48 protein-coding genes and 1 pseudogene (2 of these 49 only partly in view) are annotated in these 57,671 nt (G+C 66.1%); 25 read left to right on the forward strand and 24 right to left on the reverse strand.

What is annotated here, in order from left to right:
- The 7 genes and pseudogenes from QOL57_RS11665 to QOL57_RS11695 all read right to left on the reverse strand — a co-directional run.
- Positions 1-120, reverse strand: partial view of a hypothetical protein gene (locus QOL57_RS11665; RefSeq protein ID WP_141134230.1) — the 5' end (the start) only. Its footprint begins 378 nt before the window's first position; the window shows 120 of its 498 coding nt (coding positions 1-120); its start codon is at positions 118-120; the stop codon falls past the left edge of the window.
- A 472-nt stretch (positions 121-592) separates the two neighbouring features.
- Positions 593-1,350: pseudogene (locus tag QOL57_RS11670) on the reverse strand (RHS repeat-associated core domain-containing protein); the annotation flags it as partial.
- A gap of 39 nt (positions 1,351-1,389) precedes the next feature.
- On the reverse strand, positions 1,390-1,863 hold the full coding sequence (locus tag QOL57_RS11675) for a tetratricopeptide repeat protein (protein ID WP_089237573.1): 474 nt from the start codon (positions 1,861-1,863) through the stop codon (positions 1,390-1,392).
- A 652-nt stretch (positions 1,864-2,515) separates the two neighbouring features.
- Positions 2,516-7,198, reverse strand: coding sequence for an RHS repeat-associated core domain-containing protein (locus tag QOL57_RS11680; protein ID WP_089237575.1), 4,683 nt, complete (start codon positions 7,196-7,198; stop codon positions 2,516-2,518).
- A 314-nt stretch (positions 7,199-7,512) separates the two neighbouring features.
- Positions 7,513-8,868 (reverse strand): Gfo/Idh/MocA family oxidoreductase, encoded by a 1,356-nt coding sequence (locus tag QOL57_RS11685; protein ID WP_089237577.1) that lies wholly within the window; start codon positions 8,866-8,868, stop codon positions 7,513-7,515.
- 64 nt (positions 8,869-8,932) lie between these two features.
- Positions 8,933-11,908, reverse strand: coding sequence for a TonB-dependent receptor (locus QOL57_RS11690; protein ID WP_089237579.1), 2,976 nt, complete (start codon positions 11,906-11,908; stop codon positions 8,933-8,935).
- 132 nt (positions 11,909-12,040) lie between these two features.
- Complete coding sequence (locus QOL57_RS11695; RefSeq protein WP_089237581.1) at positions 12,041-15,400, reverse strand: TIM-barrel domain-containing protein; 3,360 nt, start codon at positions 15,398-15,400, stop codon at positions 12,041-12,043.
- 321 nt (positions 15,401-15,721) lie between these two features.
- On the opposite strand from QOL57_RS11695, the gene QOL57_RS11700 reads away from it, so the two are divergent.
- From QOL57_RS11700 to QOL57_RS11725, 6 genes are all read left to right on the forward strand, one after another.
- Complete coding sequence (locus QOL57_RS11700; protein ID WP_089237583.1) at positions 15,722-16,876, forward strand: SIS domain-containing protein; 1,155 nt, start codon at positions 15,722-15,724, stop codon at positions 16,874-16,876.
- Complete coding sequence (locus QOL57_RS11705; RefSeq protein WP_089237585.1) at positions 16,869-17,807, forward strand: ROK family protein; 939 nt, start codon at positions 16,869-16,871, stop codon at positions 17,805-17,807. The genes QOL57_RS11700 and QOL57_RS11705 overlap by 8 nt, the downstream gene beginning before the upstream one ends.
- Positions 17,808-17,824: 17 nt before the next feature.
- Entirely contained in the window at positions 17,825-19,159 is a 1,335-nt protein-coding gene (locus tag QOL57_RS11710; RefSeq protein WP_089237587.1) for a D-tagatose-bisphosphate aldolase, class II, non-catalytic subunit, read from the forward strand.
- A gap of 33 nt (positions 19,160-19,192) precedes the next feature.
- Positions 19,193-19,969: a DeoR family transcriptional regulator gene (locus QOL57_RS11715; protein ID WP_089238167.1), complete on the forward strand. Its 777-nt coding sequence runs from the start codon at positions 19,193-19,195 to the stop codon at positions 19,967-19,969.
- A complete protein-coding gene (gene nagA, locus QOL57_RS11720) occupies positions 19,966-21,081 on the forward strand; it encodes an N-acetylglucosamine-6-phosphate deacetylase (protein ID WP_089237589.1) in 1,116 nt (371 codons plus the stop codon). Before QOL57_RS11715 ends, nagA begins: the two co-directional genes overlap by 4 nt.
- A gap of 164 nt (positions 21,082-21,245) precedes the next feature.
- Complete coding sequence (locus tag QOL57_RS11725) at positions 21,246-23,033, forward strand: MFS transporter (RefSeq protein ID WP_089237591.1); 1,788 nt, start codon at positions 21,246-21,248, stop codon at positions 23,031-23,033.
- A 1-nt stretch (position 23,034) separates the two neighbouring features.
- Here the strand turns inward: QOL57_RS11725 and QOL57_RS11730 are convergent, their stop codons facing one another.
- From QOL57_RS11730 to QOL57_RS11740, 3 genes are read right to left on the reverse strand one after another with little or no spacing between them, the layout of a single operon-like run.
- Positions 23,035-23,529 carry a hypothetical protein gene (locus QOL57_RS11730; protein ID WP_089237593.1) on the reverse strand — a complete coding sequence of 165 codons (495 nt, stop codon included), beginning with the start codon at positions 23,527-23,529 and terminating at the stop codon, positions 23,035-23,037.
- Complete coding sequence (locus QOL57_RS11735) at positions 23,529-24,080, reverse strand: HdeD family acid-resistance protein (protein ID WP_089237595.1); 552 nt, start codon at positions 24,078-24,080, stop codon at positions 23,529-23,531. Before QOL57_RS11735 ends, QOL57_RS11730 begins: the two co-directional genes overlap by 1 nt.
- Positions 24,081-24,138: 58 nt before the next feature.
- Entirely contained in the window at positions 24,139-24,834 is a 696-nt protein-coding gene (locus QOL57_RS11740) for a ComF family protein (protein ID WP_089237597.1), read from the reverse strand.
- A gap of 324 nt (positions 24,835-25,158) precedes the next feature.
- On the opposite strand from QOL57_RS11740, the gene QOL57_RS11745 reads away from it, so the two are divergent.
- A complete protein-coding gene (locus QOL57_RS11745) occupies positions 25,159-25,650 on the forward strand; it encodes a GNAT family N-acetyltransferase (RefSeq protein ID WP_089237601.1) in 492 nt (163 codons plus the stop codon).
- A 196-nt stretch (positions 25,651-25,846) separates the two neighbouring features.
- Here the strand turns inward: QOL57_RS11745 and QOL57_RS11750 are convergent, their stop codons facing one another.
- Positions 25,847-26,920 (reverse strand): DUF5694 domain-containing protein, encoded by a 1,074-nt coding sequence (locus QOL57_RS11750; protein WP_198512163.1) that lies wholly within the window; start codon positions 26,918-26,920, stop codon positions 25,847-25,849.
- 169 nt (positions 26,921-27,089) lie between these two features.
- Positions 27,090-27,380, reverse strand: coding sequence for a hypothetical protein (locus tag QOL57_RS11755; protein WP_089237603.1), 291 nt, complete (start codon positions 27,378-27,380; stop codon positions 27,090-27,092).
- Between the two features lie 159 nt (positions 27,381-27,539).
- Here QOL57_RS11755 and QOL57_RS11760 point away from each other — a divergent pair, with 159 nt between their 5' ends.
- Both QOL57_RS11760 and QOL57_RS11765 read left to right on the forward strand, forming a co-directional pair.
- Positions 27,540-27,962 carry an H-NS histone family protein gene (locus tag QOL57_RS11760; RefSeq protein WP_089237604.1) on the forward strand — a complete coding sequence of 141 codons (423 nt, stop codon included), beginning with the start codon at positions 27,540-27,542 and terminating at the stop codon, positions 27,960-27,962.
- 175 nt (positions 27,963-28,137) lie between these two features.
- A complete protein-coding gene (locus tag QOL57_RS11765; protein WP_089237606.1) occupies positions 28,138-28,701 on the forward strand; it encodes a fasciclin domain-containing protein in 564 nt (187 codons plus the stop codon).
- Between the two features lie 114 nt (positions 28,702-28,815).
- Here QOL57_RS11765 and QOL57_RS11770 read toward each other — a convergent pair whose 3' ends face one another.
- Positions 28,816-29,436 carry a hypothetical protein gene (locus QOL57_RS11770; RefSeq protein ID WP_141134231.1) on the reverse strand — a complete coding sequence of 207 codons (621 nt, stop codon included), beginning with the start codon at positions 29,434-29,436 and terminating at the stop codon, positions 28,816-28,818.
- 20 nt (positions 29,437-29,456) lie between these two features.
- Entirely contained in the window at positions 29,457-29,885 is a 429-nt protein-coding gene (locus QOL57_RS11775; protein WP_089237610.1) for a hypothetical protein, read from the reverse strand.
- Positions 29,886-30,016: 131 nt separating this feature from the next.
- On the opposite strand from QOL57_RS11775, the gene bioB reads away from it, so the two are divergent.
- The 5 genes from bioB to bioC all read left to right on the forward strand — a co-directional run bounded on the left by bioB (position 30,017) and on the right by bioC (position 34,861).
- Entirely contained in the window at positions 30,017-31,066 is a 1,050-nt protein-coding gene (gene bioB / locus QOL57_RS11780) for a biotin synthase BioB (RefSeq protein ID WP_089237612.1), read from the forward strand.
- 67 nt (positions 31,067-31,133) lie between these two features.
- Positions 31,134-32,357 (forward strand): 8-amino-7-oxononanoate synthase, encoded by a 1,224-nt coding sequence (gene bioF / locus QOL57_RS11785; RefSeq protein ID WP_089237613.1) that lies wholly within the window; start codon positions 31,134-31,136, stop codon positions 32,355-32,357.
- 18 nt (positions 32,358-32,375) lie between these two features.
- Positions 32,376-33,155 carry a pimeloyl-ACP methyl ester esterase BioH gene (gene bioH / locus QOL57_RS11790; protein WP_089237615.1) on the forward strand — a complete coding sequence of 260 codons (780 nt, stop codon included), beginning with the start codon at positions 32,376-32,378 and terminating at the stop codon, positions 33,153-33,155.
- 29 nt (positions 33,156-33,184) lie between these two features.
- The gene (locus QOL57_RS11795; protein WP_089237617.1) at positions 33,185-33,964 is read left to right on the forward strand and encodes an SDR family oxidoreductase; all 780 of its coding nucleotides are present in this window, start codon (positions 33,185-33,187) and stop codon (positions 33,962-33,964) included.
- A gap of 12 nt (positions 33,965-33,976) precedes the next feature.
- Positions 33,977-34,861 (forward strand): malonyl-ACP O-methyltransferase BioC, encoded by an 885-nt coding sequence (gene bioC / locus QOL57_RS11800; RefSeq protein ID WP_089237619.1) that lies wholly within the window; start codon positions 33,977-33,979, stop codon positions 34,859-34,861.
- Positions 34,862-35,026: 165 nt separating this feature from the next.
- Here bioC and QOL57_RS11805 read toward each other — a convergent pair whose 3' ends face one another.
- Positions 35,027-35,659 carry a YdcF family protein gene (locus QOL57_RS11805; RefSeq protein WP_089237621.1) on the reverse strand — a complete coding sequence of 211 codons (633 nt, stop codon included), beginning with the start codon at positions 35,657-35,659 and terminating at the stop codon, positions 35,027-35,029.
- On the reverse strand, positions 35,656-36,618 hold the full coding sequence (locus tag QOL57_RS11810) for a pyridoxal-phosphate dependent enzyme (protein WP_089237623.1): 963 nt from the start codon (positions 36,616-36,618) through the stop codon (positions 35,656-35,658). Before QOL57_RS11810 ends, QOL57_RS11805 begins: the two co-directional genes overlap by 4 nt.
- A gap of 159 nt (positions 36,619-36,777) precedes the next feature.
- Here QOL57_RS11810 and QOL57_RS11815 point away from each other — a divergent pair, with 159 nt between their 5' ends.
- The 9 genes from QOL57_RS11815 to QOL57_RS11855 all read left to right on the forward strand — a co-directional run bounded on the left by QOL57_RS11815 (position 36,778) and on the right by QOL57_RS11855 (position 47,305).
- Complete coding sequence (locus QOL57_RS11815; protein ID WP_089237625.1) at positions 36,778-37,245, forward strand: hypothetical protein; 468 nt, start codon at positions 36,778-36,780, stop codon at positions 37,243-37,245.
- A 582-nt stretch (positions 37,246-37,827) separates the two neighbouring features.
- Complete coding sequence (gene mnmG / locus QOL57_RS11820) at positions 37,828-39,717, forward strand: tRNA uridine-5-carboxymethylaminomethyl(34) synthesis enzyme MnmG (RefSeq protein ID WP_089237627.1); 1,890 nt, start codon at positions 37,828-37,830, stop codon at positions 39,715-39,717.
- A 180-nt stretch (positions 39,718-39,897) separates the two neighbouring features.
- Positions 39,898-40,428, forward strand: coding sequence for a gamma carbonic anhydrase family protein (locus QOL57_RS11825; RefSeq protein WP_089237629.1), 531 nt, complete (start codon positions 39,898-39,900; stop codon positions 40,426-40,428).
- 124 nt (positions 40,429-40,552) lie between these two features.
- Positions 40,553-41,242 (forward strand): RDD family protein, encoded by a 690-nt coding sequence (locus QOL57_RS11830; RefSeq protein ID WP_089237631.1) that lies wholly within the window; start codon positions 40,553-40,555, stop codon positions 41,240-41,242.
- Positions 41,239-42,231: a stage II sporulation protein M gene (locus QOL57_RS11835; RefSeq protein WP_089237633.1), complete on the forward strand. Its 993-nt coding sequence runs from the start codon at positions 41,239-41,241 to the stop codon at positions 42,229-42,231. The genes QOL57_RS11830 and QOL57_RS11835 overlap by 4 nt, the downstream gene beginning before the upstream one ends.
- Positions 42,221-43,846 (forward strand): DUF4129 domain-containing protein, encoded by a 1,626-nt coding sequence (locus tag QOL57_RS11840; protein WP_089237635.1) that lies wholly within the window; start codon positions 42,221-42,223, stop codon positions 43,844-43,846. Before QOL57_RS11835 ends, QOL57_RS11840 begins: the two co-directional genes overlap by 11 nt.
- On the forward strand, positions 43,843-45,027 hold the full coding sequence (locus QOL57_RS11845) for a DUF4350 domain-containing protein (RefSeq protein ID WP_089237637.1): 1,185 nt from the start codon (positions 43,843-43,845) through the stop codon (positions 45,025-45,027). Before QOL57_RS11840 ends, QOL57_RS11845 begins: the two co-directional genes overlap by 4 nt.
- On the forward strand, positions 45,024-46,010 hold the full coding sequence (locus QOL57_RS11850; protein WP_089237639.1) for a MoxR family ATPase: 987 nt from the start codon (positions 45,024-45,026) through the stop codon (positions 46,008-46,010). Before QOL57_RS11845 ends, QOL57_RS11850 begins: the two co-directional genes overlap by 4 nt.
- Positions 46,007-47,305 (forward strand): DUF58 domain-containing protein, encoded by a 1,299-nt coding sequence (locus QOL57_RS11855; RefSeq protein WP_089237641.1) that lies wholly within the window; start codon positions 46,007-46,009, stop codon positions 47,303-47,305. Before QOL57_RS11850 ends, QOL57_RS11855 begins: the two co-directional genes overlap by 4 nt.
- Before the next feature lie 192 nt (positions 47,306-47,497).
- Here QOL57_RS11855 and QOL57_RS11860 read toward each other — a convergent pair whose 3' ends face one another.
- Both QOL57_RS11860 and QOL57_RS11865 read right to left on the reverse strand, forming a co-directional pair.
- Positions 47,498-48,676 (reverse strand): glutathionylspermidine synthase family protein, encoded by a 1,179-nt coding sequence (locus tag QOL57_RS11860; protein WP_089237643.1) that lies wholly within the window; start codon positions 48,674-48,676, stop codon positions 47,498-47,500.
- Between the two features lie 7 nt (positions 48,677-48,683).
- Complete coding sequence (locus QOL57_RS11865; protein WP_089237645.1) at positions 48,684-49,253, reverse strand: DUF1190 domain-containing protein; 570 nt, start codon at positions 49,251-49,253, stop codon at positions 48,684-48,686.
- A gap of 503 nt (positions 49,254-49,756) precedes the next feature.
- Here QOL57_RS11865 and ilvD point away from each other — a divergent pair.
- On the forward strand, positions 49,757-51,595 hold the full coding sequence (gene ilvD / locus QOL57_RS11870) for a dihydroxy-acid dehydratase (protein WP_089237647.1): 1,839 nt from the start codon (positions 49,757-49,759) through the stop codon (positions 51,593-51,595).
- Positions 51,596-51,643: 48 nt separating this feature from the next.
- Here the strand turns inward: ilvD and dinG are convergent, their stop codons facing one another.
- The 3 genes from dinG to aroE all read right to left on the reverse strand — a co-directional run bounded on the left by dinG (position 51,644) and on the right by aroE (position 55,098).
- A complete protein-coding gene (dinG, locus tag QOL57_RS11875; protein WP_089237649.1) occupies positions 51,644-53,746 on the reverse strand; it encodes an ATP-dependent DNA helicase DinG in 2,103 nt (700 codons plus the stop codon).
- Between the two features lie 152 nt (positions 53,747-53,898).
- Positions 53,899-54,249 carry a hypothetical protein gene (locus QOL57_RS11880; protein ID WP_089237651.1) on the reverse strand — a complete coding sequence of 117 codons (351 nt, stop codon included), beginning with the start codon at positions 54,247-54,249 and terminating at the stop codon, positions 53,899-53,901.
- A gap of 3 nt (positions 54,250-54,252) precedes the next feature.
- Complete coding sequence (aroE, locus tag QOL57_RS11885) at positions 54,253-55,098, reverse strand: shikimate dehydrogenase (RefSeq protein ID WP_089237653.1); 846 nt, start codon at positions 55,096-55,098, stop codon at positions 54,253-54,255.
- 48 nt (positions 55,099-55,146) lie between these two features.
- Here aroE and QOL57_RS11890 point away from each other — a divergent pair, with 48 nt between their 5' ends.
- On the forward strand, positions 55,147-56,010 hold the full coding sequence (locus QOL57_RS11890; protein ID WP_089237655.1) for a PD40 domain-containing protein: 864 nt from the start codon (positions 55,147-55,149) through the stop codon (positions 56,008-56,010).
- Between the two features lie 211 nt (positions 56,011-56,221).
- Here the strand turns inward: QOL57_RS11890 and QOL57_RS11895 are convergent, their stop codons facing one another.
- The 3 genes in view from QOL57_RS11895 to QOL57_RS11905 are tightly spaced (at most 33 nt apart) and all read right to left on the reverse strand, a layout consistent with a single transcriptional unit that may run on beyond the window.
- Positions 56,222-56,491, reverse strand: a complete 270-nt coding sequence (locus QOL57_RS11895; protein WP_089237657.1) for a hypothetical protein — start codon at positions 56,489-56,491, stop codon at positions 56,222-56,224.
- Positions 56,492-56,524: 33 nt separating this feature from the next.
- Complete coding sequence (gene hemB, locus QOL57_RS11900; RefSeq protein WP_025877543.1) at positions 56,525-57,514, reverse strand: porphobilinogen synthase; 990 nt, start codon at positions 57,512-57,514, stop codon at positions 56,525-56,527.
- A 19-nt stretch (positions 57,515-57,533) separates the two neighbouring features.
- On the reverse strand, positions 57,534-57,671 hold the end of the coding sequence (locus QOL57_RS11905) for a bestrophin family ion channel (RefSeq protein WP_089237659.1). Its footprint extends 780 nt past the window's final position; 138 of the gene's 918 nt are visible here — the last part of the coding sequence; its start codon lies beyond the right edge, outside the window; the stop codon is at positions 57,534-57,536.

Raw genomic sequence — 57,671 nt, forward strand, 5'->3', positions numbered from 1 at the left:
GTCGCCTTCGTTAAATATTTTTGAGAGCGAATCATAGCTTCGCCCCGCGTCGCTGCAGCCAGAAATAGCGATTGCAAAAATCGATACAGAAAATACTAATCTCTTTGATTTATTCTTCACCTTCCCACTCCGGAATGTAGTTCTTCAGGAAAACACGAGACGACACCGGAACATAGCTGGCACAACGCTCTGCGCAATTTTCACCCAATTTACACGCGGCTCCGTGACGATTTGCGGCCATATCTCCAGAGTTATCTCTCTGCATCTCTGAGTGACTCCTTCTACGGCCGTCTCCGTAGAGACCGACTCGGCCCGCATAGTAGTCCTTCACTTCTTTCAGTGCCATTAGCTCCAACACCACTCGGGGATTGCTTGTTACTTGAGTTGCTCGACAAGCCGCCAAACAATGATAGAACTGATCTGAACCGGTTATGCTCCTCGACTTCATCTCGGAGTTATAGTTTGAAAGCATCCTGCCCGCGACGAGCGCATCACCGATGTCTGTTGCTGGTAGTGCCTCAGGCTGTTTCATTCGATATTTTTCAAACTGGAACTGCCCAGACTCCAAACCCAACATGTCTAGATTTGAATTTGGATTCGACTCGACATATGAGTATGTCGATATGCCTGCGTCCAACCCAATCGGATCACTCTGGGAATACCGCCCCACCGCCGGGTCGTACTCGCGCTGGTAGTTGTAGAACAGCCCACTCGCATCCGTCGCCTGCTGGCCTGGGAAGCGCAGTGCCAGATCAAACGCCACACCGTCCCCGTCCGGGTCTTTGGCCGGTGCCTGATCGCCAAACACCTCACTTTTGTTGCTCCACTCCCAGATCGCGACATCGCGCACAGGGTCGATCACTACACGCGGCGTACCCAGGTGATCGGGCTGGATGTACGCCAGCTCCGGCACGCCCGTGCCTGGTGTCTGGATCAACGCCACCGGGTAGTTGTCCAGCCAGATCACCTGCTGCTGCGCTTGCCCGGTCGCCGAGTAGTTGCCGATCCATTGGCCGCCTTCGTCATAGACCGAGATCTGAGCATCCCCGCCAGCCGGGCTGCGCAGCACGCGCTCACCGCGATGGTTGTAACCATAGCTCTCCACCACAGCATCGCCCTGCTTCACCGCATTCATGCGGTTGGCGTCGTTGTAGGCGAATGTCTTGCTGCCAATGCTGGTGGTGTTGCCTGCGGCGTCCTGGTTGCGCGCCTGACCATCCACGGCAATCAGGCGGTGGCTGTCTGCCGGATAGGTATAGCTAGCTGCCTAAGACGACGTGGTCAGTGAGGTGGGTAGCCATAGGTTTCGATCGGTGTGCCGGTAGTACAGTCCCGGGGCTTGGTCAGTTGCCGCGGTGCACCACGGATATCGCTGAACATCATAGGACGCTAGCTGCCTCGCATCTTCTTCAAGAACTCAGCAGCAGTCTCATCTCCCTTCTCAGCTGAGAGCATGATCCACGAGATCGCTTCGTCATGCTTGCTATCCACACCTATTCCATGGAAAAGCGCCAACCCATATTCATACATTGCGGGAGGATATCCAGCATTCGCCGCCAGCTTAAAGTACTGGGCTGCTTCCACGGCATCTACATTCACAAAGTCTCCGAATTGCAGATAGCAGCCGAGCCTATATTGCGCGGGGGCATACCCTTTCGCTGCTGAGAGTTCAACCTCAGCCAAGCTTCTTAACTCGAACTCATCGATGCTTTCCTGAGGGCGACTAAAGGTCGAAGAAAGAAATATTGCTTCTGCGGAGCCCACCTCAGCGGCACTACGAATCAGTGATGCAGCACCAGCCATGTCTCCGGAATCCAGAAGAACTGAGAAGTCTTCCGAAAGTGCTGTAGGCAAATTACCCATGTGGGATGATCCCCTCTCCGGTGGGGCTTGTACACCTACACTGAATGTGGTGGGTCGACTTGGCACCCAATTTATCCTTCGCGTCCTTCTCAGCCATTTTTTTGCCTCAGACAAGCGACTGCTGAAACCGTAACCGAAAGCAAACTCAGGAAGCGGTTCGCACGGGAAAGAGGTTTGCGCCCGGCCGGAGCCGGCAGACTCATCGATCTCCGTGTCACCAGAGGCATTTGTGCGCCATGATCCATTCCGGCCTCCTATTCAGGCACTACCTCCACAAGCTTCTCAATGAAGCTCACCGGCTGTTCGTCCAAGGTTCCCAATCAGACATATCTCTACTATCAAGTCTAGTTGCCTCTCTTTGCGGTGTCCGGGCAAGACGACCTCGGGCTTTGGGCCGCCCTTAGCTCCCGTATTCCGTCCCGCACATATCCCAGGCGTCCTAAGTGGCATACCTGCAATACGTAGCGAGTCTTGTCGGGATACACATATCCAACAACTGGAACCGGAGTAGTGCTTCTACCAATTACAACGCCACCTTCGACCGAATCATAAATTTCCATTACATCCTCCGGGACAACCTCCCTACCTTGGTTTCCACAGGAAGTGACGATGATTGTTGAGCAAATCAAAATCATGCCAAGCATCAATTTCGTCATTTCGCCCCCTCCTGAATGGTAGATTCATCAGACATCCACCAAAGAAGGTGATTTATTGATTCCGGAAGAATCATATTCATTGGCTGGAGCTCCTTACCAATCTCTCGCATGCAATTCTGCAACGGCGTTCCGCAATTATTTTTTACGGCGCTGTACTTCCCCTGTGGTCTCGCGAGACATTCCGACATTCTTGATTCTTGCTGTGGCGTAAGCTCTATTGTGTGCTTGATTCCAGTCCTAAGATTCAGCTGAGATGAAACGTAATTCGTGCTAATGGAGTTACCCGCAGGACCAAATGAGTAGTCGACACCATTTGAAGTTGTCGAAACGTGCCCGAAAGACGAATGCAGCTTGCCATAGCTCGGCAGCCCTCCCTCATAAGGGAGCGGCATCCACACCCACACATCGACCAAGCCATTTTCATCAACCTTCGAAAGCGGCTTCCCCGAAGCATACAGGTACGTACCAATCCCCCCCTCCAACCCAATCGGATCACTCTGGGAATACCGCCCCACCGCCGGGTCATACTCCCGCTGGTAGTTGTAGAACAGCCCACTCGCATCCGTCGCCTGCTGGCCCGGGAAGCGCAGCGCCAGATCAAACGCCACACCGTCCCCGTCCGGGTCATTGGCCGGTGCCTGATCGCCAAACACCTCACTTTTGTTGCTCCACTCCCAGATCGCGACATCGCGCACAGGGTCGATCACTACACGCGGTGTACCCAGGTGATCGGGCTGGATGTACGCCAGCTCCGGCACGCCCGTGGCTGTTGTCTGGATCAGCGCCACCGGGTAGTTGTCCAGCCAGATCGCCTGTTGCTGCGCCTGCCCGGTCGCCGAGTAGTTGCCGATCCATTGGCCGCCTTCGTCATAGACCGTGATCTGAGCATCCCCGCCAGCCGGGCTGCGCAGCACGCGCTCGCCGCGGTGGTTGTAACCGTAACTCTCCACTACAGCAGCGCCCTGCTTCACCGCATTCATGCGGTTGGCATCGTTGTAGGCAAACGTCTTGCCGCCAATGCTGGTGGTATTGCCCGCGGCGTCCTGGTTGCGCGCCTGACCATCCACGGCAATCAGGCGATGGCTGTCAGCCGGATAGGTGTAGCTGGCGGTCCCGGCCGAGGTGGTCAGTGAGGTACGGTTGCCGGTGGCGTCGTAGCCATAGGTTTCAATCGGCGTACCCGTGGCGCCATCCTGGGTCTGGGTCAGGCGGCCGAGTGTGTCGTAGGCGTATTTGGCCAGCACCTGAGAACCTGCACCGCTCTTCAGCTCGGTGATCGAACCAACGGCATCGTAGCCATAACCCAGTGACAGACCGCCTGCCGCGGGGTCATGCACCGCCTGCGGACGGTAGTCCAGATCCAGCGGGCGCTGCAGTTGGCGCCCATTGCCGTAGGTCCAGCCGGTCGCCGGGCCGAAGGCTGCGTAGGTCACGTTGTTGACCACCACCTGCCGGGTATGTCCAGGGCGGGTCAGGCCAACCTGGTTGATCCGCCCCTGGGCGTCGCGCGCATAGTCGGCAACGCTTCCGTCCGGGTATGTCAACGCGGTCAGGCGACCGGACTTGCTGTAGGCGTAGCGCAGCGTGCTGGCTGCACCATTGATCGTCTGCACCTTGCGGGTGACTTGGCCGAATCGGTCATGGCAGTACACGGTGCTGCCGTTGGCGTGCAGCACCTGACCCAGGCGACCCTTGGCGAAACGCTCGTCACTGGCACATACCGCTGGCGCGGTGTCGTAGTGATAGCCCACGTCCAGGTTGGGATCAGGATAGGCGATACCGACAAGCCGATTGAGCGCGTCGTAGCTGTAGGTGGCAGTCACGCCGCGCGCATCGGTGCGGGTCTTGCGATTGCCAGCGGCGTCAACCGTGAAAGTAGTGTTCCCGCTATCCGGGCTGACCTGTCCGGTCAGATCACCAAAGCCGTTATAGGCGTAGGTGGTGTGCAGGCCCTTGGGATCGGTTACCTGGGTGACCTGATCCAATGCGTTGTAGCTGGAGCGGATCTGCGCAGCAACGCCGCCCACGTCCTGCAGGGACTGCGCCAGCCGGTTCAACGGATCGTACTGCTGGTTCGTCACCCGCTGCAGGGCATCGGTGACCGACTGCGGATTGCCATTGGCGTCGTAGGCAAAGCCGGTGGCGTTGTTGCCGGCATCCTTCAGCGCGGTCAGCTGCCCGAGGGTATTGTAGACACGGGCCAGCGTGCGGCGCAGCGTACCCCCTGCATCGACCGTGTTTTCCTGCAGACGGTTGCCGGCGTTGTCCAAGGTGTAGTGAATGGTGTTGCCCGCACTGTCGGCAATGTCCGTGAGCCGCTGGGCGGCGTCGTAGACATAGGTGACGCTGCTGCCGTCGGGCTCGGTGACCTGCTGCACGTGGCCGGTGGGCCAATAGCTTAGTTGGGTGCTTCGGTCTTCGGCAGTAGTGGCGCCACGCACGGTGATCGACGTCGGCCAGCCACGCGGATGATAGGTGTAGTCGGTCACCACGCCATTGGCATTGCGCACCGATAGTGGGCGCCCCAAGGCATCGTAAGCGAGTGTTTCAACGGTATGGCCCAGCGCACTGGTGATGCTGCGCAGATCGCCCTTACGGAACGCGCAGGCACCGTTGGTCGCACACCCCGGATCATCGGCGGTGTACCAGGCATACCTCACGGTATCGGCCACGTCCGCGCGTGGACCGTCGATGCTTTTCAGCAGGCCTACCTGCGGACAGTCCGGACCTTCGGCTTCACAATAGTTCTGCGTGGTCACGCGGGTCTGGTTGGTCGTTGTATCGCGCACGGTGACGCTGGTCGGCTGCAGGCGCGCGTTGCGGGTGATGCGGGTTTCCTGATTGCCTACCGTCTGCTGCACAACGCGATTACTGTCGAGCGCGACACGCGTCTCGCTGATGCGTTGCTGGGGTGTTCCAGCCGCTTCCGTCGTCGTTGTCACGGCTACTGCACCGGCGGTCGGGTCGCTGGCCTCGGCGTAGGCGTACTGGGTCACCACGCCGCGCCGATCGGTGAGGGACTGCAGGCGACGACGGAAGTCCGTGCCCTCTGGGAGGTAGGTACGACCGGCGGTGCCACTGCTGTCGGTGATGCCATTGACCTTGCGTGGAAGACCGCTGCCATCGGCAGCCGTCAATCCGTAGGTACTCTGCTTACCCAGCGCGTCAGTCACAATGACTGGACCGGTGGCGGTGTAGTCCAGATGAATTCCATCAACACCGACATCCGTTCCGGTGCAGTCACCAGAATGCCGACTGCAGAAGACGCGTCCCTTGTCATCATAGGCGTACCAGCTGTATCGACGATTGTCCTCGGCGGTGATTCCTGTGAGATACGCCGGGAAGCGAGCATCCTCATAGTGATAGCTTCGCGACTCGCCGTCGGCATATGTAGCCGTCGACAGCTCACCTGCGGGCGTATAGGTATAGGCCACCACTATTTGCCCGGAAACCCGCAGGGCGGAGATCAAGGAGTCGTTTCCGGGGACGGCATACTCCATCTGCAGTTGGCGACCAGTGGAATGAGAGATGCCAAGCAACCGCTTCTGCTCGTCATAGGTGTAAACCAGCCAAGTGCCGTCCTCGAAGTCGCGGCGCTCCATCAGCCCGGAAGCGCTGAACACGATGCGCTCGCGCGAGCGCGACATCAGCCAGCTTGCTCCTTGCTGGACGACACGATCCCCACTGCCATCGTTGGACTCGTAGTACGCGCCGCGCTTCGGGAACGCGCCATGTGTGCCATCCTCGCTCAAGAGCCCCACTTTCAGTTCTGTCCCCGGCGGGTAAGTACTGCTGTCAACGCCAAGCGTAAGACGGAGATTGTGCGAGTGCGTCCACCCCGTACCCAGCGCACCGCCGGGCGTGCTTGTCAGCGAGTGATAGTGGCGACGAAAACTGATCCAGCCCAGATCAAAGTCCGGCTCAGGTTGGGTTTTGTCGCCCGTGGTCGGATCGCAGGGATTGCCAGGCGTGTCACACTGTTTGGCGACTGGGGAGCTTGTATACTTGCGCATCAGCGAAAGCGTGCCGGTATCCAGCGAAGGCGGCATCGCACACATACCCTTGGCTGCCTGCCAGGTCATGATGGTGCTGTTGATGTTCGGGCATTTGACTTCACGCTTGCGCTGAAGATAGCGGGTTCCGCCTATCAGCACGCAAGTTGAAGTACTCGGGTTGAGATAGTAGAAGTCAACGGTAGCTCCACCTTGCTCGCCGGTGTTGCTGCCATCCGCGCCCGCACCTGCGCCGCCCCCGGGAATGCCTTCCCAGTCCTCTCCAATTGTTACCTGCGTGATCGGACAGGAAGGTACTTGAGGCACTTCTGCCTTCAAGGCAGCAGACAGTTCTTCTGGAGAGTTGTATTCCTGGGATCCGTAGCTGTACACCCAGTCGGTCTTGATCAGCTTGGCAGGCTTGATCGCATAGTCATAGATCACCTTGCCGGGGAGCGATGCAACACCGCGCACCTCCCAACTGAACGCACCATACTGCTGATAACGCTCATATCGAGCCTCCACATCACGCTGTGCCAGCTTCTCGGTCGCGCGCTTTTGACTCCCCGGCGCCAATGCAAGCCATTCCTTCTTCACCTCCTGCGCCTGCACCGCAGTGGTACCCACGCACCCCAACGCGGCTATCGCCAGCGCTGCGCACGAAAGATCCTTCAATCGCTTCAACATCCCTGTCCTCCATCCTGGGCGGTTACCACGCCGGGAGGAACGAAGGCGCTCGGGCAGCCATTGCCCTTTCCCGCCCTGCTTCGGATCGTCCCTGTTCCGGATTGCGGCGTGGCCGCATGGGGACGTTATCTCCGATGTGGGTTACGTATTCAAGTCATAAAGTTCGGAGTGAGTCGAATTTCAGAGTTTTCTGATGCAGGGGGTGTCGGCAACGCGGCCGAGCGTGGGCTCGGCTCTACAAGGCGAATGCCCCCAGAAACAGAAATGCCGGGCAGTGCCCGGCGTCTCCGTCACAGCGTGGAAGGGTCTAGATCTCAATACTTCCCATCAAACGCAAAAATCGGCTTGCGCTTCTGCCACAGGCCCGCAGTGAAATCCGGGAACTCCAGCGTCTGGAAACTGTTGGCGATCGACTGCTCGCTCAACGGGGTAATCGCGCTCCACGTCACTGCGTCGTAGATGTCGATCGGCATCGGCGCCTTGGCCTTCAGCGCTTCCACGAACGCATGGATCACGAACCAGTCCATGCCACCGTGCCCTGCACTCGCGGCAGTGTCGGCATTCTGCTTCCACAGCGGATGTTCGTACTGGTCCTGATACTTCTTGAATTCTTCCCACTGGTGCGGCGGGCTGCGGCCTTCGATGTGGATCGAATGGTTCACGTCCATCCACAGGCCCTTGGTGCCCTGCACGCGGAAGCCCATCGAATACGGGCGCGGCAGCGAGGTGTCGTGCTGCAGCAGGATGGTCTCGCCGTTCTCGCAGGCCAGCGTGGTGGTGACGATGTCGCCGAGCTTGAACTTCACCTTGGTGCTCGGGTGGGTGGTGCCACCACTCTTGGCCACGGTGTAGTCATGCAGACCGCGTGCCTTGGTGGCGAACGCGTTGATGTGGGTGAAGCGGTTGCCGCGGTTGATGCCGGTATACATCGCGCACGGGCCGATGCCGTGGCTGGGGTAGAGCTCGCCATTGCGCTCCACCGAATGCTCGGTGCGCCAGCGTGCTTCGCTCCAGCCCTTCGGGCCAAACTCCACGCCGCTGTCGTAGGGCTGGTTCGGGTCGCCGGAGTTGAACTTCACCCCGCGCAGGTCGTGCTGATAGCCGGCCTGCAGGTGTACCAGCTCGCCGAACAGGCCCTGCCGCACCATCTGCAGCGCGGCCATCACGTCGCGGCGGTAGCAGACGTTTTCCAGCAGCATGTACGGGGTGCCGGTGGACAGCTGGGTCTTCAGCACGTCCCAGTGGTCCTGCAGGGTGATGCCGGCCACAACCTCACAGCCCACGGCCACGCCGGCCTGCATCGCGGCAATCGCCATCGGTGCGTGGTATTCCCACGGCGTGGCGATGATCACGCCGTCGATGCCCTTCTGCTCCAGCAGGCGCTTCCAGGCATTGATGTCACGATCCTGGCCGTAGGTCTTCGGCGCAGGCTTGCCGGCCTTGCTGACCATCTCGACCGCGCGACCGAGCATGATCGGCTCGATATCGCACAGGGCAACGACTTCCACGTCGTCGCGGCGCACCAGTTCCTTCAACAGCACCAGGCCACGCATGCCGGTGCCGATCACGGCCAGGCGTACCTTGCGGCCACGCGCCCATGCCGGGGTCTGCGGCAGCAGGCTGCTGGCGGCGACAGCGGCACTGGCCGCGATGAATTCCCTACGCTTCATGGCAAACACTCTCCTCTTGAAGGCGCGCCAGCCTCGGCCAGCGCGCCTGGTCACGCAAACGGAATTACTTGAACCGGTAGCCGATGGTCACACTGTAACCACGGCCGAAGATGGTGGCGTAGTCACTGGAGTCACCCAGGAAGCTGTTCGGATCGTAGAACGGCAGGCGGTTGAACAGGTTCTTGACGGTGAAGCTCAGGTTCCAGGCATCGTCCGGGCGCCAGGTGACGCTCATGTTTGCGGTCCACCACGACGGTGCACCATCGCACTTGCTCTTCTGCAGTGCCAGGTAGCCGCCGGTGCAGGTCTCCTTGTTGTTGCTCACTTCGTCGACCTGGTCGGTGGCCCACTTGGTGCCGCCCACGTAGTTGACGAACATGCTGGTGGTGACCTGCTTGTAGGTCCAGTCGGCATTCAGCGTCGCGCGCAGGCGCGGGTTGTTGTAGTAGCCCACCACGTCGCCGTAGAACCAGCCGTTCTGTTCATCCATGTAGAAGCGGTTGCGGTTGGCGATGGTCGCGGCCAGGCCGATGTTCAGCCCGCCCCATTCACCCAGCGAGAAACGGCTGCGCGCATCGATGTCGAAGCCATCGATCAGGGTCTTGCCACGATTCTTGTACTGGCCCACAACGCTGGCCACGTTGCCGGCCGAGTAGCCCGGCAGCGTCCCCGGGCAGCTGACGCCGCTGGCCGGGTCGGCGCACATCGCCGACAGTACGGCCAGATTGGCGCGATCGCTGTCGGTGATCGGCGAACGCGACGACGAGATGATGTCTTCGGCGCGGCGGTAATCCGGGGCGACGATCTCGTTGTCTCGGTAGATGAACCAGTAGTCGGCCGACACCGACAGCCAGGTGGCCGGCTCGTAGACGAAGCCCAGCGTGGCGATCTTCGCCTTCTCCGGCTTCAGGTTCTGGTTCGGCTGGGTCATGCGTGCCACGGTGCGGCTGCAGTCCACGTTGAGCAGGCTCTTGCCCAGGTCGACATCACCGCCGCGCTGCGATTTCAGCAGCAGGTTGGCGATGGCGTTGGTCTCGGCGCAGCGCAGTTCATCGCGGAAGCCGCCCAGCTGCGCGTACACGCCGCCGTTGCCGGACTCGGCCAGGCTGGGGGCGCGGAAGCCGGTGGAATAGGTACCACGCAGCATCAGCTGATCGAAGGCCTGGTACTTGAAGCCGATCTTCGGCGCGACGTTGGCGCTGAAGTTCGGATACTTGTCCACGCGCACCGCGGCATCCAGTTCCAGCTTCTCGGTGATCGGCGCCACCGTTTCAGCGAACAGCGCATAGGTGTTGCGCGCGCCATCGAACCACGAGCCACCCTGCTGGGTGATCAGGCCGGCGGCGGCATCGGCGTTGCCGGGGGTATAGAAGGTTTCGCGGCTGGCGTTGAAGCCGAACGCGGCGCGCATGTCACCGGCCGGCAGCTTGAACAGCGGGCCTTCGATCTTGCCATCCAGGGTATGCAGGCGCGTCCACGACTGGATGTCGAACGTCGGGAAGGCGCCGCGGATCAGTGCGCCGTTGGCCTCGCTGATCTCACCGAACTTGTATGCCGGGTGGTCGGAGATGATCACCCGGCCCGTGCCCGGGTCGATGCTGTACGGACCGAAGGCCTTCTCGAAGCCCTTCACGTTGACGTTGATCGTCTGGTAGGTGGTCGAGTGCGTGCCAGCGGTGGCGAATGCGGTTTCCCAGTTCCAGTCACCGACGTTGCCACGCGCGCCGGTCAGCACGCGGTAGCTCTTGTCGGTGTTGCGCTGGCCGAAGTAGTTGGCGCCCGCGTCCTGCAGCAGGTACTGCAGGCCGACCACGCCACCCATCATGGCCTTCAACTCGGGGCTGGCGTGGTTGTACTCGTTGTTCGGGCCCAGGAACGGATACAGGAACTGGTTGACGTTGTTGCCGGTATCACGCGAGAACCAGCTGGTCGGGTTGCCGGTGGTGGTGCCGTAGCTGCGCGGCGTACCGCCGTTGGCACGCAGGTCGATATCGGTATAGGTGGCCTCGGCGAAGATCTCGGTGCTGTCGCCCACCAGGAAGGTGCCGTTGAGGTAGGCGGTGTTGCGCTCGGACTTGGCACCCGCATCGATCTCGTTGTTCATCCAGGTTTCCCAGACGCAACGCGGGCCGGCGGCTTCACCCTGCAGTACGTTCTGGCAGCCCGGCGCGGCTTCCTGCACGCGACGCCCGGTGACCGGATCGAAGGCGAAGTAGCTGCCCGGGTTGAACTGGCCCGGCTTGCTGCCCACGCCCAGGCGCAGGTTGTTCAGGTAGTTGGGGTTGTTGACGTAGTACTGGTCCGGGCGCTTGTCATAGAAGTCGGCCAGCGGAATCGCGTCACGGCGGTACATGTTCACCGCGCCGTAGATGTTGAAGCGGTTCTCAGTGAGGTCACCGAAGCCGGCGGTGATGCTGGCCTGGCGCTCGCCGTAGGAATCGATGCGCGAGGAGGTGCCGTTGGTGAAGCTGATCTCCGCGCCCTGGAAGTTGCGCTTGGTGATCACGTTGATCACGCCGGCCACTGCGTCGGTGCCGTACACGGCCGAGGCGCCGTCGGTCAGCACTTCCATGCGTTCGATGGCGGCGGCGGGAATCGCATCGATGTTGACGAACTGGGTCTGGAAGCCGGCGGGCGCGCCGTAGTACGACAGGCGACGGCCATTCAACAGCACCAGCGTGCCCTGTGCACCGAGGCCGCGCAGGTTGGCCTGCGACGCGCCGTCCGAGCCGGTGAACAGCGAGCGCGCATCCTGCTGCGCTGGGCGTGCGGCCGGCAGGTTGTCGAGCACCTGCAGCAGCGTGCGCGCACCCATGTTCTGGATGTCCTGCTTGCTGATCACCTGCACCGGCGAGGCGGTTTCAACGTCGGTGCGGCGGATGTTGGAACCAGTGACTTCGATGCGGGCCAGGTCGGTGGCCTTGTCCTTGCTCTCCTGGGCGAAGGCAGGAACGGCGACCGACAGCAGCACGCCGGCAATGGCCAGCGACAGCGGTGCGATCGAACGACAGGGGGGGCGGTGGTGGCGGGCGGGCAACATCGGGGTTCTCTCCTGGCAGGGGTGCGGCGCGAATGGTGGATCGGCGGGCAAAACGCTCCCGGGCCACGGCCCCCACAGTCGTGGTGAAGCCGTAGTCGGAATGGGCGGGGGAGGAGCGGTGTTACGTGGCGGTCATGGGGCGACGATGCTGGCGGAGTCGCCCTCCTGGCCGATCAGCACGGCGTTGGCCCAGTTGGCACAGACCTGGGCGGGTTGGCTGCCCTGCGCACCCAGCGTGCGCAGGCTCAGGGTGGAAAGGCCACGGATGTCCAGCTCCGGCTTGACCACGCCGGGTGCCTTCACCAGGCCGCTGTCGTACAGCAGATGGTTGTCACCCCAGACCTGGAACTGCAGGCCACCGGCCGTGCGGCAGGCGTCGTCGATGCCAAGGTCGGCACGCAGCAGGCGCCAGCCGCCCTGCAACCGCAGGTCGATGCGGCTGTTGGCGGCTACGCCGAGGCCACGGCGGAACTGCAGGCCGTTCATGCGCATGCCAGCGTCACCAGTGAACACCTTGTCGGCGCGCACCTGGCTGGCCAGCGCGGCCGGCACCGGCAGCTCGGAGAGATAGCGCTGCCGGGCCGGTCGCTCCGGTTCCTGGTGTTCGAGGATGTGGAAGGTGGACAGGGCAATCGGGCCGACGTCGCGCGGTTGCAGCGCATCGAAGGCACGCGCACTGCCCTGCGCGGCAGTCACCATCGGATCGGTGCTGCTGGCGCCATCACCTTCGGGGTTCTGCACGCTCAGCACGCGGAAGCGCAGCAGGCGACCGGCGTGGGCAGGGAAGTCGATGCGCTGCACGCCTTCCTTCAGCTGCAGGTAGCCGCGGGCGATCGGTTCGCCCCACTCGCCATTGCTGTCACCCAGGTACACCTCGTAGTCGCGTACCTGGCCATGCTTCCAGTTCTTGTCGTTGCGCGGCGCGATGTCGATGCCATCGATCATCTTGCGTTCGCCGAAGCCGATCACCCACTCATGGGCACCGGTGCGCACGGCCTGGTTGCGCACGCTGCGGAACCACGTGGCCGGATCATCATCGAAGGCATTTTCCAGCGCATGGCCGGGTTCTTCGGCCGGGCGGTTGACCACCAGCAGGCTGTCGGCCGGCAGTTCGCGGCCCAGCACCGGTGCGGCCGGGTAGGCATCGTCGGCGGCCGCGGCGGCGACGGCGAAGTCCAGCTGCAGCTGCAGTGGCTGGCGGATGTCCTGCGCAGCGGTGCGTACGTGCAGGGTGCCGCGACGCTCCTTGGCGTCGAAGTACCAGCCCTCGTTGGCGCTGTTGAACGCGGTCGCGTCGGCCAGCGCAGGCAGCGTACGGCCGGCGGACTGCACTGCACGCGGCGCCTGCCGGCTGAGCACGCGCAGGCCATAGCGGCGCTGCGCCAGCTGCCCGTTGTACTGGCCCTGCACCGGATCGATCTGCACCTGCACCGGGCCACTGCCCTGGGCAGGCGCCTGCACGCGGATCAGCTGCGTGCTCGACTCGCCCTGCTGGTAGCGGCGGGTGTTGCCATCGTCTTCGTACAGCGTGTACTGCGAATCGCCCTGCGGGTACAGATCGAAGGTCACTTCATCGAGGGGTTTTTCGCCGTCGAACAGCATCGACGGGTACATCGGCAGGATCGCACCGGCACGCACGAACACCGGCAGCGTGGCCAGGTCCACCTGGCGGTCAAGCTGGCGGCCATCGGCGGCGGCCTGCACGCGACGACCATCCCAGTAGTCGATCCAGCCGCCGGCAGGCAGGTGGATGTCGCGGCGCCAGCCACGGCTGGCGGCCTGGCTGCGGTACACCGGTGCGACCAGCAGGTCGCGGCCGAGCAGGAACTGGTACTTGTAGGTTTCATCCTGCGCGTGCGGATCGCGCGGGTTGTCCCACATCAGGCCACGCACCGGCGGTGCACCGGTCTGCGCGGCCTCGTGCACCAGCCCGTACATGTACGGGGTCAGGCGCATCTTCAGCTTCAGGTAATCGCGGTTGATGCTGCGGTAGGGCTCGTCGTACCACCACGGGTGCTTGCGGGCGTTCGACGACCAGCCACTCATGCCCATCAGCACGGGAGTGAATGCCTTCCACTGCAGGTCGCGGGTGAAGGTCTCGGCGCTGCCGCCGAAGATCGCGTCCACATCGCCACTGGCGTAGGCCATGCCGGACAGGCCCGACCCCACCAGGGTCGGCACATGCCAGCGGATGTAATCCCAGCTGCTGCTCTGGTCGCCGGTCCAGGCCACGGCATAGCGCTGGATGCCGGCCCAGCCCATCACCGTCCACAGGAACGGGCGCGAATCGGAATTGTCGAGGATGCCGTTGAATGCCTGGCGGTTGGCATCCATCGCGAACTGGTAGCCCTTGCCGGTCCAGGCCACGTCCAGTTTCTGCACGCGGCTGCCGGCCTTGCCCACTTCCCAGGCGATCTTGTCGACGCCGTTCTCGGTCCACAGGCCGGTGCGGAAGCCGTATCCGGCCAGGCCCTTCACCGTTTCCGGCAACTGCTTGTAGCCGCAGCCATAGCCATCGTTGGGCAGGATCCAGCCGCCGGGCATGTCATTGGCGCGGTACTGCTTGGCCACGCTGTCAATCACATCAAGGGTGGTGCCGGTCGGGCCATCGCTCCAGCCTTCGGGCACGGTGCCGGGCTTCTTGCTGTTGTCGCCGTCGTTGTAGCAATCGGCGTCGCCGTAGGACAGCGCCCAGCGCGCCACCATGTTCGGGCGACCGGTCAGCTGGGTGTAACGCTCGATCAGCTTCGGCAGATCAGCGCCAACGAAGTAGTAGGCATCGAAGCGGTCTTCGCGGTGCAGCAGGGTGGCCTGGTCGCTCTGGCGAAGGTCGTAGCTGCCGTCGCTCCATGTGTTGCGCAGCATGCCCCAGCCACGGCTGCTCAGCAGCATCGGTGCCGGGCTCGGGCGATCGCCCTCTTCCCAGCCACCGGAGTACGAGACTTCCAGTTCGCGGCCCTTGAACTGGTACCGGCCGTTCTGCTGGCCACCACCGTAATAGCCTTCATCGGCCTGCGAGGACAGTACCTGCACGCTCTGCGCGGCATCCAGGTCCAGCGGCTGCAGTTCCTGCCACAAGGCGGTGGGCTGGCCGTTGTCCAGGCGCTCCAGGCGCAGGCGCAGCGGCTGCCGCTGTACATGCAGCACCAGTGCAGCGGTACGCACGCGGATCTCCTGCGCGTCTTCTTCCAGCTGCGCCTGCACGTTGGCCTTGGGCTGCGGCAGCACGATCGGCGCGGCCTTGTCGCCGGCACCGGTCAGTTTGCCGTTGCGGCCGGCCTGCACGCGGATGATGTCGGTGGCCGGCAGTTCGATGCGGATGCGGGTGCCGTTGTCGGTCTGCAGGTCCCAGCCACTTACACCGTCGGTGCTGGCACTGGCGCTGACCGAGCGCAGGTTGCCGACCGGTGCGGCCTGGGCCGACAGGGACGCCGACAGCAATGCCGGCAACAGGGCCAGCAGCAGGGGCGAACGACGAACGCAGATTTCCACACGGACTCCCAACCCGTTCACCGGGCGTTTCGAAAGCGGTTGGGCCGACTCTAGGGCAGCGATTCGAAAGATGTCAACAAATTGAAAGGAAAAAGGAAGATATATTTATATGAAACGAAAGTTGTTGCGCTGCAATACTTTGTGTAAGCGCTTGCAGTCCCCTGTTAAGCATTGTGCGATACGGCATCTGGCGGTTTCTTTCGTTTCCAGCGGCATGCCGCGCCGGGAAAGTCGGAACCGCAATATCTTTCTTTTTACTTTCGGTATTTGACATTTCGAAAGAAAACGCAGATGGTGCGCTGGCCCAACTGGAACCTCCGAATGGACGTCACCCTGCTTTCCGATGTGTCCGCCTGGCAGCGCCGCGGCGGAGCCGATACCGCTACCGAAATCGCCCAGCAGCCGGCGCTGTGGGAAGCCCTTGCACAGGATCTGTCGCGTGCCCGCGACCGCCTGCAGGCCTTCCTCGGCGACAGCCTCAATGACCCGAACCAGCGCGTGCTGTTCACCGGCGCCGGCAGTTCCGGCTTCATCGCCGAAATGGTGGCCGATGCCATCAACGCGCAATGGCCGGCCGAGGTGCGGGTGGTGCACACCACCAGCCTGCTCACCCACCCGGCGCTGTACCTGCAGCGCGACCGTCCGACCCTGCTGGTGTCGTTCGGCCGCAGCGGCTCCAGCCCCGAAAGCGTTGCCGCCGTCGATCGCGTGCGCAGCGACGTGGACGATGCGCGCTTCCTCGATATCACCTGCAATGCCGATGGCGAACTGGCCCGTCGTGGCGCCGGCCGTGCCGACACCTGCACCCTGCTGATGCCGTCGGCCAGCTGCGACCGCGCCTTCGCCATGACCAGCAGCCTGACCTGCATGCTGCTGGCCGCGCTGACCGTATTCGACCGTTCGCCGTGGGATGCGCGCATCGCGCGCCTGAAACAGATTGCTGGTCTCGCCCGCGAAGGCCTGGCGCAGTGGGACGCACCGGTGGCCGCGCTGGCGCAGCGCCCGTTCAACCGGGTGATCTACCTTGGCAGCGGCCCGCTGGAAGCACTCGCACGCGAAGCCGCGTTGAAGGTGCTGGAGCTGACCGCCGGCCGCGTGCTGGCGCTGGCCAACACCCCGCTCGGCTTCCGCCACGGCCCGAAGTCCACGCTGGACGGCACCACCCTGGTGGTCGTGCTGCGCAGCGTACAGCCGCTGGCGCGCCGCTATGAACAGGATCTGCTGGAAGAACTGCGCCGCGATGGCGTGGCCGGCCAGGTACTGTCGATCGGCCCGCATTCGGATATCGGCGCCGATGATGATTACACCCTCACCGCGCCTGCCCTGGATGACCCGTGGCTTGCGCCGGTGTGGCTGGGCTTTGCGCAGCTGTACGCGCTGCAGCGTTCGGCCGCACTTGGCCTGACCCCGGACAATCCGTTCCCGGACGGTACCGTCAACCGCGTGGTCAAGGGTGTCACCATCCACCATGGCTGAGCTGATCGCCAACGCCTGCTACGGCATCGACATCGGTGGCACCAAGACCGAGCTGGTGGTGTGCGATGCGGCGATGCAGGTCACCTGGCGCCGTCGCGTGGCCACCCCTCAGGGTGACTACGACGGCTTCCTGCAAGCGGTGGTGACACTGGTCGCTGAGGCCGATGCCGCGCTCGGTCGCCGCGATGCGGCCATCGGCATCGCCCTGCCCGGCGTGCGAGATCGTCGCAGCGGTCGCCAGCTCAGCGCGAATGTTCCTGCGCTGACCGGCCAATGCGTGGCGGCCGATCTGCAGGCACGCCTGCAGCGTCCGCTGCATTTCGGCAACGACCTGCAGTGTTTTGCGCTCTCTGAGGCGCATGGCGGCGCCGCCGATGGCTACCCCAGCATGTTCGGCGCCATCCTCGGCACCGGTGCCGGTGGCGGCTTCTGCCTGCAGGGACGCCTGCTGTCCGGCTTCAACGGCCTGGCCGGCGAATGGGGCCACTGGAGCGTGCCGGGCCACCTGCTGCAGCGCCATGGCCTGCCATTGATCGATTGCGCCTGCGGCCTGCAAGGCTGCGTGGAACGCTACGTGTCCGGTAGTGGCCTGGCGATGATCGAGCGCCACCTCGGTGGCAGCGCTGCCGATGCCAGCGTGGTGATCGGCCTGGCCGAAGCCGGCGACGCGCGTGCACGACAGGCGCTCGACATCCACCGCGATCTGCTCGGCCACAGCCTCGCCGCACTGGTGCTGGCCCTGGACCCGCACGTGATCGTGCTCGGTGGCGGCCTTTCCCAGTACGCACCGCTGTACCAGCTGCTGCCTGCGGCCATCGCCGCGCATCTGTTCAACGGCGTGCAAGTGCCGCCCATCGTGCCACCGCGCTTCGGTGATGCCGGTGGCGCACGCGGTGCCGCCCTGCTGGCCTGCCAACCCTCGTTTTCCTGATTGACCGGAGCTTGACCATGTCCCCGTTGCAGACCCTGCTTGCCTCCCACCGCGCCGGTGCCAACGTCGGCCTGTACAGCGTCTGCTGCAGCAACGAACAGGTGCTGCGTGCGGCCATGCATGTGGCGTTGGCGCACGCTACCGTGCTGCTGATCGAAGCCACCTCCAACCAGGTCGACCAGTTCGGCGGCTATACCGGCATGACCCCGCCGCAGTACCGCGACTACGTCGGCGCGCTGGCCGATGAAGAAGGCTTCCCGCGCGAGCGGCTGATCCTCGGCGGCGACCACCTCGGCCCGAATGCCTGGCAGAAGCGCCCGGCTGCCGAAGCGATGACCCATGCGCGCGTGCTGATCGAGGCCTACGTCGCCGCTGGTTTCCACAAGATCCACCTGGACTGCAGCATGTCCTGCGCCGATGACCCGGTACCGCTGCCCGATGCCATCGTCGCTGCACGTTCGGCCGAACTGGCTGAAATCGCCGAGCGCACCGCCGCCGAACACGGCCTGCCGCCACCGGTCTATGTGATCGGCACCGAAGTGCCGATTCCCGGTGGCGAAGCCTCGCTGGCCGGCGGCCTGCAGGTGACCACGCCGGCCGCGGCCGCACAGACCCTGGTCATCCACCAGCAGGCCTTCGATACCCCGCAGCTGCGCGATGCATGGCAGCGTGTGCTGGCAATGGTGGTGCAGCCGGGCGTGGACTTCGACCACAGCAGCGTGCACGAGTACGACGCAGCCGCCGCCAGCGAGCTGGCCGACTTCCTCGAACAGCAGCCGCGCATCGTGTTCGAAGCGCATTCCACCGACTACCAGCGCGAAAGTGGCCTGCATGCCCTGGTGCGCGACCATTTCGCCATCCTCAAGGTCGGCCCCGCAGCCACCTTCGCCTACCGCGAAGCGCTGTTCGCGCTGGCTGCCATCGAAGCCGAGCTGCTGCCGGCCGCGCAGTGCTCGCGCCTGCCGCAGGTGCTGGACGAAGTGATGGTGGCGCAGCCGAAGTCCTGGCAGTCCTACTACCAGGGCGACGAGGCGACCCTGCGCCTGCTGCGCAGCTATTCCTTCAGCGACCGCTGCCGCTACTACTGGGGCGAGCCGGCGCTGCTGCAGGCCGTGCAGACCCTGTTCGCCAACCTGGAACAGCACGCACCGCCGCTGGTGCTGCTCAGCCAGTATCTGCCGGAGCAGTACCGCGCCGTGCGCGAGGGCACCCTGGCCAATACGCCTACCGCCCTGGTGCAGCATCGCATCGGCCTGTGCCTGGGCGAATACGCCCGCGCCTGCAGCGCCAACCAAGCCGGATCCCGCAAGCACAACGCAAGTCCGGCTGCCGCCGTACTTGCGAACGGCTAATCTCTACCTTTCCCCGCGAAACCGAGAATGGCCATGCGCAACACCCGCTCCCGCCGACAACAGATCCTGCAGCTGCTGATCGAGCATGGCTCGGTGCAGGTGGCCGATCTGGTCGAGCGCTTCGGCGTGTCGGCGGTGACCATCCGTGCCGATCTGACCCACTTCGAAGCGCAGGGGCTGGCCACGCGTACCCACGGCGGTGCCACCCTGGTGCGAACGCCGCCGCAGGAACAGGACATCCATGAAAAGGACGCGCTGAACCTGCCGCTGAAGGACTCCATCGGCACCGCGGCCGCGCGCCTGGTGCAGGCCGGCGACAACATCATCATCGACTCCGGCTCCACCACCATGACGTTGGCCCGCCACCTGCGCGAACACCGCGATGTGACGGTGATGACCAATGGCCTGAACATCGCCTGGGAACTGGCCAACGCCGCCGGCGTCACCGTGCTGTTGACCGGTGGCCTGCTGCGCCAGCAATCGCTGTCGCTGCAGGGCAGCCAGGCCGAGGCCAGCCTCAACTCCTACAGTTTCGACACGCTGTTCCTGGGCGTGGATGGCCTGGACCTGCAGTTCGGCCTGACCACGCACGACGAAGCCGAAGCCCGCCTCAACCACCGCATGGTCGAACGCGCACGGCGCATCGTGGTGCTCACCGACGCCTCCAAGTTCGGCCGCGTCAGCCTGCACCGCATCGCCCGCCTCGATCAGATCCACGCCATCATCACCGACGCCGGCATCGACGAGGCAACCCGCGAAGGGCTGCAGCGGCTGGGCATCGAAGTGATCATCGCCGAGCCACCCGCATGACCGACACCCGCTCCCTGCACGGCCGCATCCTCACCCCACTGGGCTGGCGTCGCGGCCAGGTCCAGTTCGATTCGCACGTGCGCCAACTGCAGGTGGACGACCACAGCGGCGGCGATGACCCGCAGCTGCCGATGATCCTGCCCGGCTTCATCGACCTGCACGTGCATGGCGCGGCCGGCGTGGACCTGATGCAGGGCGGCGATGTGGCCCGCACCATCGCCCGCACCCATGCTCGCTTCGGCACCACCACGCTGCTGGCGACCACCATGACCGCCGGCCTGGACGAGATCCAGTACGCGCTGCAGGGCGTTGCGGCAACAATGGCAGCGCCCGATGCCGATGCGGCATGCATCGCCGGCGTGCACCTGGAAGGCCCCTTCATCAGCCCGCAGCGACTGGGCGCGCAGCCCAACCGCACGATCGAGGCGACGATGGCGCTGGTGCAGCAGCTGCACGCGCTGGCACCGATCCGGGTGATGACGCTGGCGCCCGAGATCGGCGAGCACACCGCGCTGATTCCCGCGCTGTCCGCACTCGGTATCCGCGTGCAGCTCGGCCATAGTGCCGGCACCTACGAGGAAGGCGTGGCCGCATTGCAGGCCGGTGCTTCCGGCTTCACCCATCTGTTCAACGGAATGACCGGCGTCGATCACTACCGGCCGGGCATCGCCGCGGCTGCCCTGGCGCATGCGCAGTACGCCGAGATCATTCCCGACCTGCAGCACATCCATCCCGGCGTGATCCGCCTGGCCGCACGCGCCATTCCGCGCCTGTATGCAGTGACCGACGCAACCGCCGCCACCGGCATGCCCGACGGCGAATACGCGCTGGGCGAGCAGCGCGTGCACAAGTGCGGCGGCTGCGTGCGCCTGGCCACCGGCTCACTGGCCGGCAGCGCGCTGACCATGGACCAGGCGCTCCGCAACCTGGTGCAGGTGGGATTGGACCTGGCTGACGTGTCGCAACGCGTGTCCACCTTCCCCGCCGACTATTTGGGCTTGAACGATCGCGGCCGCATTGCGCCCGACGCCCGCGCCGACCTGGTGGTGCTGGATGCGGAACTGCGCCTGCAGCAGGTCGTGGTCGGTGGCCGCGTGATCGACCTGCACTGAAGCACCCGATGCGGCCTGGATGCCGCGCAGGCTCCCTGTAGAGCCGAGCCATGCTCGGCTCACCGCGCGCGAGGCGCGGCACCGGGTACCTCGATATCGGAACGGAAAGCAGCCGAGCATGGCTCGGCTCTACAGAAGGCACTCCGCCCCTTGGGAACCTATCGATGACTGCAAGCACCGCCCCGCGCTGGCCCGTACGCTACCTGCTCTTCATCGGCGGCCTCGGTGGCCTGCTGTACGGCATCGACATCGGCATCATCGCCGGCGCCCTGCCCTATCTTGAAGCCACCGCCAGCCACGCTTGGCAGCTCAGCAGCCAGCAACTCGGTTTCGTCGTCGCTGCGGTGCTGCTGGGCAGCGTGCTGTCCTCGCTGTTCGCCGGCATGATCGCCGACCTCATCGGCCGTCGCGGTGCGATGCTGCTGGCCGGCATCCTGTTCACCGCCAGCATCCCGATCATGGCGCTGGCCTCGGGCTACACCCCGCTGCTGCTGGGGCGCCTGCTGCAGGGTGTCAGCGGTGGCCTGATCGGCGTGGTCATTCCCCTGTACCTGGCTGAAGTGCTCAGCCCGGAACGACGTGGCCGGGGTGCGGCGATGTTCCAGCTGCTGCTGACCGTCGGCCTGGTGCTGGCCGCGTTGATCGGCCTGTACCACGCGCATGCCGTGGACGCCGCCGCGGAAGCGGTGCGCTCGCTGCCGGTCGCGCAGCAGGCGCAGGAACTGTTCGCGGTGAAGGACCACGCCTGGCGCACCATCTTCTGGACCTGCCTGGCACCGGGCCTGCTGTTCTGCGCCGGCATCTTCTGGCTGTCCGAATCGCCGCGCTGGCTGGTGCGCCGTGGCCGCATCGATGATGCCCGGCGCAGCCTGCAGCGGGTGCTGCCCGCTGCCGACGTCGAGCCCACGCTGGCGCAGATCCAGGCGCCGGAATCGAGCAGCAGCAGCGGCAAGCGTGACCCGCTGCTCAGCCGCCGCTACGTGGTGCCGTTCGTGTTGGCCTGCGTGGTACTGGCCTGCACCCAGGCCACCGGCATCAACTCGGTGCTGGCCTATGCGGTGAACATCCTCAACCAGGCGGGCCTGTCCGGCTCGGTCGCCAACGGCGCCGACGTGGCGATCAAGCTGCTCAATGCGGTGATGACCGTGGTCGCGCTGCTGCTGGTCGACCGCAAGGGCCGCAAGTTCCTGCTGATGCTGGGCAGCGGTGGCATCTGCGTTGCCTTGCTGGCCGCAGCAACGCTGTTCTTCCAGGCCGAACGTGGTCGCGCCGACGTGCAGCCGCAGCTGCAGGCGGCGGTAAGTGGCGACGGCCTGCAACTGGTACTCGACGAAGCGCAGTGGCAGCGTCTTGCCGGTAGCGTCGACCGCGAGGGCCGGCCGCTGCAGCTGACCGTGTCCTACGCCTATGGCGACTTCACCAACGTACGCGCCCTGCGCAGCGACAACCTGAGCGACCGCGAGCTGCGCGTCGAACGCGCCGGCACCGTGCAGCCGGACAGCGTCATCGGCGCGTTCTTCCGCACGTTGCACCTGAATCCGTTCGCCGACCCGGCCAGTGCCGCGCAGGCACCGCTGCGCATCGAGCAGGCACGCATCGGCCCGATCCCGCCACCCGCGCATGGCTGGGCCGTCGCCGCCTGCATCCTGGTGTTCGTGGCGTTCTTCGCCGTCGGCCCCGGCGTGTGCGTGTGGCTGGCGCTGTCCGAGCTGATGCCCAACCGCATCCGCTCCAACGGCATGAGCATCGCGCTGCTGATAAACCAGTTCGTGTCCACCACCATCGCCGCGATCTTCCTGCCGACGGTGGGGCACTACGGCTACGCCAGCATGTTCCTGTTCTGGGCCGGCTGCACGTTCGTGTTCTTCCTGGTGGCCGCGTTGTGGCTGCCGGAAACCAAGGGGCGCTCGCTGGAAGAGATCGAAGCCGGATTCGCAGGAAAGCAGCGCTGATTCAGCGCTGCTGTGACGGCGCAGGGCCGCCGTGGACGATGTAGCGCGCCATGTCGTGCACTTCGGCCACGCTCATGTCCGTACCAACCACCTGCATGGACTCGCCAAAAGGGCCCGCTATGGTGGCCACGGACAGCACGTGGTCATCGACGGTAAGGGCGACCTGCTTGCCCAGCAGGGCCTCGGTCGCGTGCAGCAACCGGCCGGCGGACTCCTTGCGGAACGTCAGTTCGAGTACGGCCTGGTGGGCGGCGTCCAGCTCCGCTCGCACGTCGAGGATATCGGCACTGGTGAGCATCGGCGGCTCTTTCACGGCGATGCTGCGCCCTTGCCACTGCAGGGTAGCGCGGCCATCGGGATCGACCACACGCATCTGCACCTGCACACCCTGCCGCGGCGGGTGCCGTGTCTCCGCTGGAAGGACCCGGTTGCAGCCCACCAGCAGCAACGCCGCGAGGCCGCTGCCGAGCAGCGCCCACCTGCTCCAGCCCCGCATCAACGCAGCTTCCTCAGCTTGAACGCCACCAGCACCTGCAGCACGCCGTACAGCAGGCTGCCGATGCCGATCCACAACGTGGTTACCGCCACGCCGGCATACGGATTGGCCGCGAACAGCAGGCCCAGCACGATGGCCAGCACACCGCTGAGGATCAGCAGCCACTCACCCTGGATCTGCCTGCGTACGCGGATGGCGAAGACGATGCGATAGATGCCCGCCACCAGCAGCCATGCCGCCAGGAACAGCACCAGCACGCTGGCAGTGGCCAGCGGATTGATCACGGCCAGGATGCCGAAGCCCAGCGAGGCGACCACGTAGAGCAGCAGCCAGCCGCGCGAGGCGCCGCTGGCACCGGTGATCAGCGCCAGCAGGCTGATGACGCCCTCGACGATGGCCATCACGCCCAGCGTCCACGCCAGCGCGATGGCCGCCGACATCGGCCAGCCGATCGCGATGATGCCGAAGCCCAGCGCGACCAGACCGTACAGCAGCAGTATCCACCAGCTGCGTCCAACAGCCGACAACAGGGGAGACAAGGGGGAATTCATGACCACTCCTTCGATCCGGGTTCGTGATCATCCTATCCCCTGTCGATGAAAGGAGCGATCACGGCACGCGAGCGCAGACCCATGCACGCACCTCCGCTGCACCCACCAGCCGCAGCGTCTCTGCAATCTCCAGCACGGTACTGCCGGTGGTCATCACATCGTCGACGATGGTCAGCCGCGCTGGGATGGCGCCGCGCACATCGAAGGCGTCGAACAGGTTGTCGCGGCGCTGCTCGGCGCTGCGTTCGGACTGCGGGGCGGTGTGGCGACGACGATACAACCCGCGCCACGTCGGCAACTGCAGCAGGCGACACAGCTCTGCGGCCTGGTCGTAGCCACGCTGACGCAGTCGCTTGCGGTGCAGTGGCACGGGTACCAGCGGCGCGCACGACCACGGCGGCGGGTTGCGCAGCATCAACTGCGCAAGCAGGCGTCCAGCAGCCAGATCCTGATGGAATTTGTAGCGGACCAGCAGCTGATCGACCGGCGGCAGATACAACAGGCTGGCATGGGTTGCGGTCTGCGCTGGCGGCTCGTCGCGGCAGGTCCCGCAGATGGGCGGGGCTTCATCCGGTAGCGGCAGCGCGCAGCGAAGGCAGGCGCGACCTGTCCACGGCAGCTCGGCGAGGCAGGTGGGGCAGAGATCGAGGGTGTCATGGCCGCGCTCGCCGCAGACCAGGCAGCGTAGCGGCAGCAGCAGGCGAAAGGCAGCCTGTAATGGTTCATCAAGAGCAGAAGGCAGTGGGAAGCGCATGCCGCAGCATCGCCCTGCAGGCGCAGGCTGCCCATCGGTGAAGGGGCTGGAAGCATGTCAGTACAGGGAGCGTTGGCCTTTGGGGACCGCGTCTTGCGCGGCCGTAAGCCTGCATCGCACCCGCTACCGCGGGCTTTCCCTCCACCACGCGGATGCCCAGACCGCGGTTGGCCGAGGTATAGGTCACATGGTGGCGGGCGCGATCGAAGGGATCGCGGACAATCATCACGCCCGAGCTGTCCGAGGGCGCGGCAAACCATCCCTGCGGATCCGCCGCCAGCTATCATCACCACGGGCACGTTGCCCTGGACGGATCTCTGCTGCATGGACGGACTGACGCTTGTCAAAGCAACTGCGCATGACGCGGATGTGGTCTTCAGGTTGATGCAGCTGTACTACTTCGAAGCTTCGGCCTGGAGTGATGAAGAGATCCGCGCCGATGGTCTCTACGACTGCGCATTTGCCGATGTCCAGGCCCGGCTGCAGGAAGAGCCTGAGTGGACCCGTCTGCTCTGGCTCGATGGCCTGCTGTGTGGATTTGTCCAGGTGGATGACGTCGAGTTCCAGGGGCGAAGCCTGCCAGAGTTGGCGGATCTGTTCATCCTTCCAAAGCATCGCGGCAAAGGCATCGCATCTGCGGTGGTTGCAGAGCTTGTGCGGCCAACAACGGGGGAATGGTTGCTGGCCACATTCCGCAAGGACCATGCAGCGCACGCATTCTGGGAGCGCAATCTTGCAAGGATAGGAATGGCGTACAGCGTCCCAACCGGGTCCGAAGGAACAGATTTCCGCTTGTTCCTGATCAGGGCGATATGACGAAGGGGAGCGCCTCGGCTCGCGGATAGGCGCTAACCGCGTCAGGATGGCGAAAAACTTCCAGACGGTGCAACCACGCAAGGACAGGCTCTCCTCCCGGCAGTGGAATCGGCATCCCTAGGCTGGACGCGACTGGCCTGTCCTCTTCGTCGAGTCGGCGGTGGCCTGCCTCATGCAGCCGCCGTTCCTTGGCGGGCTATTTCAGGAGTGGCTGAACATCGACGATCCGCACGTCGTGCATCTGCTCGAGGTACGCATCCAGGTACGCCTTGTGTGAGGCACCGACAATCACCAGCGTACGCATTCCCGGGGTCGGTCCCATCAGGTCGCGGATGTTCGCCGCCATGCGCAGGTTGCGCGTCTCCCACGAGGTGACGTAGAGGCGCCCGTAGCCCTGCGGAGACGGTTCCTCCAGCGCGGCACCGTAGTCGCTTTGAAAGGTGACCGATGCCACGTCCGGTGCGTTGTAGCGGCGATACAGCGCCAGTGCCTTCTGCGGGGTATCGACCTGCGCTTCCAGGGCGCCGAACATCGTCCCCCGCTGTTTTGACGCCGGGTTGTCCCAGGCCTTCCTGACCGCAGCTGCATATGCCTTGGGATCGGGGCCAAACTGGTCGGAGCTGTGGTCATCCATCGGCCACACCCGCTCGTGGCCAAGACGGACGGCGAGAGCTGCGGCGATGAGCGTGTTTTCATTGCGGCTGACGCGCAGCGACTCCAGGGCCGCAACCAGGTCCTCATCCAGGCCATCGCCTGCCTGCCGATCCGCTTCGGGGAGGCGCAGCCATTGCACCAGTGCCGAATCGCGTTCGCCGGCGGCCAGGAAGGTAGCGGCAAGCGTGCGCCGTTGCGCGGCCGTGGGATGTGCGGGCCAGGTCGCCAACATCGTCTCTGCCGCCGCGTTCGCTGCCGGCACATCAAGTCCCGTTGCCTTCTCCGCCGCCGAAACATCGGGGCAGTAGTCCTTCACCGTGTATCGGTAGCGGGAAGGGTATCGCCGCAGCATGTCGCACTGCTGGCCCGATACTGCCTCGATCGCGATGGCCTTCGGCTGCCACGCTGCGAGCCGGTCGATCAGGGTATCCAACGATGAGGGATCGAAGGTTTTCGGCAGTACCGCCAAGTGCGCGCTGCCAAGCACCATCACTTCGTTCGGCACCCCGTGCTGCGGCCCCTTGTGGGCGCGCGGGTCGAAGGTCTGTGCCTGCGCCGTTCCAGCAAGCATCCCTGCCGCCAGCAGCGACCCGATCAATATGCGTCGTCCCCACATCCCCTGCATCATTCCCTGTTGCATATGGCTCGCCGTTGAAGCGCCTGTTCAGCGCATAGCGGCGCAGATTCCATCGCCGCAGTTTCTTTGTCAACAGCGCTTGCCTTGTCTCCGTCGGGGCTGTGCGCAGTTCAACAGCGCTGTGCACGAAACTCCGAACGGACCGACGTCAGGCACGGGCAAGCGCGATCCATCGGTAGCCGAAATAGACGGCGCCTGCGGCCACGGGCGCCAGACTTATCCAGAGCGGCAGCCCGAGCACGAAGAACATCAGCGTGGCGGCGGCAAGCGCGAGGATCGACAGCCCGATCACCCTGATATCGAACAACGCGATATCCGCTGCGTCTTCTTTCCAGGTGTTTTGCGCCCGGCCCCTGCTGGCGCGCTGTCGACGCAGCAACCATACATCGGAGACGAAGCTGGCTATCCCTTCCAACAGATCACCGATGAAGCCAGACATGGACGATTCCTGACGGCCGGATTGAAGGGGTAGATCTTCAAGGCGCGCGCGTTGACGCGTCAAGCGATCGTTCCCGGGGCCCAGGGGAGCCGATCCAGCTTGGCGGATCGTGGCATCCACCGCTTGACAGGCAACCAGGATCTCCTGACTCTCCGCAGCATGACTATCGACGTTGAACACCTGAGCCTGCGCGAACTGAACGCCCTTGTGACTGCTGCCGAGCAGCGGAGGGCGCTGGTCGCCAGCCGCCGCCCCGTGGCCGTCGTCCGCCGCAAGCTGATCGCCTTTGCAGCGCAGTGCGGCTACACGATCGAGGAACTGATCGGCACCGCGCCCACCGAGGCCACGGCGCCGGCCAGAAAACCTGCCGCACGACGCAAGCCCGGCAAGGTGGCCGCCAAGTACCGCGATCCAGACAACAAGCGCAATACGTGGTCGGGCCGCGGCCGGATGCCGCGCTGGCTTGCCGAGAAGACCAAGCATGGCCGCAGCCCCGCTGATTTCCTGATTCCCGGGCTGGGCCGGTCCGACGCACGCAAGGCCCGCACGATCGGCCAGCGAACGGTCTTCAAACAAGGCTGACCCGAGGCACTGGGCGCTCGGAGCGGACGCAGGCCGGCCGCTCACGGCGGCGTCTCATCGCTGAACCGTGCAGCCAACGCGCGCGTTTCCAGGTACGGCGGTGCATCCGCTGGTCTGCCTGCTGCGTACCTTCCATGCCTCCATGCCGGGGGCGGAAGTACCCAGGAGACGCACCATGCACGCTCTTCTTCAACGTATCGCCCTCACTGCCAGCCTTGCTGTGCTCTGCGGCACCGCCTCGGTCAGCTTCGCCGCCGACACGGTGATGGTCGGTGGCGCTGCGATGTACCCCAACAAGACCATCGTCGAGAACGCCCTCAACTCCAGGGACCACACCACGCTGGTGGCCGCCGTGAAGGCCGCCGGGCTGGTGGACACGCTCAATGGCAAGGGCCCGTTCACGGTCTTTGCGCCCACCAACGAAGCATTCGCCAAGCTGCCCGCAGGCACGGTCGACACTCTGGTCAAGCCGGAGCACAAGGCAGACCTGACCAAGATCCTGACCTACCACGTGGTCGCCGGCACCCATACCTCGCAGCAGTTGATGGCCGACGCCAGGAAGCACGGCGGCACGGTGTCGCTGAAGACAGTGGAAGGCGAGCCGCTGACCGTGAAGCTGCATGACGGCGCGTTGTGGGTGGTTGATGCCAAGGGTGGCAAGGCCGCCATCAGCATTGCCGATGTCAGGCAGTCCAATGGCGTGATCCACGTGGTGGACACGGTGCTGATGCCGAAATGATCTGATGCGCCGGGCGGGCATTCAACGCAATGCCCGGCTCGGTGCATGGCTCGCGCAGGCAGGCCGCTTACTGCATCGTAGCGCTGGCAGTTACCTGCAACTCCGTCCAGCCGCTCACTCCTCGCCCAGCGCCACCGGCAGCGATACCTTGCGGATCAACTCTAGCGCGCGTCCTTTCAGCACGTAGAAGAAGGCGAAGTTGTCGGTTCTCGCATAGTTGTCGTCGAACTCCCCGCCTTCGGCCACGACCAGCGCGCTGTGCGGATCAACCTTGACCACCATCGGGCCGAGCTCTCCGCCCAGCGATGGCGTAGCCAGCTTGCCGGTACGCTTGCTGACGAAGGTCATCGAAACACAACTGGTTCCGCAACCCCAGCCCACCAGCGTGTACTCGCCGGCAAAGCCGACCTCTCCGTCCTTCAGGGCTGCAGACAGGCGCGTCCTGAACATGCGGGCACGTGGATCGCTGAGATCCAGCGATGCGGTTGGCCCGCTGTAGATCTTTGTCACGGGGTAGTCGGCGAACCTGGGATTGCCGCCTTCACCATTGAAGATCGCTTCGCGGATGCGTGCGTTTTCTGCGACCTGTGCGGCAGTCGGGCCAATGGAACTTGCGGCATCCGTGGTATCCGGAGCGCTTGTCTGCATCGCCTCCACCTGCGTTGCCGAGCAAAGGGTCAGTCCTGCGCCGGCCATGGCCAGCACGACGGTCAGCGATGTGCGACTTCTGAACATGCTCATCTCCTCAGGACGCCTTATCGCTCTGCACATGCTTCGGCGGCAAGCGAACAGACTTGCACGACAGCGGCGACCTGCGGCGTTTTTTCCGCATGCCTGCAGTCCTGCAACCAGATCAATACGTGCTGCCCCACCTTGAGGTCGGTTTCCTCGATGCCGCCGCCGAAGACCGTCCACAGGCCGGTGCCATCGTTGACGATAGTGCGGTGAACCACGCCTTTGCGGATTTCGACCGTCAGCTGGTGGTCGTGGATCTCCACGATCTTCCCCGTCACCGAGGGCGGCGAGGGAGGAATGTCACCGCCATCGGCAACCGGGAGCACGCACTGCGTCGTCGCCAGGGCGATGCCGGGAATGGTGATCAGCATCAAGGCAGTGGCAATGGCCGTCGCCTGCAGCGCGTTCGCCGCCACGGCCTTCAGTACGGCGATCAATGGGTTGTTCATGGCAATCCTTTGCGTGAGCGCCCAGTCTAACCCTCGGATGCAATGTAAACTTGCCAACTACCTAATTAGTTGACAGAGCACCACGAGCCACCCAGACTGCGCCCTCGCTCTAGCCCTTCCAAGGTCCCGCCATGGCAACCGCCATCCGCCACGACTGGCACCACGACGAACTGCAGGCGCTGTTCGACCTGTCCTTCCCGGAACTGCTGTTCCGCGCCGCCGCGGTCCACCGCGAGCACTTCGACCCGGCCCAGGTGCAGGTCTCCACGCTGCTGTCGGTGAAGACCGGTGGCTGCCCGGAAGACTGCGCGTACTGCCCGCAGGCGCAGCGCTACAGCACCGGGGTCAACGCACAGAAGCTGATGGACACCGACGCGGTGCTGGCCAAGGCGCGCCAGGCGAAGGCGGCCGGTGCCTCGCGTTTCTGCATGGGTGCAGCCTGGCGTTCGCCGAAGGACCGTGACATTCCGAAGGTGGCTGCGATGATCGCCGGAGTGAAGGCGCTCGGCCTGGAAACCTGCGCCACGCTGGGCATGCTCAGTGGCGAACAGGCGCGCGCGTTGAAGGACGCCGGCCTGGACTACTACAACCACAACCTCGATACCGCGCCGGACTACTACGACTCGATCATCCACACCCGGCAGTACCAGGATCGCCTGGATACGCTGGGCCATGTGCGCGATGCGGGGCTGAAGACCTGCTGCGGCGGCATCGTCGGCATGGGTGAAACCCGCGCACAGCGCGTCGGCCTGCTGCTGGCGCTGGCAACGTTGCCGGCGCATCCCGATTCGGTGCCGATCAACAAGCTGGTGCAGGTCGCCGGCACGCCGCTGCATGGCAGCGTCGAGCTGGACCCGTTCGAGTTCGTGCGCATGATCGCCGTGGCACGCATCGCCATGCCGCGTTCGATGGTGCGGCTGTCGGCCGGCCGCGAAGCGATGAGTGACGAACTGCAGGCGCTGTGCTTCTTGGCCGGCGCCAACTCCATCTTCTATGGCGACAAGCTGCTGACTACCGGCAACCCGGAAAGCGAGCGCGACATGGCCCTGTTCGCACGATTGGGCCTGCAGCCGATGGCGGTGCAGGTGGACGCCGACGGTCACGACCATGGCGGCACCGTGCACGCCGATATCAGCGCCGATGCCCCCGGCTGCGGCTGCGGCTGCGCCCACGCGGCCTGAGCCGGCGGCCAAGCAGGCGTCGCGGCAACGCGCTACCCTAGCCGCCCCGTCGCCGCATCCAGCCGCCATGGCACGCCCCGACCTGACCGCCCGCCTCCAAGCCCAGCGCGCGTTGCGCGATGCACAAGGCCGTCGCCGCCCACGGCGCACGGTCACCCGTCGCGATGGTGTGCGCCTGGAAATCGATGGGCGCTGGCTGACTGGCTTCTGCAGCAACGATTACCTGGGCCTGGCCCAGCAGTTCAGCGTGGTCAACGCACTGCAGGATGCCGCCGCGCGCGAAGGTGCTGGCGCCGGTGCTTCGCACCTGGTCTGCGGCCACCACGCACTGCACGACGCCTTGGAGCGCGAAGTGGCCGAGTGGCTCGGTTACCCGCGTGCGCTGCTTTTCGGCAGTGGCTTCGCCGCCAACCTGGCCGTGCAGCAGGCGTTGCTGAGCGAAGAAAACGATGTCTGCGTGCAGGACAAGCTCAACCACGCCAGTCTGCTCGATGCCACGCGGCTGGCCGGTGCGCGCCTGCGCCGCTACCCGCACCTGGATGCGGAAGGTGCGATGCGCCAGCTCAAGCATGCGCCCGATGGCGCGGCGATGCTGGCCACCGATGGTGTCTTCAGCATGGATGGCGATATCGCGCCGCTGCGTGCGCTGTCGCTGGTCGCGCGCCTGCAGCAGGCGTTGTTCTACGTGGACGATGCGCATGGCGTGGGCGTGCTCGGCGATGGCCGTGGCGCGGTCGCCACCGCCGGCTTGGGCGTGGACGATGTGCCGTTGCAGCTGGTCACCCTGGGCAAGGCGCTCGGCGGTTCCGGCGCGCTGGTGCTCGGCCGCGAAGACCTGATCGAGCATCTGGCCGAAACCGCACGCCCCTACATCTACACCACCGCCATGGCGCCGGCATTGGCGGCATCCGCGCTGGAAGCGGTGCGGCTGGCCCGCCGTGATCATTGGCGGCGCGCGAAGCTGGCCGATCTGATTGCACTGTTCCGCGGCGAAGCGCGCCGTCACGGGCTGGATCTGATGGCATCGGAAACGCCGATCCAGCCGTTGCTCTGTGGCGACGACCACACCGCCGTGGCGATGTCGCAGGCGCTGGAACAGGCCGGCTGGCTGGTCGGCGCGATCCGCCCACCGACCGTGCCGGAGGGCAAGGCACGCCTGCGCGTCACCTTGTCCGCGCTGCACACCACCGAACAGGTGCGCGGCCTGGTCGAAGCCATCGCCGTTGCACGCGACCGCGTGGCCTTTGCCGCGCGCGAAGTACTGCCGCCGTCGTTGCCGGCGCTGGCCTGAGTGATCGTGTAGTTCCCCATGCATATCGAAGTGACCGGCCATGGGCCGGACCTGGTACTGATCCACGGCTGGGCCCTGCAGGGCGGCGTGTTTGCGCCACTGGTGCAGCGTCTGGCCGATCGGTTCACGCTGCATCTGGTCGACCTGCCCGGCCACGGCCACAGCCGCGACGACAGCACGCCGCTGCGCCTGCCGTTCGTGGTCAACGCCATTGCCGCGGCCACGCCGCCGGCGGTGTGGTGCGGTTGGTCACTGGGCGGCCTGTTCGCACTGCACGCGGCGGCCACGCTGCCGAAGGTACGTGGTCTGGCGATGATCGCCGCCACCCCGCGCTTCGTACGCGCTGATGACTGGCCACACGCCGTGGAGCCATCGGTGTTCGAGCAGTTCGGTCGTGACCTCGCCCAGGACTTCAGTGGCACCCTGGAACGTTTCCTGGCACTGGACGTGATGGGTTCGGCGCATGCCCGCGAGGAACTGCGCACCCTGCGCCAGCGTCTGGTCGAACGCGGTGCGCCTGCCGAACGCGCACTGCGCGAGGGCCTGCAGCTGCTGGAGAACACCGACCTGCGCGGCGCCCTGCCCGCACTGGGCAAGCCCAGCCTGTGGATTGCCGGCCAGCGCGACCGTCTGGTCTCGCCGGCCGCAATGCAGGCCGCTGCCGCGCTGGCACCGGGCGGCCAGTCGCTGACCGTCGCCCATGGCGGCCACGCCCCCTTCCTCGGCCATGCCGATGAAGTGGCAGCCGCTCTGCAACACTTCGTTGCCGGCCTGTTACCGGCCGATGGCGGACAATGAGCCTCCCGACGCTTCTGCAGGACTGACGCATGGATCTGGGCATTTCCGGCCGCTGGGCACTGGTCTGCGGCGCCAGCAAGGGGCTTGGCCTGGGCTGCGCGCGTGCGCTGGTGCGCGAAGGCGTGAACGTGGTCATCGTCGCCCGCGGTGACGCTGCGCTGCAGGTCGCGGCTGCGGAACTGCGCACGCTGCCCGGTGCCGCTGAAGTGCGCGCGATTGCTGCCGACGTCACCACCGAGGCGGGCCGCGCCCACGCGCTGGCCGCCTGCCCGCAGGTCGACATCCTGGTGACCAACGCCGGTGGCCCGCCGCCGGGCGACTTCCGCACGTTCGAGCGCGACGACTGGATCGCTGCGCTCGACGCCAACATGCTGGCGCCGATCGCGCTGATCCGCGCCACCGTGGACGCGATGATCGAACGCGGCTTCGGCCGCATCGTCAACATCACCTCGTCATCGGTGAAGGCACCCATCGATACGCTGGCACTGTCCAACGGCGCGCGCAGCGGCCTGACCGGCTTCGTCGCCGGGCTGGCGCGGCGCACCGTGGCCCACAACGTCACCATCAACAATCTGCTGCCCGGCCAGTTCGATACCGACCGCCTGCGCGCCAACTTCGCCCACGCCGCGGGGCAGGAGGGTGATGCGCACGCTGTGGCCGAACGCCGCCGCCAGCAGATCCCCGCCGGCCGCTTCGGTACGCCGGACGAATTCGGCGCCGCCTGCGCCTTCCTGTGCAGTGCACAGGCGGGTTACCTCACCGGACAGAACCTGCTGATCGACGGCGGCGCCTACCCCGGTACGTTCTAAGAGACTTTCGCAATGCCGTCCCACTTCGATGCCCGCCATGTCCGCCGCGCCTTCGCCCGCGCCGCCACCAGCTACGACGCTGCCGCCGCCCTGCAGCGCGAGGTGCAGTCGCGGCTGCTGGAATCGCTGGATTACCTGGAGGCGCGCAAGCCGGAGGTGGTGCTGGATATCGGCGCCGGCACCGGCCATGCCAGTGCGCTGATGAAGAAGCGCTGGCCGAAGGCGCAGGTGATCGCACTGGACGTGGCACTGCCGATGCTGGACCAGGCCAAGCGCCAGGCTGGCTGGTGGAAGCCGTTCCAACGCCTGGCCGCCGATGCCACCGCGCTGCCGTTGGCCGACAACAGCGTGGACGTGATCTTCAGCAACCTGTGCCTGCAGTGGGTGGATGACCTGCCGGCGGTGTTCGCCGGTTTCCGCCGCGTGCTCAAGCCCGGTGGGCTGCTGCTGTGTTCGACCTTCGGGCCGGACACGCTGGTCGAGCTCAATGAAGCCTTCGCCGCCGCCGATGACCGCCCGCACGTCAGCCGCTTCGCGCAGATCGCCCAGTTCGGCGACGCGCTGATGATGGCCGGCTTCCGCGACCCGGTACTGGACCGCGACCTGTTCACCCTCACCTACGACGATCTGCCTTCGTTGATGCGCGAGCTGCGCGCGATGGGCGCGACCAACGCGCGGGTCGATCGCCGCCATACGTTGACCGGTCGCGGTCGGTTTGCAGCGGCAGCGGCGGCGTACGAACCGATGCGCCGTGGCGATGGCAAGCTGCCCAGCAGCTGGGAAGTGATCTACGCCCATGCCTGGGCGCCGGATCCGGGCGCGCCGATCCGCGAAGGTGGGCATGACATTGCTTCCGTGCCGGTGTCGGCGATCCCGATCCGGCGCAAGCAGACCTGATCGAGCGGCCGCAGGTCATGCGCCGACCAAGGTCGGCGACTACCGATTCATGCACGGAATCCGCTCTGGTAGGTGCCGACCTTGGTCGGCACAGTGCCGGCGGCATCGCGATCTGACAGGTTGTGCCGACCAAGGTCGGCCCCCACCCAAAGCAGGCTTCCGCCCTCAGGTATTGGCCGGTGAACTCAGCGGCGGCCGCACAAGATCTCGGTGGAAGAAGTAGATCTCCTGCACCAGGAAGCGCCAGCTGGTATGGAAGCTGCGGAAGCGCGTGCTCGGCGTGGACGACGCCAACGCCTGGATGCCCAGCGCCTTGCTCAGGCGCAGCGCGCGCGCCATGTGCAGCGGGTCGCTGACGATGATCACCGAATGCAGCTTGCGCTGGTCCATCAGCCGCTTGGCCTCGACCAGGTTCTGCACGGTATTGCGCGAGGCGGTCTCGATGAGGATCGCGTCGTCGGGAATGCCGTGCTTGAGCGCATAGCGGCGGGCCACCTGCGATTCCGAGAAGCGCGCGCCGGTGCCGCCATAGCCACCGGTGAAGATCAGCAATGGCGCGTAGCCGGCGTCGTACAGATCCAGGCCATGGCGGATGCGTTCTTCAAATACCGGCGACGGCTTGGCATCGTAGGCGGCCGCGCCGAGCACGATGATCGCGTCTGCCTTGGCCGCCTGGTCGCGCTCGCCGACCCAGACGATCCAGGCGGTCACGCCCAGCAGCCAGATCACCAGCAACACGAACAACCGCCACAACCAACCGAGCAGGCCGGTACGTTCGCGATGACGGCCGCGGCTCACGGCGCTCCCCAACGCAGGGCAGGCAGATCGACATTGCCGCCGGACAGCACCAACCCCACGCGCAGGCCAGCGAAGCGCGCAGGCTGCGCAAGCACCGCCGCCAGCACGATCGCCGAGGACGGCTCGACCACCTGCTTGAGCACGTCCCACAGCAGGCGCATCGCCGCCACGGTGGCGGCATCGTCAACCACGATGACCTCGGCGCCCGCGGCCTGCAGCAACGCGAAGTTGGGTGCACCGATCAGCGTGCGCAGTCCGTCGCAGATCGTGTCCGGGATGAATCCTTCCTGCCGTTTGCCGGTCGCCAGCGAACGGGCGGTGTCGTCGGCACCGGCCGGCTCGGCCAGCACCAGCCGGGTGTCCGGGCTGAGGTGCTGCAGGGCCAATGCGGTGCCACTGGCCAGGCCACCACCGCCCACGGGCACCACCAGCACGTCGAACGGACCGTCGCTGTGCAGCAGCTCCAGCGCGGCCGTGCCCTGCCCGGCCATCACCGCAGGGTTGGTGTACGGATGGACCAGGGTGGCGCCGGTATCAGCCTGCACCTTGGCGCAGGTGGCCTCGCGGTCAGCGATGGTCGCCGGGCAGCGCCAGAGGGTGGCGCCATGCCGGGCAATGTTGGCCAGCTTGGCGGCCACCGCCCCTTCGGGCACCACCACGTGGCAGGGAATGCCCCGTGTGCGGGCAGCCAGCGCCAAGGCGGCGCCGTGATTGCCGGAGGAATGGGTCACCACACCGGCACTGGCGTGATCGGCATCCAGCGACCACACCGCATTGCAGGCGCCACGGAACTTGAACGCGCCGCCCCGCTGCAGGTGCTCGGCCTTGAACGCCAGTCGCGCACCGGCCAGTGTGTCCAGCGTGCGCGAGCGCAGCACCGGGGTCACGCTGGCATGGGGCGCGATCCGCGCGGCGGCGGCAAGGACGTCATCAGCGCGGGGCAACAGTGAATCGCTCATGACGCAAGATTAACGTATGCCTCCGCGCTGGCGAGGGCGCCATCGGTCATGCCAGCATGCAGTCCTACACCGCCATTCATCCTGGCCGGCGGAATTAAGGGCTGATTCAACGCCGGCGGCTGAAGCTGCCTGCATACCCGTCCTCTGGGGGGACCCATCATGAAAACGCGCCTGATGCTTGCCGGTGGCCTGTTGCTGGCCCTGACCGGTTGCACCACTTATGACTATGTCGGTGGCCGCGGCGGTGGTTACTACCACGGTGCGCCGTCGGTCGAATACCGCTACCCCTATGGCTACCCGGCCGACTACGGCTATCCGTATTACGGCGGCGGTGGCTATTACGGCTACGGCGGCCCGTACTATCAGCGGCCGATCTACCGCCCGCCGCACAACAACCACCGCCCGCCACCGCGTCCGGGCAATGGCGGCGAGAACCGTCCGCCACCGCCGCCGCGCCAGAACAACGGCGGCTCACCGTGGCGCAACATGGATTCGATGCGTCGGCCGTCGCAGCCCGCGCAGCGGGTCGAGCGCCCGTCACCGCCGCCGCAGGCCCGCCCTGCGCCAGCGCCGCGTGCGCCGAGAATGAACAGTTCCCCCTGGCGTGCGATGGATCAAGAGAGATAGCGCACAGTTGCGCGTGTTCCGTCTTGCATTTCACACGGTCCAAGCCTCAATCTACGCAGGTGGTGACGGCCCGCGTCACAAAGTGACAAAAACGTTAAGGGCACGTCCCAAACAGCTCTGCGTCGATATCCGACAGGAACATCTGGATCCCCCCTGTTCCGGCCCTGTCGGATGTCGGCACCTTTGAAGACGAACGGCCCCGCACTGCGGGGCCGTTTGTTGTTCGGGGACACCGCGGGCGGGGCCGTGGCAACCAGGCCGTGCGGGACAGTAGATCCACGCCATGCGTGGATGACGCTTTCCCGGAAGCCACAAAAAAAACAGGGCCGGACAGTCCCCCGACTGCCGGCCCCTCTGCTTCCCCACCGTGCGCCTGTACCGGCCCCTGTTCCAATTCCGGTCACCAGCGCCTGCGGCGCCAGCCACGGTGGGTGCTATTGGGTTATCTGCAAAAATCCTGCCAACTTTAGGGTTGATTTCGACGCCAGCCGACCGGCGCCGGCGTCCCTGCCCCGATTGGCGCTAAAATCGCCACCCCGGCACGGCCCCCCGGCTGCGCCCGCCCCTTGCTGAACAGCCTCCATGATCGATTCCTTCCATCGTTACGACGTCATCGTCATCGGCGGCGGCCACGCCGGCACCGAGGCCGCGCTGGCTGCGGCCCGTACCGGCGTGCGCACCCTGCTGCTGACCCACAACATCGAAACGGTGGGCGCGATGAGCTGCAACCCGGCCATCGGTGGCATCGGCAAGGGCCATCTGGTCAAGGAAATCGACGCCCTCGGCGGTGCGATGGCGCATGCCGCCGACCGCGCCGGCATCCAGTGGCGCACGCTCAATGCCTCCAAGGGCCCGGCCGTGCGCGCCACCCGCTGCCAGGCCGACCGCAACCTGTACCGCATGGCGATCCGCGCCATCGTCGAAGGCCAGGCCAACCTGACCGTGTTCCAGGCGGCGGTGGATGACCTGGTCATCGAGGGCGACGCCGTGCGCGGGGTCATCACCCAGACCGGCCTGCGTTTCGACGCCGAGGCCGTGGTGCTGACCGCCGGCACCTTCCTGGCCGGCAAGATCCATGTCGGCCCGACCCAGTACGCTGCCGGCCGCATGGGCGATCCGCCGGCCACCACGCTGGCCGCACGCCTGCGCGAGCGGCCGTTCCAGGTGGACCGCCTGAAGACCGGCACGCCGCCGCGCATCGACGGCCGTTCGCTGGACTACAGCGTGATGGACGAGCAACCCGGCGACACGCCGCGCCCGGTGATGTCCTTCCTCGGTTCGGTGGATGAGCATCCGCAGCAGGTCAGCTGCTGGATCACCCACACCAGCGAGCAGACCCACCAGATCATCCGCGACGCCCTGCACCGCTCGCCGCTGTACAGCGGGCAGATCGAAGGCATCGGCCCGCGCTACTGCCCGTCCATCGAAGACAAGGTGGTGCGCTTCGCCGAGAAGGCCAGCCACCAGATCTTCGTCGAGCCGGAAGGCCTGGGCATCGTCGAGATCTATCCCAACGGTATTTCTACCTCGCTGCCGTTCGACGTGCAGCTGGAGATGGTGCGCAGCATCCGCGGTTTCGCCAACGCGCACATAACCCGCCCCGGTTATGCCATCGAGTACGACTTCTTCGATCCGCGCGGGCTGAAGGCTTCGCTGGAAACCAAGCTGGTCAACGGTCTGTTCTTCGCCGGCCAGATCAACGGCACCACCGGTTATGAAGAAGCTGCCGCGCAGGGCCTGCTGGCCGGCCTCAATGCCGCTCGCCAGGTGCGTGGCCTGGAGGGCTGGTGCCCGCGCCGCGATGAAGCCTACCTCGGCGTGCTGGTGGATGACCTGATCACCCACGGCACCAACGAGCCGTACCGCATGTTCACCAGCCGCGCCGAATACCGCCTGCAGCTGCGCGAAGACAACGCCGACCAGCGCCTGACGCCGGCCGGCCGCGACATGGGCCTGGTCGATGATCGTCGCTGGAGTGCCTTCGAAACCAAGCAGGCCGCAGTGGCCGCAGAACGCACACGCCTGGGCGCGCTTTGGGCGACGCCGGCCAATGCGCTGGGCCGCGAAGTGCAGGAAACGCTGGGCGTGGCGGTCAGCCGCGAAACCAATGTGCTGGACCTGATCAAGCGCCCGGAACTGGATTACGCGCAGCTGATGCGGGTACCCTCGCTCGGCCCGGCCGTGGCCGATGGCAAGGTGGCCGAACAGGTGGAGATCGGCGTGAAGTACGCCGGTTACCTGGATCGCCAGCGCGAGGAGATCGAGCGCCAGCAGCGGCATGAAGCAACCCCGATTGCCGGCGATTTCGACTACGCCATCGTGCGCGGGCTGTCGGCCGAAGCACTGCAGAAGCTGGAGCGCGTTCGTCCGCAGACCATCGGCCAGGCACAGCGCATTCCCGGCATGACCCCGGCGGCGATCTCGCTGCTGCTGGTGCACCTGGAACGCGCGCGGCGCGGACGCGTGGCGTAACGCGGGATCGGCAAATGCCATCCACGCATGGCGTGGATCTACTCGCGGTCCGCTCTGGTAGGTGTCGACCTTGGTCGACACGGATCCATGAAGCATCCCGGCCGCTGCAGGTGCCCGCGGGGTCGGCATCGGCAGAGCGCGTATCATCATCACGATTGCCCTGATCTGCCGGAGACACCGATGACCCCGCTGCGCCCTTTCCGCGACAAGATGCCGGTGCTCGGCCAGCGCGTGTATGTCGATCCGGCCTGCACCATCATCGGTGATGTCGAACTGGCCGACGACGTGTCGGTCTGGCCGGGCACGGTCATCCGCGGCGACGTCAATTTCGTGCGCATCGGTGCGCGCACCAATGTGCAGGACGGCACCATCATCCACGTCAGCCACCACAGCCCGTACAACAAGGCCGGCTACCCGACCCTGATCGGCGAAGGCGTGACCGTCGGCCATGGCTGCATCATCCACGCCTGCAGCATCGGCGATTTCAGCCTGATCGGCATGGGCGCGTGCATCCTCGACGGTGCCCGGGTCGAACGCCATGGTTTCGTCGGTGCCGGTGCAGTGGTCGGCCCCGGCAAGGTGGTGGGCGAAGGCGAGCTGTGGGTGGGCAACCCCGCCCGTCCGGCGCGCACGCTCAGCGACAAGGAGATCGAGTCGCTGCACTATTCGGCCGACCACTACGTGCGGCTGAAGGACGAGTACCTGGGCTGAGGCCGCATCGCCGGTGGCCGGGCTCTGCTAAAGTCTGGGCCCGACCAGGAACCGTCGAGACCCCCATGCCCGTGGCTGCACGCCGGAGAGGACTCCAGCGCCCACTTCGGCGGCCATCGCGCTGATGGCCGCGCCGATGCTCGATACCTACCGCGAGGTGGTAACGCCGGAAGGCGTGCCGCTGCAGTTGCCTGCGGCCGGACCGATGCCACGTGCCCTGGCCTGGCTGATCGACCTGGCAGTCCGCTTCGGCGCGCTGACCGCGCTGTCCATTCCGCTGGCCCTGCTCGATGAGTTCGGCCGCGGCCTGTACATGGCGCTGATGTTCCTGCTGATGTGGGCCTACCCCATCGTCTGCGAAGCGCTGTGGGGGCGCACCCTCGGCAAACGTGTTCTTGGCCTGCGGGTGCTGGCACAGGATGGCGCACCGGTGGGCTGGATGGCATCGATCACCCGCAACCTGCTGCGCACGGTGGACATGCTGCCCTTCGGCTACGCGCTGGGCCTGATCAGCAGCCTGTTCGATCCTCATGGCCGCCGCCTGGGCGATCTGGTTGCCGGCACGATGGTGGTGCATTCGCCACCGCATTACCTGCCGCCGCCGGCCACCATCGACAGCGTGCTGGCCCCGCCGCAACCGCTGCGGCCGGAAGAACAGGCGGCAGTGATGGCCTTCGCCGAGCGCGCGCCACGCCTGTCTCCCGCGCGCCAGCAAGAGCTGGCCGGCATCGCCGAGCCATTGACCAGCGCGTCCGGCCAGGTCGGCGTGCTGCGCCTGTATGCGATGGCCAACTGGTTGCTGGGTCGACGATGAAGCAGGAACAGTTCGTCGCCCGCCATCAACAGGAATGGCATGACCTGGAGCAGTGGCTGCAGCATCGCGCCGGTGCTTCGCGTCGGCGCCGGCGCAAGCCGGGCGCGGAAGAAGCCGGCGATGTCAGCTTCCCGCAGCGTTACCGACGGCTGTGCCAGCAGCTGGCGCTGGCCCGTGAACGCGGCTACAGCCCACAGCTGGTGCAGCGCCTGCAGCAACTGATGCAGCACGGCCATGGCGTGCTGTACCGCACGCCACCGACCCGCTGGCGGCGCGCGCTGGAATTCCTGGTCGCTGATTTCCCGCTGCTGGTACGCAGCCAGGCGCGCAGCATGTGGGCGGCGCTGGCGATGTTCGCGGTGCCGGCGTTGGCCTGCTTCGTGCTGGTGCAGGTGTACCCGGACAGCATCCACCTGCTGATGGACAACGGCCAGATCGCCGAGATGGAACGCATGTACGATCCATCCGCCGAGCGCCTGGGCCGCGACAGCGGCACCGACTGGATGATGTTCGGCTACTACATCATGAACAACATCGGCATCGCCCTGCGCACTTTCGCCAGCGGCCTGCTGGCGGGGTTGGGCACGCTGCTGGTGCTGTTGTTCAACGGCATCACCATCGGCGCGGTGGCCGGCCATCTGCAGCACATCGGCCATAGCGGCCCGTTCTGGCGCTTCGTGGTCGGCCACGGTGCGTTCGAGCTGACCGCGATCGTGATCGCCGGCGGTGCCGGCCTGCAGCTGGGCATGAAACTGCTGGCGCCCGGGCGGCGGCGGCGCCTGGATGCGCTGGTCGAAGGGGGGCGCATCGGCGCGCGGCTGTGCCTGGGCGTGGCCTTCATGCTGCTGCTGGCAGCGTTCGTGGAAGCGTTCTGGTCGTCCATCGCCGAAATCCCGGCTGCAGTGAAGTTCAGCGTGGCCGGTGTGCTGTGGGCCGGTGTGCTGCTGTGGCTGTGGCGTGGTGGACGCGGAGGCAGCCATGCGGATTGACCACCTGGATGTGGTGCTGCGCGCGCGCAGCAGTTGGGAAGCGATGGAACTGGGCAGTGCGCTGGCCCGTCGCCATGCACGCGGCGTGTGGGGCAGCTGGCTGCTGGCCAGTGCGCCGTTGTTCGTGCTGTTCAACGCGCTGGCCTGGTGGCTGGATGCCTTCGGCTGGGCCTGGCTGGCGATGTGGTGGTGCAAGCCCTTGTTCGAGCGCGCGCCGCTGTACGTACTCTCGCGCGGCATCTTCGGCGAACGGGTCGGTCCGCGCGCTGCGCTGCGCGCGCAACGGCAGTGGGGTGGCAGTGGCTTCTGGGGCTACCTAGGCTGGCGCCGTTTCAGCGGCCTGCGCAGCCTGTGCCTGCCGGTCAACCTGCTGGAGGGCAATGCGCCCGCACAGCGCGGCGCTCGCCGCCGTGCAGTCGCTGCCGGCGCCGCGGGCCCGGCACTGGTGCTGGCGATGATCTGTCTGGCATTCGAGCTGGTGCTGGTGGTGGGCGCGATCGCAACCATCTTCATCTTCATCCCCCTGGAACTGCTGCCCGAATCCTGGCGCGCGGCGTGGGCGATGGTCAGCGTGGAAGCACCCGCATGGGCCAAGCTTGGCCTCAATCTGCTGTGCTGGCTGGCAGCGGCGCTGGTCGGCCCGTTCTACGTGGGCGCCGGCTTCGGCCTGTACTTGAACCGGCGCACGCAGATGGAAGCCTGGGACGTGGAAATCGCCCTGCGCCGCCTGCGCGAACGCTTGCTGCCGGTTGCCTCTTCATTGGTGCTGCTGCTGTGCCTGGCGCTGCCGTTGGCACCCGCGCATGCGCAGGACGCCGACACGCCGGACGCCGGGCAGACCGCTGCGGCCAGCGGCGATGAAGACGAGAATGCGGAAGAAACCGAGGAAGTGGCCACTGCGGAAAACGATCCGGCCAATACACCGGCGGTGATCTTCGGCGACAAGGCGGTGGATACCGCCGGCTTCCGCCAGGCCGTGAACCGCGCTTACGAAGATCCGTTGCAGCGGCCGACGCGGCAGGTCAGCCGATGGAAGCCGATCGAAGAAGCGGCCGAAAAGAACAAAGACAAGAAGGATCTGCAGAAGGACAGCAGCAGCGACGCAGACCGCAAGGCGCGCAGGAGCGGCCAGCTGTGGCTGGCACGGATCGCCGAATGGGGCCTGTGGGGGCTGCTGGGTGTCCTGCTGCTGGTGCTGCTGTTGACCGCGCGGCTGTGGCTGCCGTGGGTGCGCGGTTCCGGCCGCCGCAAAGAAAAGCAGGCACCGCAGATCACCGAAGAACAGGTGGAAATGCCGGTGGTGCTGCCGCCGGATGTGGCGACCCAGGCCGGCCTGCTGTGGGACCAGGGACGACCGCGGCAGGCGCTGGCCCTGTTGTATCGCGCCAGCGTACGCACGCTGGTGGAGCGCACGGGTATCGCGTTGCCGCCCGGTGCAACCGAAGCTCAGTGCCTGCGTGCCTCGCGGCGCATGACCGACAGCAGCGACCGTGAACTGTTCGCACGCATCGTGCGCATGTGGCAGTACGCCGCCTACGGTGGGCGTCTGCCTGCCCGCAGCGATTTCGACGCGTTGGCCAGCACGCTGCGCCAGCAGTACGGATGGCAGGCATGAATCCGCGCCTGTTCTGGTCATTGCTGCTGGGCGCGCTGGTCCTGTTCGGGGTACCGCTGACGATCCTGTTCCTGCGCACGCACGAAAAGGTGACCGAAACCGTGGTGCTGCCGCCGCAGGGCGAAGCCAGCTACAACCCGCTGTATGTGCTGGGCCAGGCCCTGCGCGCCGACGGCATCGAGGTGCAGTCCCGGCAGCGGCTGGACCTGGCACAGATGCCACTGGCCGCCACCGATACGCTGGTGCTGCTGCAGGACACCGCCGACATGCCGCCGCGCACTGCGCAGGCCCTGCTGGACTGGGTAGATACCGGTGGCCATCTGCTGCTGCGCACGCAGCCGCCGGCCGAGGACGATGCCAGCAGCACGCAGGGTCCCTTGCTGGACAGGATCGGCGTGGACAGCCTGTTCCATGGCAGCGACTGCCAGCCCTACCACGTGGTCGATGATCCCAGCCACGTCGAGTTCTGCGGCGGCCGGCGCTTCAGCCTGGGCTTCCAGGCCAACGCCACGGCCGAGCGCCGTTGGGGCGGCAACGATGGGCTGGTGTTCGCGCGCCTGCCGCACGGCAAGGGCCGCATCGACGTGCTGGCCGACATGGACGTCATGCGTGGTGAAGGACCGAACGCATCAACGCGCCGCCGCACAGTCGACGCCGTCGCCCGCGATGGCCTGCATGACCTCTCCCATCGCGACCTGACACGCTACCTGCTCGACCCCAACTATGGGCGCGGCACGGTGTGGCTGGTATACGGCAGCCGCCCGCCTTCACTGGGCGCGCGCATCTTCTACCAGGGCTGGCCGCTGTGGGTCCCGCTGCTGCTGGCGATCCTCGGCTGGCTGTGGTCGCGCGCGCAGCGCTTCGGCAGTGCCCTGCCCGCCCCGGTGATCGAGCGCCGTTCGCTGCTGGAACACGTCCGCGCCAGTGGCGAACTGCTGCTGCGCTTCGGTCATGGCGCGCGCCTTTACCAGGCCGTGCAGGCGCTGTTCCTGCATCGCCTGCGCCTGCGTGCACCCGTGGCTGCGGCACTCGACGGTGCTGCGCGTGACCAGGCCATCGCCGCGGTGCTGCAATGGCCGGTCAGTCGTGTCACCAGTGCACTCACGCCGCCCTCGCCGCATGATTCCTCCGCCCTGCGCGAGCGCATCCGCTTGCTGCTCCAGATGAGATCCCTGCTATGACCGATGCCCCTGAACTTCCGGCGGCCGCCACCGCCCGCCTGATCGAACGCGTCGACGCCATCCGCCAGGCCGTCGGCCACGCCTTCATCGGCCAGGCCGATGTGCTCGACCAGATCCTGGTCGCCCTGCTGGCCGGTGGCCACGTGCTGATCGAAGGCGTGCCCGGCCTCGGCAAGACCCTGCTGGTGCGCGCGCTGGCGCAGGCGCTGGAGCTGGACTATGGCCGCGTGCAGTTCACCCCCGACCTGATGCCCAGCGACGTCAGCGGGCATGCGGTGTACGACCCCAAGAGCGAGAGCTTCAAGATCCGCCGCGGCCCGGTGTTCACCAACCTGCTGCTGGCCGATGAAATCAACCGTGCCCCGGCCAAGACCCAGTCCGCCTTGCTGGAAGTGATGCAGGAAGGCCAGGTGACCATCGAAGGCAAGGCCTTCACCCTGGCGCCGCCGTTCATGGCGCTGGCCACGCAGAACCCGTTGGAACAGGAAGGCACCTATCCGCTGCCGGAAGCGCAGCTGGACCGCTTCCTGCTGAAGGTGCTGATCGACTATCCGCAGCTGGAGGACGAGAAGCGCATGGTCGCGGCGATCACCAGCGGCCGTGCCGCCAGCGATTTCGACCTCAGCCAGGTCCCGCGCGTACTCGGTGCCGGTGAACTGCTGGCATTGCAGCAGGCCACCGCGGCGATCACCGTCGACGACGAAGTGATCGACTACGCGGTGCGCATCGTGGCCGCCACCCGCCAGTGGCCAGGCATCGCCGTCGGCGCCGGCCCGCGCGGCAGCATCGCCCTGGTACGTGCCTCGCGCGCGCAGGCGGTGCTGGCCGGGCGTGATTTCGTCACCCCCGATGATGTGCGCGACATCGCCCGCCCTGCCCTGCGCCACCGCATCGCACTGGCGCCGGAGCTGCAGATCGAAGGCCAGGATGCCGACGACGTGCTGGGTGCACTGCTGGCCAAGGTCGAAGCGCCGCGCCGATGAGGCCTGCGCCGCTGCTGCTGGCGTTGCTGTTGGCCTGGGCCGTGCTGGGCGGCATGGTGCTGGGCGGGCTGCTGCCGCGCTGGAGCTGGGCGCTGGCCGGCGCGTTGATTGCGGTGCTGGCACTGGTTGACCTGTGGCGGCAACGGCGGCGGCCCTCGCCCAGCGTCCAGCGCGACGTTCCCGAGGCGCTGGCACTGGGCGTGCGCCGCGAGGTCGGCCTGCGCCTGCACAGCGAACAGGCCATGCACGTGCATGTGTTCGATCTGGTGCCGGGCGGTTGGCCACTGGAATCGCTGCCACAGCGCGTGCAGTTGCGGGCCGGCCATGTCAGCTCCCTGCATTACCACGTGCAGCCGCAGCAGCGCGGTCGCTTTGCCTTCGAGGGCGTGCAGCTGCGCATCCGCTCGCCGTGGCGGCTGTGGTGGCAGCAACGCACGCTGCCACCGGCACTGGAGGTACGGGTCTATCCCAACTTCGTGCCGCTCACCCGCTTCGCGCTTTTCAGCGCCGACCAGGCCTCACGCTTGGTGGGTGCGCATGTGAAGCGCCGCCGTGGCGAGGGTACCGACTTCCACCAGATGCGCGAGTACCGCATCGGCGACAGCCTGCGCCAGCTCGACTGGAAGGCCACCGCACGCGCGCGCAAGCTGATCTCGCGCGAGTACCAGGACGAGAAGAACCAGCAGCTGCTGCTGATGCTCGACAGCGGCCGACGCATGCTGGCCAGCGAAGGCGGGCTCTCGCATTTCGACCATGCCTTGAACGCCTCGCTGGTGGTGGCTTACTTGGCGCTGCGCCAGGGCGATGCCGCCGGCCTGTTCGCGGTGGGCGGCGAACACCGCTGGGTGGCGCCGCAGCGCGGCATGGGCACGGTGCAGCACCTGTTGCGCGCCAGCTACGACCTGCAGCCACAGGCCGTGGCCACCGATTACCTGGCCGCCGCCACCGAAGTATCACTGCGCCAGCGTCGACGCGCGCTGGTGATGCTGGTCAGCAACGTGCGCGATGAAGACATCGAAGACCTGCTTGCTGCCGTGCGCCTGTTGCAGCGCCGCCACCTGGTATGTGTGGCCAGCCTGCGTGAGCGCGAGCTGGATGCTGCGCTGGAGGGCGAGGTGCATACGGTCGAGGATGCCGCGCAGGCCGGTGCCGCCGCGCTGTACCTGCAGCAGCGCGCGCAGGCGCACGACGCGCTGCGTGCCGAACGGGTGATGGTGCTGGACGTGACCGCCGATGCGCTGCCTGCTGCGCTGGTAGAACGCTATCTGGCAGTGAAGCGCGAAGGGTTGCTTTAACCACCCTGCGGATATCACCACAACCGCCGGACATGGCCCGGCGCTACCGACGCATCGCCCTGGTAGGTGCCAACCTTGGTTGGCACACAATCAACGGCGCCGACCAAGGTCGGCATCTACCAACGGCGTTGCTGCACACCGGGGACGCAACAGTCCCGCACCAGCTTCAATGCGGCAGACGCCGCACCGCCATCAGACGTAGATCCGCGTCGGCGCCTCATCGACGATCGCGTGCGGCACGAAGCGCGCACTGTCGCGGGTGATCGCGCTGTCGTCCTCGCGGATGCCGATGCCGCAGGCGTGGTCGCCGATCACCCAGCTGCCGATCAGCGGATAACCGCCTTCGAAGCGGGTGAGCGGGTGAGCACGCTGGAGGATCGCCGGACCGTCGTACGGGCCGTCGCTGCGCTGCGTGCTGCCATCGGCCAGGTGCATCTCGATGTTGGCACCTTCGCGCGAGAACAACGGCTTGCGCACCCAGCCCGATGCCAGCGCGCTGCCGTCATCGAAATGTGCTTCCAGCAGGTTCGGGTGACCGACGTTGCGCTGCCACAGCAACGGCAGAATGCCCTTGTTGCTCAACACCGCCTTCCATGCCGGTTCCAGCAGCTGCACGCCCGACCCCGGCAACGCGCGCCCGAATTCCTCGGCCATCAGGTCTTCCAGCGGGTACAGCTTGAACAGCGTGCCGATCACCGTATCGTCCAGCGCGGTGAAGCGCCCATCTTCGGACAGGCCGATATCCTCGATGGCGATGGCCTGCCCGTGCAGTCCCGTCTGCGAGGCGCAGTCGCGCAGGTAATCGACCGTACCGCGGTCTTCGTCCGAGCTGCCCACCGCACTGAAGTACAGCGGCGGCGGCAGCTGCGTGGCCAGTTCGCCGAAGCGTTCGACCAGGGCTTCATGGATCCCATTGAACTGGTCGGCATGCTGCGGCAGGCGGCCGGCATTGCGCTGGTCCTCCAGCCATTGCCACTGGAAGAAGCTGGCTTCGAACAGCGAGGTCGGCGTGTCGTAATTCAGTTCGTACAGCTTGGCCGGACCGGTGCCGTCGTAGGCCAGGTCCAGGCGCCCGTACAGGTGCGGCTGGCGCTGGCGCCAGCTGTCGGCGATCCAGTCGCGGTAATGCGCGGGGATCGCCAGCTGGTCCATCAGGCGCTCGCTGCCGATGACATCGCCGACCAGGTCCATCGCCATCGCATGCAGCTCGGCGCTGGGGTCTTCGATGTCCTGTTCGATCTGGCGCAGAGTGAACGCGTAATACGCGCTTTCATCCCAGTACGGCTGGCCGTCGATGGTGTGGAAGCGGAAACCGGCTTCCTCCGCGCGCGCCCGCCACTGGGCGCGCTCGGCAATACGGATACGTTGCATGGATTGATCAGCCGCCGACGCTGCTGCCGCTACGGCGCGCACTGGTGCTGCCGAAGCCGCTGCGGCTGGCGGTCACCGCACGGTTCGGTTCGCTGCTGACCGGGGCCAGCCCGGCCTTGCCCGCGCCGATGCCGCTGGCGGTGTTCAGGCCGCCGCTGCCGCCCGGGGCAGGACGCGCCCAACCGGCGCTCTTGTCCTGGTAGGCCGGCGCCGAAGCCGGCGCCTGCGGGGCCAGGCCACCGCGGTTGCTCAGCATCTGCGACATGAAGAAGCCCATCATCATCGGGCCGATGAACGAGGTACCGGCCGAGGTGTGCTGCTGCACGCACTGCTCAGGCTTGTAGTCCTGTTGGCAGGCTTCCTTGGTCGCGTACTTCGGCGCTGCATCGGCGGACTTCTTCTGCGCCTCGGCAAATGCATTGCGACAAGCCGAAGGATCAGCGGTAGCCGTGGTGCAGGCCTCCACCGAGGTATACAGGCCTTCCTGCACCTGCACCTGCTCTTCCTTCTGGCAGGCAGTGAACAGCAGCGGCGCAGCGCTCATCAGCAGCAGCGCAGTGGTGCGGGAACGTTTCATGGCCTCATGCCTTCAAGTCGGAACAATGCCCCATCATGCCAAATCCCGGCCAACAACCGGAATCGGCAAAGTGGGAAAGATGAACGGACTTTCATTTTCGTCGTTCTTCCCGAGTTCCCTCCACGCATGGCGTGGATCCACGTGTCGACCAAGGTCGACACCCACCAACAGCAAGAATCGGGTCAGAGCCCACTGTGCAGCAACGGGATCCGACCCTGTCAGATCGCGGACAACTCTCGAAGGCGGGGTGGGTCCGGTTGCGGGGGCGTGAGCGCCATGGATGGCGCGACCGAGCCTACATGGACGTATTCACGGCGTCCCCCGCCACCGGACCCACCCCGCCATCCCGCGGATAGCCCGCTTTTGATGTTGACGTTGCCGTTGATTCGGCAGGTGCAGGGCGCAGCCCTGCCGAACCACCACCGGTGGTTGCAGCAGCAACCGAAAAAATTGGCCATGATCAACCGACCCCCACGTCGTACGGCCCGCCCGTTCCGCCAGCCATGCCTGAATACCGCTCCCGCACCTCCACCGCTGGCCGCAACATGGCCGGCGCCCGCGCCCTGTGGCGTGCCACCGGCATGAAGGATGGCGACTTCCACAAGCCGATCATCGCCATCGCCAACTCCTTCACCCAGTTCGTGCCCGGCCACGTACACCTGAAGGACCTTGGCCAGCTGGTCGCGCGCGAGATCGAACAGGTCGGCGGCGTGGCCAAGGAATTCAACACGATCGCCGTGGACGACGGCATCGCCATGGGCCACGACGGCATGCTGTACTCGCTGCCCAGCCGCGAGATCATCGCCGACTCGGTGGAGTACATGGTCAATGCGCACTGCGCCGATGCGCTGGTGTGCATTTCCAACTGCGACAAGATCACCCCCGGCATGCTGATGGCCGCGCTGCGCCTGGACATTCCGGTGGTGTTCGTCTCCGGCGGACCGATGGAAGCCGGCAAGACCCGGTTGTCCGAGCACAAGCTGGACCTGGTGGATGCCATGGTGATCGCCGCCGACGAAAACGCCAGCGACGAGAAAGTAGCCGAGTACGAGCGCAGCGCCTGCCCCACCTGTGGTTCGTGCTCCGGGATGTTCACCGCCAATTCGATGAACTGCCTGACCGAAGCCCTGGGCCTGTCGCTGCCCGGCAACGGCACCACCCTGGCCACGCATGCCGACCGCGAAGCGCTGTTCCGCCGTGCCGGTCGCCTGATCGTCGAGCTCTGCCACCGCTGGTATGGCGGCGAGGATCCGCGTGCGCTGCCGCGCGGCATCGCCACCCAGGCCGCGTTCGCCAACGCGATGACCCTGGATATCGCCATGGGCGGGTCCACCAACACCATCCTGCACCTGCTTGCTGCCGCGCAGGAAGCGGAGGTCGACTTCGACCTGACCCACATCGACGCACTGTCGCGGCGCGTGCCACAGCTGTGCAAGGTGGCGCCGAACTCGCCCAAGTACCACGTCGAAGATGTGCATCGCGCTGGTGGTGTGTTCGGCATCCTCGGTGAGCTGGACCGCGCCGGGCTGCTGGATACCTCCGTGCCCACCGTGCACAGCGCCACGCTCGGTGAGGCACTCGATCGCTGGGACGTGATGCGCAGCGACAACGATACCCTGCACACCTTCTTCAAGGCCGGCCCCGCCGGCATTCCCACCCAGGAAGCCTTCAGCCAGGCCACGCGCTGGCCGTCGCTGGACCAGGATCGCGCTGAAGGCTGCATACGCGCGTTGGAGCATGCCTATTCGCAGGAAGGTGGGCTGGCCGTGCTGCGCGGCAACCTCGCCGTCGACGGCTGCGTGGTGAAGACTGCGGGCGTGGACGAATCGATCCACGTGTTCGAAGGCAATGCGCGCGTGTTCGAAAGCCAGGACGCGGCGGTAGCCGGCATCCTCGCTGATGAAGTGAAGCCCGGCGACGTGGTGGTCATCCGCTACGAAGGCCCGAAGGGCGGCCCGGGCATGCAGGAAATGCTGTACCCGACTAGCTACCTGAAGTCGAAGGGGCTGGGCAAGCAGTGTGCGCTGCTGACCGATGGTCGTTTCTCCGGTGGCACCTCGGGCCTGTCGATCGGCCATGTCTCGCCGGAAGCGGCCAGCGGCGGTGTGATCGGACTGGTGGAAGATGGCGATCGCATCCGCATCGACATCCCGGCGCGCCGCATCGATCTGCTGCTGGACGACGCCACGCTGGCAAAACGCCGCGCCGACGCCGATGCACGTGGCTGGAAACCGCGTGCACCGCGCCCGCGCAAGGTCACCAGCGCGCTGAAGGCCTACGCCTTGCTGGCCACCAGCGCCGACAAGGGCGCCGTGCGCAACACCGCCCTGCTCGGTGATTGAGATGCATGGGGTCAGAGCCCTTCCTGTGGAAGGGATCCGACCCCGCCCTCAGCCGATGGTGCGCTTGAACGGCGGCAGCGCGTCGATGATGCGCTTGCCGTAGCGGCGGGTCAGCAGCCGCGAGTCGAGGATGATCACCCGGCCGGTGTCGGTGGAGGTGCGGATCAGGCGGCCAGCGAACTGGGTCAGCGTGCGCAGCGCATGCGGGATCGCGATCAGGTTGAACGCATTGAGCCCACGCGCTTCCACCCACTCGCTGAGCGTGGCGGTCTGCGGATCGGTCGGCACCGCGAACGGCACCTGGGTGATCACCACCGTGGTGCAGGCCTCACCCGGAAGATCCAGGCCTTCGCCGAACGAGTTGAGCCCGAACAGCACCGAACCCTCGCCGGCAGCCACGCGGCGCAGGTGTTCGTCGATCATGCGCGTCTTCGACATCTCGCCCTGCACCAGCACCTGCTTGCGCTTGGCGGCCGGCATCAGGCCCGCCACCTTCTCCATCTTCCAGCGCGAGGTGAACAGCACCATCGAGCCCTTCGTCCAATCCAGTTCCTTGCCGATGTAGCGCGCCACTTCACGCGGATGGCCTTCGCGGTCATCGGGCGTGACCGGGAACGGCGGCACGATCAGCTCGGCCTGGTTGGGTAGATCAAACGGGGAAGACAGCGAGACCATCTCGGCGGTTTCAGGAATGCCGTTGTCGATCGCCAGCGCCTGGAAATCGCCACCGCCGGTCAGCGTCGCCGAGGTCAGCACCACCGAATCCACTTCATCCCACAACAGCTTGCGCAGCACGTGCGCGGCCGACACCGGCGAGCCATGCAGCACCAGGTCGCCATCGCGGGTGGCGGTCACCCAGCGCGCCATCGGCGGCGCGCCTTCCTTGTCTTCGCGGCGCCAGACCTGCCACAGGTTGTACTGCTGCTCGATCATCTCCAGGGCCATGCCGAGGTTGCGCTGCAGGCGCTCGCGTGCCGGATCGTCCGGCTTGCCCTTGGCGACCTGCGCGGTGGCCGCGTGCGCCCAGTTGTAGAGGCTGCGGGTATCGTCAGCCAGCGCCTCGATCGGCTCGCGCCAGGCCTCGGGCAGGCGCCCGTTGGCGGCACGCCACATCGGCTCCTCGTCGGCCGGCGCCGGCATCCATACCGCCTCGACATGGTCGCGGAACGCACGCAGGCCCTTGGCCACGTTGCTGGCCGCGTCGATGGCTTCGTTCGGCAGCAGGTTGCCCAGACGATCCTTGTCGACCGCACGGTAGGCACCGGCGATCAGGATCTGCAGGCGGCCGGTGCGCTTGGCCATTTCATCCAATGCCAGGCTGGCCGCGCCCTGGTCGATGGCCACGTTGCCAACGTGGTGGCCTTCGTCGAGTACCAGCAGCATGTCCGACGGCGCGGCGATCATCGGCTGGCCGTTGTCGCTGTCACCAATGGACAGCGCCGACAGCAGCAGCGCGTGGTTGGTGACCACGATCTGCGCATCACGCACGGTGTTGCGCGAACGCAGCACCGCGCACTGCGCCGAGTACGCACAGCGTCGCCCCGCACAGCCCGAGGCCGGCGTGGTGATGCGCCCGCGCAGGCCGGGGCTGATGGTTTCCGGTGCGTTGTCGATGTCGCCGTCCCAGCTGCCGTTGCTGAAGGCCACGGTGAGGCGCTTGGCGATGTCCATCTCGATCGGCGCCAGCGGGCGGTCGAACAGCGGCTGCTCGTCGTCGAACATGCCGTTCTGCGCGCCCTCGCCATGCGCTTCGGCGGCGTTGCGCGTGCACAGGTAGCGGGTACGGCCCTTGGCCAGTGCGATGGTCGCCTCCAGGCCAGTGGCCTTGAGGAAGTTCGGGATATCGCGCTCGACCAGCTGCGACTGCAGCGCCACGGTACCGGTGCTGATCACCAGCTTCTTCTTGCTGGCCAGGGCAATCGGCACGCCGGCGGTCAGGTAGCCCAGGCTCTTGCCAACGCCGGTCGGCGCCTCGATCACGCCCACGCCACCGCTGGTGGACAGTGCACGCGACACGACGCCGATCATCTGGCTCTGCGAGCGGCGGGTGGAGAAGCCGGGGGTATTGGCCTGCAGCGTCGTGTACGCCTTGCGGATCGCGTCCTTCAAGGTGTCATCGAGCTTGCGTGGAGCGGCGACGGTTTCGGTCACGCCAGAACTACCGTAGCGGGGTCAGGCCGGCCATTGTCGCATGGCCGGCCACGGGCTCCGATGCGCGGGCGCTGAACAGGGTCAGCAGCGTCGCACCATGGCTGGATGCGCGCCCCGCAACACTACCGACGCGGCCAAGGCCGCCATCGGAGTCAGGGCGTCGCGGCGCGCCGTCGCAGCAACCGTACCAGTGCCCAGACCAGCAGGACCGTGCCGACGGCATCCAGCATCGCCAGGCCGAAGTGCACCACGCCCAGCACGGTGCTCAGCTGCGAGATCGCGCCGAAGTCGCCGTTGCTGACCATCCACATCGGCACCAGGTTGGCCAGCAGGCTGCCCATGCTGGACGCCAGCAACAGCAGCAGGCCGGTCAGCGCGCCGGTACGTGCCGGATCGCGCGGCGCGCCCATCACCCAGACCAGGCCGACGCACAGGGCAATCAGCACCGGCAGGCGCACGCCGACCATGGTCAGCAGGGAGACCATCAGAGCCTGGGTATCCATCGATCAGTCCTGCCCTGCGAAGGCACCGGCGCCAGCACGCAGCTGCTGGTAGACCTCGTCAGTCTGGGGGCGTACGGCATGCCACTGCAGGAAGCTCTCGGCCGCCTGCTCGACCAGCATGCCCAGGCCATCGACCGTGTTGCGGCACTGCGCGGCGCGCGCCCAGGCCAGGAAGGCGATGGCGGCCTCGCCGTAGTTCAGGTCGACGGCCGTGGTCATCGAATTGACCAGCGACAGCGGCAGCTTGAACTCGGCGTCGCGATCGCGCCCGGCCGAGGTGGCGTTGAGGATCAGCTCGAAATCACCGAGGTCGCGCAGATCGTCCCAGTAGCGGCTGAGCGCGCGGCCCGGCTCGCCCATGGCATCGATCAGTTCGTCGGCGCGTTCCGGCGTGCGGTTGACCACCACCAGTTCGGTGATGCCGGCATCCAGCAGCGCCGGCGCGACGCTGCGCGCCGAACCACCGGCGCCCAGCAGCAGCACGCGGCGGCCGCGCAGGTCTAGGCTGTGGCGGTCGGTGAGGTCGCGCACCAGGCCGATGCCATCGGTGGTGTCACCGTGCCAGCGGTCGCCCTTGCGCAGCAGGGTGTTGACCGAGCCGGCGCGGCGCGCGCGTGCGGTCAGCGTGGTGCACACGGAGAACGCCGCTTCCTTGTGCGGTGAGGTGACGTTGGCACCGACACCGCCCTCGGAGGCGAACGCCTCCAGCCCGGCCGGGAATGCGTCCGGGGCGAGATCGATGCTGCGGTAGTCGAGGGAGATGCCTTCCTGGCGACCGAACGCCGCATGGATCTGCGGCGACTTCGAGTGGGCGACGGGGTGTCCGAAGACGGCGTAACGATCGGTCATGGAATCCTCAAGCTGGCTAGACTGGTGCTCTTTCGTGCATGGACCTGGATGATGCGTATCGCCCCGACCCTGCTGGTGCTCGCCGCCAGTCTACTCTCTGCCCCGGTGGCGATGGCGTTGAACGAGTACGGCATCGAGGGCATGGGCGTGGTCTCCACCCGTGCCGATGAAGGCCGGGCCACGATCAGCGCCGATGGCCAGCGCATCGTCTTCGCCCGCCGTGGCGAGGCCGGCTGGGGGCTGTGGCAGGCGCGCGTGGTCGATGGCCGCTGGCAGCAGGCGCAGGCCTTGCCGCTGGCGGTGTCCGGCGAGGTGCGCGATCCGTATTTCAGCCGCGACGGCCGCTGGCTGCTGTTCGCCGCAGGTCGCGAGGGCCGGTCGGGGCTGTACCGGACGGCGATCGCCGCCGATGGCAGCGTGGGGGCGCCGCAATTGTTGGCTGGCGATGGCGGGCGCCATGAAGAGCGCGGCCCGGCATTGAGCGCGGACGGGCGGCGGCTGCTGTTTGCCCGCCAGCAGGGCCGTGGTGCCGGCTGGGATCTTTTTGTGGCCACGCTGGACGCGCAGGGCATGCGCGGGCCGGCGTCGGCTTTGCAGGCATTGAACAGCGCTGCCGATGAAACCGATGGCGACTGGCTGGGCAGTGCTGGCGCGGTGGCCTTCAGCCGTGGCAGCGGTGGCACCGCGCAGGTCTGGACCAGTGGCTGCGCATGGACGGGCGCTGGCCTGCAGCCGTTGGGGTTGTCGTTCAATCAGGAAAGCGGCTGGACCGGCACGCCGGTGGTCGACAACGCCAAGCCGGGCGAAATGATGGTGGCCAGTAGTGCGGCGAAGTCGCCACGGGCGGGTGGCGTGGATGTGTACCGGCTGGCCGTGCCGAAGGTGGTGGCAGAGCCGGGGTGCGTGCGGTAGATCCACGCCATGCGTGGATGATCGTTTGGAGGAGGCCGGCCGCCCCCCTCCGGTAGGTGCCGACCCTGGTCGGCACAGAAAAAAAACCGCCAAACAAGGTTGGCCCCACCAGTAGATCCACGCCATGCGTGGATGACGCCTTCTGACAGGTGCCGACCTTGGTCGGCACACCGGAGCGCCAACCAAGGTTGGCGACTACCAGAACATCAGATCAGCGCGACAGCACCTTCGCGCGCTGCTGCTCGTATTCCACCTCGCTGAGCTGACCATTGTCCTTGCGCCGGTTCAGGGCGGCCAGTTCGGCCTGCACGCTCTCCGGTACGGCCTGCTCGCGGGCAACCTGGGCGGCAGCGGAGAGCTGCTCGGGCGGCCGCCGGGCTGCGCGCCACGCAGCGACGAACACGCCGACGATGATGGCCCCGAACACCAGCGTACCGGTGCCCCAGATCAACCATTGCATCCAACCCATTTCAGGTCCCATCGCGTGTTCCTCCGTCCGTCGTGGGCGCTATTGTCAGCGCTCGCGCAGCCAACGCGCCACCTGCGGCGCGAAATAGGTCAGCACGCCATCGGCGCCGGCGCGCTTGAAGCCCAGCAGCGATTCCAGCACGCACGCGCGCTCGTCCAGCCAGCCGTTGGCGAACGCCGCCTTCATCATCGCGTACTCGCCGCTGACCTGGTAAGCGAAGGTCGGCACACCGAAGGTTTCCTTCACCCGCCGCACCAGATCCAGGTACGGCATGCCCGGCTTGACCATCACCATGTCCGCGCCCTCCTCCAGGTCCAGGGCGATCTCGCGCATCGCCTCGTCACCGTTGGCCGGGTCCATCTGGTAGGTCTTCTTGTCGGCCTTGCCGAGACTGGCTGCGCTGCCCACCGCGTCACGGAACGGGCCGTAGAACGCCGAGGCGTACTTGGCCGAGTAGGCCATGATGCGCACGTTGAGATGGTGGTCGGCATCCAGCGCACGACGGATCGCACCGATACGGCCATCCATCATGTCCGAGGGCGAAATGATGTCCGCGCCCGCCTCGGCGTGCGACAGCGACTGCTTGACCAGCGCTTCGACGGTGATGTCGTTGAGCACGTAGCCCTTGTCATCGATGATGCCGTCCTGGCCGTGCGTGGTGTACGGGTCCAGGGCAACGTCGGTCATCACCCCCAGCTCCGGGAAGCGCGACTTCAGCGCGCGGATCGCACGCTGCGCCAGGCCGTCCTCGGCCCACGCCGCAGATGCGTCCAGCGACTTCTGCGAGGCGTCCAGCACCGGGAACAGGTCGATCACCGGGATGCCGAGTTCCAGCGCTTCCTCGGCCACCTTCAGCAGTTCTTCGATCGAAAGCCGCTCCACGCCCGGCATCGACGGCACCGCCACGCGGCCAGCCGGTTCGTGCACGAACACCGGATAGATCAGGTCGTCGGTGGTCAGCGTGTTCTCGCGCATCAGGCGGCGCGAGAATTCGTCATGGCGCATGCGCCGCGGGCGGTAATGGGGATGAGGCATGGCAGGCTCCGAGGAGTGGCTATTGCAACAGGTAGCCCTGCGGCAGCAGGGGTTCGGGCAACGGGCGTTCGCCGAGGGCATCGAGCTGGTCGATCTCGATGGTGCGCACCAGCGCGTCCAGCGGCAGGTCGTTCGGCTCCAGGCCGAACGGGTCTTC

It is taken from the genome of Stenotrophomonas sp. yr243 (genome assembly GCF_900184195.1).
Taxonomy (GTDB): domain Bacteria; phylum Pseudomonadota; class Gammaproteobacteria; order Xanthomonadales; family Xanthomonadaceae; genus Stenotrophomonas; species Stenotrophomonas lactitubi.

Coding starts and splice junctions, on each gene's coding strand:
- QOL57_RS11680 (WP_089237575.1), bottom strand. CDS start 7,198: ATGTTGAAGCGATTGAAGGATCTTTCGTGCGCAGCGCTGGCGATAGCC.
- mnmG (WP_089237627.1), top strand. CDS start 37,828: ATGATCGATTCCTTCCATCGTTACGACGTCATCGTCATCGGCGGCGGC.
- QOL57_RS11775 (WP_089237610.1), bottom strand. CDS start 29,885: ATGAACAACCCATTGATCGCCGTACTGAAGGCCGTGGCGGCGAACGCG.
- QOL57_RS11760 (WP_089237604.1), top strand. CDS start 27,540: ATGACTATCGACGTTGAACACCTGAGCCTGCGCGAACTGAACGCCCTT.
- QOL57_RS11735 (WP_089237595.1), bottom strand. CDS start 24,080: ATGAATTCCCCCTTGTCTCCCCTGTTGTCGGCTGTTGGACGCAGCTGG.
- QOL57_RS11890 (WP_089237655.1), top strand. CDS start 55,147: ATGATGCGTATCGCCCCGACCCTGCTGGTGCTCGCCGCCAGTCTACTC.
- QOL57_RS11810 (WP_089237623.1), bottom strand. CDS start 36,618: ATGAGCGATTCACTGTTGCCCCGCGCTGATGACGTCCTTGCCGCCGCC.
- QOL57_RS11685 (WP_089237577.1), bottom strand. CDS start 8,868: ATGAAGCGTAGGGAATTCATCGCGGCCAGTGCCGCTGTCGCCGCCAGC.
- QOL57_RS11690 (WP_089237579.1), bottom strand. CDS start 11,908: ATGTTGCCCGCCCGCCACCACCGCCCCCCCTGTCGTTCGATCGCACCG.
- nagA (WP_089237589.1), top strand. CDS start 19,966: ATGACCGACACCCGCTCCCTGCACGGCCGCATCCTCACCCCACTGGGC.
- bioC (WP_089237619.1), top strand. CDS start 33,977: ATGCCGTCCCACTTCGATGCCCGCCATGTCCGCCGCGCCTTCGCCCGC.
- QOL57_RS11815 (WP_089237625.1), top strand. CDS start 36,778: ATGAAAACGCGCCTGATGCTTGCCGGTGGCCTGTTGCTGGCCCTGACC.
- QOL57_RS11850 (WP_089237639.1), top strand. CDS start 45,024: ATGACCGATGCCCCTGAACTTCCGGCGGCCGCCACCGCCCGCCTGATC.
- QOL57_RS11675 (WP_089237573.1), bottom strand. CDS start 1,863: ATGGGTAATTTGCCTACAGCACTTTCGGAAGACTTCTCAGTTCTTCTG.
- bioF (WP_089237613.1), top strand. CDS start 31,134: ATGGCACGCCCCGACCTGACCGCCCGCCTCCAAGCCCAGCGCGCGTTG.
- aroE (WP_089237653.1), bottom strand. CDS start 55,098: ATGACCGATCGTTACGCCGTCTTCGGACACCCCGTCGCCCACTCGAAG.
- QOL57_RS11795 (WP_089237617.1), top strand. CDS start 33,185: ATGGATCTGGGCATTTCCGGCCGCTGGGCACTGGTCTGCGGCGCCAGC.
- QOL57_RS11860 (WP_089237643.1), bottom strand. CDS start 48,676: ATGCAACGTATCCGTATTGCCGAGCGCGCCCAGTGGCGGGCGCGCGCG.
- QOL57_RS11895 (WP_089237657.1), bottom strand. CDS start 56,491: ATGGGACCTGAAATGGGTTGGATGCAATGGTTGATCTGGGGCACCGGT.
- bioB (WP_089237612.1), top strand. CDS start 30,017: ATGGCAACCGCCATCCGCCACGACTGGCACCACGACGAACTGCAGGCG.
- QOL57_RS11740 (WP_089237597.1), bottom strand. CDS start 24,834: ATGCGCTTCCCACTGCCTTCTGCTCTTGATGAACCATTACAGGCTGCC.
- QOL57_RS11730 (WP_089237593.1), bottom strand. CDS start 23,529: ATGCGGGGCTGGAGCAGGTGGGCGCTGCTCGGCAGCGGCCTCGCGGCG.
- QOL57_RS11765 (WP_089237606.1), top strand. CDS start 28,138: ATGCACGCTCTTCTTCAACGTATCGCCCTCACTGCCAGCCTTGCTGTG.
- QOL57_RS11715 (WP_089238167.1), top strand. CDS start 19,193: ATGCGCAACACCCGCTCCCGCCGACAACAGATCCTGCAGCTGCTGATC.
- QOL57_RS11705 (WP_089237585.1), top strand. CDS start 16,869: ATGGCTGAGCTGATCGCCAACGCCTGCTACGGCATCGACATCGGTGGC.
- QOL57_RS11700 (WP_089237583.1), top strand. CDS start 15,722: ATGGACGTCACCCTGCTTTCCGATGTGTCCGCCTGGCAGCGCCGCGGC.
- QOL57_RS11755 (WP_089237603.1), bottom strand. CDS start 27,380: ATGTCTGGCTTCATCGGTGATCTGTTGGAAGGGATAGCCAGCTTCGTC.
- QOL57_RS11825 (WP_089237629.1), top strand. CDS start 39,898: ATGACCCCGCTGCGCCCTTTCCGCGACAAGATGCCGGTGCTCGGCCAG.
- bioH (WP_089237615.1), top strand. CDS start 32,376: ATGCATATCGAAGTGACCGGCCATGGGCCGGACCTGGTACTGATCCAC.
- QOL57_RS11880 (WP_089237651.1), bottom strand. CDS start 54,249: ATGGATACCCAGGCTCTGATGGTCTCCCTGCTGACCATGGTCGGCGTG.
- QOL57_RS11865 (WP_089237645.1), bottom strand. CDS start 49,253: ATGAAACGTTCCCGCACCACTGCGCTGCTGCTGATGAGCGCTGCGCCG.
- hemB (WP_025877543.1), bottom strand. CDS start 57,514: ATGCCTCATCCCCATTACCGCCCGCGGCGCATGCGCCATGACGAATTC.
- QOL57_RS11845 (WP_089237637.1), top strand. CDS start 43,843: ATGAATCCGCGCCTGTTCTGGTCATTGCTGCTGGGCGCGCTGGTCCTG.
- QOL57_RS11745 (WP_089237601.1), top strand. CDS start 25,159: ATGGACGGACTGACGCTTGTCAAAGCAACTGCGCATGACGCGGATGTG.
- QOL57_RS11710 (WP_089237587.1), top strand. CDS start 17,825: ATGTCCCCGTTGCAGACCCTGCTTGCCTCCCACCGCGCCGGTGCCAAC.
- QOL57_RS11750 (WP_198512163.1), bottom strand. CDS start 26,920: ATGTGGGGACGACGCATATTGATCGGGTCGCTGCTGGCGGCAGGGATG.
- QOL57_RS11835 (WP_089237633.1), top strand. CDS start 41,239: ATGAAGCAGGAACAGTTCGTCGCCCGCCATCAACAGGAATGGCATGAC.
- QOL57_RS11855 (WP_089237641.1), top strand. CDS start 46,007: ATGAGGCCTGCGCCGCTGCTGCTGGCGTTGCTGTTGGCCTGGGCCGTG.
- QOL57_RS11725 (WP_089237591.1), top strand. CDS start 21,246: ATGACTGCAAGCACCGCCCCGCGCTGGCCCGTACGCTACCTGCTCTTC.
- QOL57_RS11830 (WP_089237631.1), top strand. CDS start 40,553: ATGGCCGCGCCGATGCTCGATACCTACCGCGAGGTGGTAACGCCGGAA.
- ilvD (WP_089237647.1), top strand. CDS start 49,757: ATGCCTGAATACCGCTCCCGCACCTCCACCGCTGGCCGCAACATGGCC.
- QOL57_RS11840 (WP_089237635.1), top strand. CDS start 42,221: ATGCGGATTGACCACCTGGATGTGGTGCTGCGCGCGCGCAGCAGTTGG.
- QOL57_RS11770 (WP_141134231.1), bottom strand. CDS start 29,436: ATGTTCAGAAGTCGCACATCGCTGACCGTCGTGCTGGCCATGGCCGGC.